This window comes from Micromonospora sp. NPDC057141 (assembly GCF_042670805.1).
Classification (GTDB): domain Bacteria; phylum Actinomycetota; class Actinomycetes; order Mycobacteriales; family Micromonosporaceae; genus Micromonospora.
This window is the reverse complement of sequence record NZ_JBHUVA010000023.1, coordinates 1-57,318: the sequence shown is the minus strand read 5'-3', so window position 1 is coordinate 57,318 and position 57,318 is coordinate 1. Positions and strand designations below refer to the sequence as shown.

At 73.0% G+C, this 57,318-nt stretch carries 50 protein-coding genes and 1 other RNA gene (1 of these 51 only partly in view); 17 read left to right on the top strand and 34 right to left on the bottom strand.

Going from position 1 to position 57,318, the window contains the following annotated elements:
- Both ACFT41_RS15060 and mdlC read left to right on the top strand, forming a co-directional pair.
- Positions 1–605: the 3' portion of an S-methyl-5'-thioadenosine phosphorylase gene (locus ACFT41_RS15060; RefSeq protein ID WP_377583624.1), read on the top strand. 199 nt of this gene lie to the left of the window's left edge; only the last 605 of its 804 coding nucleotides appear in the window; the start codon falls outside the window, past its left edge; its stop codon occupies positions 603–605.
- A 54-nt stretch (positions 606–659) separates the two neighbouring features.
- Positions 660–2,255 carry a benzoylformate decarboxylase gene (gene mdlC / locus ACFT41_RS15055; RefSeq protein ID WP_377583621.1) on the top strand — a complete coding sequence of 532 codons (1,596 nt, stop codon included), beginning with the start codon at positions 660–662 and terminating at the stop codon, positions 2,253–2,255.
- Positions 2,256–2,296: 41 nt separating this feature from the next.
- Here the strand turns inward: mdlC and ACFT41_RS15050 are convergent, their stop codons facing one another.
- The 8 genes from ACFT41_RS15050 to pruA form a co-directional block, all read right to left on the bottom strand.
- Positions 2,297–3,313 (bottom strand): hypothetical protein, encoded by a 1,017-nt coding sequence (locus ACFT41_RS15050; protein WP_377583619.1) that lies wholly within the window; start codon positions 3,311–3,313, stop codon positions 2,297–2,299.
- Between the two features lie 182 nt (positions 3,314–3,495).
- Positions 3,496–3,871: a transfer-messenger RNA gene (gene ssrA / locus ACFT41_RS15045) on the bottom strand.
- A 105-nt stretch (positions 3,872–3,976) separates the two neighbouring features.
- Positions 3,977–4,456 (bottom strand): SsrA-binding protein SmpB, encoded by a 480-nt coding sequence (smpB, locus tag ACFT41_RS15040; RefSeq protein ID WP_377583616.1) that lies wholly within the window; start codon positions 4,454–4,456, stop codon positions 3,977–3,979.
- A gap of 151 nt (positions 4,457–4,607) precedes the next feature.
- A complete protein-coding gene (ftsX, locus tag ACFT41_RS15035) occupies positions 4,608–5,483 on the bottom strand; it encodes a permease-like cell division protein FtsX (RefSeq protein ID WP_377583614.1) in 876 nt (291 codons plus the stop codon).
- Between the two features lie 67 nt (positions 5,484–5,550).
- A complete protein-coding gene (ftsE, locus tag ACFT41_RS15030; RefSeq protein WP_007074933.1) occupies positions 5,551–6,231 on the bottom strand; it encodes a cell division ATP-binding protein FtsE in 681 nt (226 codons plus the stop codon).
- A 118-nt stretch (positions 6,232–6,349) separates the two neighbouring features.
- The gene (gene prfB, locus ACFT41_RS15025; RefSeq protein WP_377583611.1) at positions 6,350–7,471 is read right to left on the bottom strand and encodes a peptide chain release factor 2; all 1,122 of its coding nucleotides are present in this window, start codon (positions 7,469–7,471) and stop codon (positions 6,350–6,352) included.
- Between the two features lie 165 nt (positions 7,472–7,636).
- Positions 7,637–8,152 carry a helix-turn-helix transcriptional regulator gene (locus ACFT41_RS15020; RefSeq protein WP_377583608.1) on the bottom strand — a complete coding sequence of 172 codons (516 nt, stop codon included), beginning with the start codon at positions 8,150–8,152 and terminating at the stop codon, positions 7,637–7,639.
- Between the two features lie 223 nt (positions 8,153–8,375).
- Entirely contained in the window at positions 8,376–10,004 is a 1,629-nt protein-coding gene (gene pruA / locus ACFT41_RS15015) for an L-glutamate gamma-semialdehyde dehydrogenase (RefSeq protein WP_377583606.1), read from the bottom strand.
- A 313-nt stretch (positions 10,005–10,317) separates the two neighbouring features.
- On the opposite strand from pruA, the gene ACFT41_RS15010 reads away from it, so the two are divergent.
- Entirely contained in the window at positions 10,318–11,376 is a 1,059-nt protein-coding gene (locus ACFT41_RS15010) for a hypothetical protein (RefSeq protein ID WP_377583675.1), read from the top strand.
- A 40-nt stretch (positions 11,377–11,416) separates the two neighbouring features.
- Here the strand turns inward: ACFT41_RS15010 and ACFT41_RS15005 are convergent, their stop codons facing one another.
- Positions 11,417–11,926, bottom strand: coding sequence for a DUF6912 family protein (locus ACFT41_RS15005; protein ID WP_377583603.1), 510 nt, complete (start codon positions 11,924–11,926; stop codon positions 11,417–11,419).
- Between the two features lie 204 nt (positions 11,927–12,130).
- Here ACFT41_RS15005 and ACFT41_RS15000 point away from each other — a divergent pair, with 204 nt between their 5' ends.
- Together ACFT41_RS15000 and ACFT41_RS14995 are read left to right on the top strand one after the other, a co-directional pair.
- Positions 12,131–12,358 carry a helix-turn-helix domain-containing protein gene (locus ACFT41_RS15000; protein ID WP_334519641.1) on the top strand — a complete coding sequence of 76 codons (228 nt, stop codon included), beginning with the start codon at positions 12,131–12,133 and terminating at the stop codon, positions 12,356–12,358.
- A gap of 99 nt (positions 12,359–12,457) precedes the next feature.
- Positions 12,458–13,060 carry an Rv3235 family protein gene (locus tag ACFT41_RS14995; RefSeq protein WP_377583599.1) on the top strand — a complete coding sequence of 201 codons (603 nt, stop codon included), beginning with the start codon at positions 12,458–12,460 and terminating at the stop codon, positions 13,058–13,060.
- Between the two features lie 90 nt (positions 13,061–13,150).
- On the opposite strand, the gene secA is transcribed toward ACFT41_RS14995, so the two are convergent.
- The gene (secA, locus tag ACFT41_RS14990; RefSeq protein ID WP_377583597.1) at positions 13,151–16,066 is read right to left on the bottom strand and encodes a preprotein translocase subunit SecA; all 2,916 of its coding nucleotides are present in this window, start codon (positions 16,064–16,066) and stop codon (positions 13,151–13,153) included.
- A 162-nt stretch (positions 16,067–16,228) separates the two neighbouring features.
- On the opposite strand from secA, the gene ACFT41_RS14985 reads away from it, so the two are divergent.
- Together ACFT41_RS14985 and ACFT41_RS14980 are read left to right on the top strand one after the other, a co-directional pair.
- Positions 16,229–17,431: a GNAT family N-acetyltransferase gene (locus ACFT41_RS14985; RefSeq protein ID WP_377583595.1), complete on the top strand. Its 1,203-nt coding sequence runs from the start codon at positions 16,229–16,231 to the stop codon at positions 17,429–17,431.
- Positions 17,428–18,552, top strand: a complete 1,125-nt coding sequence (locus tag ACFT41_RS14980; protein ID WP_377583593.1) for a GNAT family N-acetyltransferase — start codon at positions 17,428–17,430, stop codon at positions 18,550–18,552. Before ACFT41_RS14985 ends, ACFT41_RS14980 begins: the two co-directional genes overlap by 4 nt.
- 30 nt (positions 18,553–18,582) lie before the next feature.
- Here the strand turns inward: ACFT41_RS14980 and hpf are convergent, their stop codons facing one another.
- The 16 genes from hpf to nfi all read right to left on the bottom strand — a co-directional run bounded on the left by hpf (position 18,583) and on the right by nfi (position 37,005).
- Positions 18,583–19,212, bottom strand: coding sequence for a ribosome hibernation-promoting factor, HPF/YfiA family (hpf, locus tag ACFT41_RS14975; protein ID WP_377583591.1), 630 nt, complete (start codon positions 19,210–19,212; stop codon positions 18,583–18,585).
- A gap of 251 nt (positions 19,213–19,463) precedes the next feature.
- Entirely contained in the window at positions 19,464–20,168 is a 705-nt protein-coding gene (locus ACFT41_RS14970; protein WP_377583589.1) for a ComF family protein, read from the bottom strand.
- Position 20,169: 1 nt separating this feature from the next.
- Positions 20,170–21,987: an LpqB family beta-propeller domain-containing protein gene (locus ACFT41_RS14965; protein WP_377583587.1), complete on the bottom strand. Its 1,818-nt coding sequence runs from the start codon at positions 21,985–21,987 to the stop codon at positions 20,170–20,172.
- Positions 21,984–23,741: an MtrAB system histidine kinase MtrB gene (mtrB, locus tag ACFT41_RS14960; RefSeq protein WP_377583585.1), complete on the bottom strand. Its 1,758-nt coding sequence runs from the start codon at positions 23,739–23,741 to the stop codon at positions 21,984–21,986. The genes ACFT41_RS14965 and mtrB overlap by 4 nt, the downstream gene beginning before the upstream one ends.
- Positions 23,742–23,754: 13 nt before the next feature.
- Positions 23,755–24,444 (bottom strand): MtrAB system response regulator MtrA, encoded by a 690-nt coding sequence (gene mtrA, locus ACFT41_RS14955; RefSeq protein WP_377583583.1) that lies wholly within the window; start codon positions 24,442–24,444, stop codon positions 23,755–23,757.
- Between the two features lie 96 nt (positions 24,445–24,540).
- A complete protein-coding gene (efeB, locus tag ACFT41_RS14950; RefSeq protein ID WP_377583581.1) occupies positions 24,541–25,821 on the bottom strand; it encodes an iron uptake transporter deferrochelatase/peroxidase subunit in 1,281 nt (426 codons plus the stop codon).
- A 44-nt stretch (positions 25,822–25,865) separates the two neighbouring features.
- Positions 25,866–26,996 (bottom strand): iron uptake system protein EfeO, encoded by a 1,131-nt coding sequence (gene efeO, locus ACFT41_RS14945; protein ID WP_377583579.1) that lies wholly within the window; start codon positions 26,994–26,996, stop codon positions 25,866–25,868.
- A gap of 23 nt (positions 26,997–27,019) precedes the next feature.
- Positions 27,020–27,913 carry an iron uptake transporter permease EfeU gene (gene efeU / locus ACFT41_RS14940; protein WP_377583577.1) on the bottom strand — a complete coding sequence of 298 codons (894 nt, stop codon included), beginning with the start codon at positions 27,911–27,913 and terminating at the stop codon, positions 27,020–27,022.
- A gap of 202 nt (positions 27,914–28,115) precedes the next feature.
- Positions 28,116–29,615 (bottom strand): adenosylhomocysteinase, encoded by a 1,500-nt coding sequence (gene ahcY, locus ACFT41_RS14935; protein WP_377583575.1) that lies wholly within the window; start codon positions 29,613–29,615, stop codon positions 28,116–28,118.
- A 376-nt stretch (positions 29,616–29,991) separates the two neighbouring features.
- Positions 29,992–31,149 (bottom strand): mannose-6-phosphate isomerase, class I, encoded by a 1,158-nt coding sequence (manA, locus tag ACFT41_RS14930; RefSeq protein WP_377583573.1) that lies wholly within the window; start codon positions 31,147–31,149, stop codon positions 29,992–29,994.
- A gap of 2 nt (positions 31,150–31,151) precedes the next feature.
- On the bottom strand, positions 31,152–32,180 hold the full coding sequence (locus ACFT41_RS14925) for a cation diffusion facilitator family transporter (RefSeq protein ID WP_377583571.1): 1,029 nt from the start codon (positions 32,178–32,180) through the stop codon (positions 31,152–31,154).
- 28 nt (positions 32,181–32,208) lie between these two features.
- Positions 32,209–33,405 (bottom strand): SIS domain-containing protein, encoded by a 1,197-nt coding sequence (locus ACFT41_RS14920; RefSeq protein ID WP_377583569.1) that lies wholly within the window; start codon positions 33,403–33,405, stop codon positions 32,209–32,211.
- Positions 33,402–33,587, bottom strand: coding sequence for a Trm112 family protein (locus tag ACFT41_RS14915; RefSeq protein WP_377583567.1), 186 nt, complete (start codon positions 33,585–33,587; stop codon positions 33,402–33,404). The genes ACFT41_RS14920 and ACFT41_RS14915 overlap by 4 nt, the downstream gene beginning before the upstream one ends.
- A 62-nt stretch (positions 33,588–33,649) precedes the next feature.
- Positions 33,650–35,035 (bottom strand): phosphomannomutase/phosphoglucomutase, encoded by a 1,386-nt coding sequence (locus ACFT41_RS14910; RefSeq protein WP_377583565.1) that lies wholly within the window; start codon positions 35,033–35,035, stop codon positions 33,650–33,652.
- Between the two features lie 68 nt (positions 35,036–35,103).
- Positions 35,104–36,198 (bottom strand): hypothetical protein, encoded by a 1,095-nt coding sequence (locus ACFT41_RS14905; protein WP_377583673.1) that lies wholly within the window; start codon positions 36,196–36,198, stop codon positions 35,104–35,106.
- 120 nt (positions 36,199–36,318) lie between these two features.
- The gene (gene nfi, locus ACFT41_RS14900; protein WP_377583563.1) at positions 36,319–37,005 is read right to left on the bottom strand and encodes a deoxyribonuclease V; all 687 of its coding nucleotides are present in this window, start codon (positions 37,003–37,005) and stop codon (positions 36,319–36,321) included.
- Between the two features lie 157 nt (positions 37,006–37,162).
- Here nfi and ACFT41_RS14895 point away from each other — a divergent pair, with 157 nt between their 5' ends.
- Positions 37,163–37,681, top strand: coding sequence for a hypothetical protein (locus tag ACFT41_RS14895; RefSeq protein WP_377583561.1), 519 nt, complete (start codon positions 37,163–37,165; stop codon positions 37,679–37,681).
- Positions 37,682–37,730: 49 nt separating this feature from the next.
- Here ACFT41_RS14895 and ACFT41_RS14890 read toward each other — a convergent pair whose 3' ends face one another.
- A complete protein-coding gene (locus ACFT41_RS14890) occupies positions 37,731–38,462 on the bottom strand; it encodes a Clp protease N-terminal domain-containing protein (protein WP_377583559.1) in 732 nt (243 codons plus the stop codon).
- Positions 38,463–38,640: 178 nt separating this feature from the next.
- Between ACFT41_RS14890 and ACFT41_RS14885 the strand changes: the two genes are divergently transcribed.
- Complete coding sequence (locus ACFT41_RS14885; RefSeq protein WP_377583670.1) at positions 38,641–39,468, top strand: DUF72 domain-containing protein; 828 nt, start codon at positions 38,641–38,643, stop codon at positions 39,466–39,468.
- Positions 39,469–39,517: 49 nt separating this feature from the next.
- Here the strand turns inward: ACFT41_RS14885 and ACFT41_RS14880 are convergent, their stop codons facing one another.
- From ACFT41_RS14880 to ACFT41_RS14850, 7 genes are all read right to left on the bottom strand, one after another.
- Positions 39,518–40,933 carry a hypothetical protein gene (locus tag ACFT41_RS14880; protein ID WP_377583557.1) on the bottom strand — a complete coding sequence of 472 codons (1,416 nt, stop codon included), beginning with the start codon at positions 40,931–40,933 and terminating at the stop codon, positions 39,518–39,520.
- 852 nt (positions 40,934–41,785) lie between these two features.
- Positions 41,786–43,018 carry an RCC1 domain-containing protein gene (locus ACFT41_RS14875; protein WP_377583555.1) on the bottom strand — a complete coding sequence of 411 codons (1,233 nt, stop codon included), beginning with the start codon at positions 43,016–43,018 and terminating at the stop codon, positions 41,786–41,788.
- A gap of 172 nt (positions 43,019–43,190) precedes the next feature.
- On the bottom strand, positions 43,191–44,549 hold the full coding sequence (locus ACFT41_RS14870; RefSeq protein WP_377583553.1) for a ricin-type beta-trefoil lectin domain protein: 1,359 nt from the start codon (positions 44,547–44,549) through the stop codon (positions 43,191–43,193).
- A 378-nt stretch (positions 44,550–44,927) separates the two neighbouring features.
- Positions 44,928–46,193, bottom strand: a complete 1,266-nt coding sequence (locus ACFT41_RS14865; RefSeq protein WP_377583551.1) for an AMP-binding protein — start codon at positions 46,191–46,193, stop codon at positions 44,928–44,930.
- A 154-nt stretch (positions 46,194–46,347) separates the two neighbouring features.
- The gene (locus ACFT41_RS14860) at positions 46,348–47,031 is read right to left on the bottom strand and encodes a response regulator (RefSeq protein ID WP_377583549.1); all 684 of its coding nucleotides are present in this window, start codon (positions 47,029–47,031) and stop codon (positions 46,348–46,350) included.
- Positions 47,028–48,110: a sensor histidine kinase gene (locus tag ACFT41_RS14855; protein WP_377583547.1), complete on the bottom strand. Its 1,083-nt coding sequence runs from the start codon at positions 48,108–48,110 to the stop codon at positions 47,028–47,030. Before ACFT41_RS14855 ends, ACFT41_RS14860 begins: the two co-directional genes overlap by 4 nt.
- A gap of 126 nt (positions 48,111–48,236) precedes the next feature.
- Entirely contained in the window at positions 48,237–49,187 is a 951-nt protein-coding gene (locus ACFT41_RS14850) for a UbiA family prenyltransferase (protein ID WP_377583545.1), read from the bottom strand.
- A gap of 202 nt (positions 49,188–49,389) precedes the next feature.
- Here ACFT41_RS14850 and ACFT41_RS14845 point away from each other — a divergent pair, with 202 nt between their 5' ends.
- From ACFT41_RS14845 to ACFT41_RS14810, 8 genes are all read left to right on the top strand, one after another.
- Positions 49,390–50,097 carry a BTAD domain-containing putative transcriptional regulator gene (locus ACFT41_RS14845; RefSeq protein ID WP_377583543.1) on the top strand — a complete coding sequence of 236 codons (708 nt, stop codon included), beginning with the start codon at positions 49,390–49,392 and terminating at the stop codon, positions 50,095–50,097.
- A gap of 41 nt (positions 50,098–50,138) precedes the next feature.
- The gene (locus ACFT41_RS14840; protein ID WP_377583541.1) at positions 50,139–50,366 is read left to right on the top strand and encodes a hypothetical protein; all 228 of its coding nucleotides are present in this window, start codon (positions 50,139–50,141) and stop codon (positions 50,364–50,366) included.
- Positions 50,367–50,622: 256 nt separating this feature from the next.
- Positions 50,623–51,630 (top strand): glycosyltransferase family 2 protein, encoded by a 1,008-nt coding sequence (locus ACFT41_RS14835; protein WP_377583539.1) that lies wholly within the window; start codon positions 50,623–50,625, stop codon positions 51,628–51,630.
- A complete protein-coding gene (locus tag ACFT41_RS14830) occupies positions 51,630–52,607 on the top strand; it encodes a lysylphosphatidylglycerol synthase domain-containing protein (protein WP_377583668.1) in 978 nt (325 codons plus the stop codon). The genes ACFT41_RS14835 and ACFT41_RS14830 overlap by 1 nt, the downstream gene beginning before the upstream one ends.
- 170 nt (positions 52,608–52,777) lie before the next feature.
- Complete coding sequence (locus ACFT41_RS14825; RefSeq protein WP_377583665.1) at positions 52,778–54,106, top strand: aspartate aminotransferase family protein; 1,329 nt, start codon at positions 52,778–52,780, stop codon at positions 54,104–54,106.
- Positions 54,103–55,152: an NAD-dependent epimerase/dehydratase family protein gene (locus ACFT41_RS14820; protein ID WP_377583663.1), complete on the top strand. Its 1,050-nt coding sequence runs from the start codon at positions 54,103–54,105 to the stop codon at positions 55,150–55,152. The genes ACFT41_RS14825 and ACFT41_RS14820 overlap by 4 nt, the downstream gene beginning before the upstream one ends.
- Positions 55,153–55,170: 18 nt before the next feature.
- Positions 55,171–56,160 (top strand): UbiA prenyltransferase family protein, encoded by a 990-nt coding sequence (locus ACFT41_RS14815; protein ID WP_377583537.1) that lies wholly within the window; start codon positions 55,171–55,173, stop codon positions 56,158–56,160.
- Positions 56,161–56,202: 42 nt separating this feature from the next.
- Positions 56,203–57,261 (top strand): glycosyltransferase family 2 protein, encoded by a 1,059-nt coding sequence (locus ACFT41_RS14810; protein WP_377583535.1) that lies wholly within the window; start codon positions 56,203–56,205, stop codon positions 57,259–57,261.
- Positions 57,262–57,318 lie beyond the last annotated feature (57 nt).

The window sequence follows — 57,318 nt, the reverse complement described above, 5'->3', positions numbered from 1 at the left end:
ACCGGGCGAACCTGTGGGCGCTGCGGTCGCTCGGGGTGCGCCAGGTCCTCGCCCCGTGCGCTGTCGGCGGGCTCCGGCCCGAGCTGGGGCCGGGCACGTTCGTGGTGCCGGACCAGCTGATCGACCGGACCACCGGCCGGGTCCAGACCTACTACGACCGGGGCGCGGTGCACGTGGCCTTCGGCGACCCGTACTGCCCGGTGGGGCGCCGGACGCTGCTGGACGCGGCGGCCGGGCGCGGCGTGTCGGCCGTCGACGGCGGGACGATGGTGGTCGTGGAGGGGCCGCGTTTCTCCACCCGGGCGGAGTCGCGCTGGTTCACCGCGATCGGCGGGGCGGTGGTCAACATGACCGGGCACCCGGAGGCGGTGCTGGCCCGCGAGCTGGCCCTCTGCTACACCCCGATCGCGCTGGTCACCGACCTCGACGCGGGCGTGGAGGCGGGTGAGTCGGTCACCCAGGAGGAGGTCTTCCGGGTCTTCGGCGAGAACACGGACCGGCTGCGCGGGGTGCTGCTGGACGCCGTCGCCGCCCTGCCGGCCGGGCGGGACTGCCCGTGCGGGCAGGCGCTGGACGGCATCAAGCTGCCCGTCACCCTCCCCTGAGCCCTACGGGACGAATTGCCCGGTAGGTAGGGCCTTTCCCGATAGATTCGGCTGGTGGCAACAGTCCGCGAGACGACGTACGACCTGCTGCGGGCGCTGGGCATGACCACCGTGTTCGGCAATCCCGGCTCGACGGAGGAGCCCTTCCTCCAGGACTTCCCCGCCGACTTCCGGTACGTCCACGCCCTGCACGAGGCGTCCGCGGTCGCCATGGCAGACGGCTACGCCCAGGCCACCGGCCGCCCCGCCCACGTCAACCTGCACACCGCCCCGGGCACCGGCAACGGCATGGGCAACCTGATCACCGCCTGGCACAACAAGACCCCGCTGATCGTCTCGGCCGGTCAGCAGACCCGGGAGATGCTGCTGCTGGAGCCCCGGCTGGCCAGCCCCCGGGCGACCGAGCTGGCCCGGCCGTACGTCAAGTGGAGCCACGAACCGGCCCGCGCGCAGGACATCCCGGCGGCGTTCATGCGGGCGTACGCCACGGCGGTGCAGCCGCCCGCCGGCCCGGTCTTCCTCTCCCTGCCGCTGGACGACTGGGCCCAGCCGGCGGCCGGGCCGCCCGAGGTGCGCACCGTGGCCACCCGGTACGCCCCCGATCCGGCCCGGCTGCGGGAGTTCGCCGCCCGGATGGCCGCCAGCCGCTGCCCCGCGCTGGTGCTCGGCGGGGCGGTCGACCGGGCCGGGGCGTGGCCGGCGGCGGTGGCGCTGGCCGAGCGACTGGCCGCCCCGGTCTGGGCCGCGCCCGCCCCGGAGCGGGCCCCGTTCCCCGAGGACCACCCGCACTTCCGGGGCGTGCTGCCGTACGCGATCGGGCCCTTGGCGGAGGCGCTGGCCGGCCACGACACGGTGCTGGTCATCGGCGCGCCGGTGTTCCGCTACTACCCGCACGTGCCGGGTGAGTACCTGCCCGCCGGCACCCGGCTGCTGCACGTCACCGACGACCCGGACGAGACGGCCCGCGCCCCGGTCGGCGACGGCCTGCTCGCCGATCCGGGCCTGGCCCTGGCCGCCCTGGTCGAGCTGCTCCCGGCGACCGACCGCCCGCCTCCACCGCCCCGGCCTGCCCCCGGGCCGCCCGAACCGGGCCCGCCGGTGAGCCCGGATGCACTGTTCGCCGCCCTGGCCCGGCACTGGCCGCCCGACGGGGTGCTGGTGCAGGAGTCACCGTCCAACCTGGCCGCGCTGCGTCGCCGGCTGCCGGTCACCCGCCCCGGGTCGTACTTCACGATGGCCAGCGGCGGCCTCGGGTTCGGGCTGCCGGCGGCGGTCGGGATCGCGCTGGCCGAGCGGGACACCGGGCGGGGCCGGCCGGTGGTCGCGGTGATCGGCGACGGGTCGTTCCACTACGCGGTGCAGGCGCTGTGGACGGCCGCGCGGCTGCGCCTGCCGCTGGCCGTCGTGGTCCCGGTCAATCAGCAGTACGCGATCCTCAAGGCGTTCGCCGAGCTGAAGCACACCCCCGGGGTGCCCGGCCTGGACCTGCCCGGCCTGGACGTCGTCGCGGTGGCCCGGGGGTACGGCTGCGCCGCCACGGTCGTCGAGGACCCGGACCGGCTGGGCGACGCGCTGCGCGCGGCGCTGGCGGCAGACCGGCCCACCGTGCTGCCGGTGCCGATCAGCACCGAGGTCCCGAAGCTGCTCTGACACCCCCGCCCAGGTCCGGGGCCGGAGGCGTCGGGCACGGTTCAGGGGCGCAGGACCAGCGGCGCGCCGGTGACCACGTCGAGCACCGGCCGGTTGCCCAGCGGCGCCTTGAGGGTGGCGGTGACCGGCTCCAGCTTGAGCAGGTCGATGCACATGCCGGTGGCGCGGATTACCCCGCCGCCGACCACCACCACGTCGTCGCGTTCCCACACCAGCGGGGTGATCCCCGTGTCGCAGGCGCCCACGCCGACCCGCCAGGTCAGCTTCGCCCCGTCGACGGCCCGGAGGTCCTGCGCGCCCACCACCCCGTCGGGCGCCGGCCCTGTCGGCGCGACCCCCTCGGGCAGGGCGCCGGGGGCGTCGGCGACGGCGAGCCGGGCCACCTTCGCGGTCAGCTCGTCGATGGTGAACAGCCACGCCGGCACCTGCGCCTCGCCCCGGCTGGTATGCACGGGCGCGGTGCCGAGCGTCACGGCGGTGACGGTGAGCGGGACGCAGGCGGACGACGGCTCGCTGCTGACCGGGTCGTTCGGGCCGCCGCTGTGACCGTACGGCCCCTCGCCGACGGTCGGGCCGTCGGGTCCCGGCTCGACGATCGGGCCGGAGCCGGGCTTCGCCGGCCTCCCGGGAGTCTTCGGCCGACCCTCGCACGGCGGCGGGTCCCCCTGGTCGAGCTGCCGGTACGCCTCGGCGGCGCTGACCAGCGGCACGGTGAGCGTCCCGTCGGGGAAGCGGATCGCCCCGGCGGCCGGCCGGGCGGTGGGCACCTCGATCTGGTCCCGGTACCAGCCGCTGCGGAACGCCTGCTCGGTGTCGGCGGTGAAGCCGGGGTCGCCGAGCAGCACGGTGGGCTCCTGCAACGGCAGATAGCCGCCGGTCCAGGCGGTGCCCGGCCGCCACGCCCCGGCGACCTCGGCGGCCCGCTGCCCGAACGCCTCGAAGCGCTGGTCGGGGCTGCCGGCGGGGGTGCTGCCGGCGGACGGCTCGGAACCGGCCGGTGCGCAACCGGCCGCGACGACCAACAGGGGCAGCCCCAGCAGGGCGAGAACTCGACGCATACCGCTACGACGCAGCCGCGCGGGCCGCGGTTCCCTCCGGGTCCGGCCTCCCGCCGGCACCATCGACCCCGCTGGCCGCGCCCGGCTCACAATGGCCCCATCGACCCCAGCGGCCCGCCGGGTCACATCGGCCCCGGATACGACGATGCGCCCCGGCCGGATGGCCGGGGCGCATCGTCAGGTGGTGGAGGTGCCGGGAATCGAACCCGGGTCCTTCGCCGGTTTGTCAGGGCTTCTCCGAGCGCAGCTCGCTGTGCCTCTACTCGGCCCCACCGCTCACGCGAGCAAGTTGGTGTGACGGGCCCAGTCGCTGATTGATCTCGCCGCACGGACCCCGCGACCGGGTCCGGTTGGCCAGCCTTCTAGCTGATGCCGGCTACTGGGACGAAGGCGTTCCCAGGCCGACAGACTTAGCTACTCGCCTCAGGCGGCGAGAGCGAAGTCAGCGCGATTGTTCTTGGCGCTTATTGGTTTCCGACGACCGATTCTCGAGACGACGTCGGCTTCCTCGGCTCGCTTCCCCTGCCGCAACGTACGAAGTCGAAACCAGTCACCCCCTCGACGGGCCGCCGGTGTGGCGGCACCACCAAGCCTAACGCCTGCCGCAACGGGTTTCATCCCCGAGCCCCGCCCCGGCGCGCCGAGGCGGACAAACAGGATGTCTCAGCCGTCCATGCCCTTGCCGCGCCGGCCGGACACCCGGGCGATCTCCCGCTCCGCGTCCCGCTTGGCCAGGTCCTGGCGCTTGTCGTACGTCTTCTTGCCCTTCGCCAGGGCGATCTCCACCTTGGCCCAGCCGTCGGAGAAGTAGACCTGCAACGGGACCATGGTGAGCCCACCCTCGCGGGTCTTGCCGATCAGGCGGTCGATCTCCAGCCGCTTGAGCAGCAGCTTCCGGGTGCGCCTGGGCTCGTGGTTGGTCCAGGTGCCCTGCGTGTACTCCGGGATGTGCATGCCGTGCAGATAGAGCTCGCCGTTGCGCTCCTGGGCGAACGCGTCGACCAGCGACGCCCGCCCCGCGCGCAGCGACTTCACCTCGGTGCCCGTCAGCGACATGCCCGCCTCGTACGTGTCGAGGATGGCGTAATCGTGCCGCGCCTTCTTGTTGGAGGCGACGACCTTGCGCCCCTTCTCCCGTGGCATCGGCGCCACCTCCCCTCGTTCGGCCCCGGCCCCGGCCCTGAGCCGGCGGGCCGGAAGCGGAGATCATGCTACCCGAACGACAAGGGCCCCCCGGCGCGGATTATTCCGCGGCCGGAGGGCCTCCGCTGTCGCCGGCAGACCCGGTGGGCGACTAGACGCGCAGGTAGAACCGGAGGGTGACCCAGCCGGTGACGGCGCTGACCAGTGCGCCGACGCCCGCCATGATCGGGAACATCAGGAAGATGTCGCTCCAGGTCACCGGGGAGAACAGGCCCTGCAACGCGCTCAGGGAGCCGTCGAACAGGAAGAACTTCAAGGCGATCAGCGCACCCAGGCCGAGGAACGAACCGATCAGACCGGCGACCACCGCCTCCAGGACGAACGGTGCCTGGATGAACCAGTTGGACGCGCCGACCAGCTTCATGACCGCCACCTCGCGCCGCTTGCTGTACGCGGCCACCTGGATGGTGTTGGCGACCAGCAGCAGGGCTGCGATGGCCATCGCGATCGCCCCGGCCAGGGCGATGTTCTGACCGGCGGTGAAGAGGTCGAAGATCTTGTCCAGCAGCCGGCTCTGGTCGACGATCTCGTCGACGCCCGCCGTGTCCTTGTACTGGTCGTAGATGCTCTTGTACTGCTCGGGGTTGACCAGCGTGAGCCGGAAGGACTCGGGCAGCTGGTCCGGCTTCACGGCGGTGACCAGGTCCGGCGCGTCCTGGTACATCTCCTGGAAGCGCTTGTACGCCTCGTCCTTGTTGACGTAGATGACCTCCTTCACCAGGGGGTCACCGTCGAGCTTGGTCTGCAGGTCGGTGCGCTCCTGCTCGGTGACCTCCCCCTTCAGGAAGATCGAGACCTGGATGTTCTTGTAGTACAGGTCCTTCATGTCGTCGACCTTGCTGTACACCAGGCCACTGACACCGAGCATGGTCAACGACACGGCCAGCGTGATGATCATCGCGATGGTCATGGTGACGTTGCGCCACAGTCCGACCAGTACCTCGGACAGGACGTATTTCACGCGCATCGGGAATTCCTCCGGGTCTCCGGCGTGAGGTGTTCGTCGTCAGGCTGCACAGGGGCGGAGCGCCGGCTCACCCGTAGACGCCGCGGGCCTGGTCACGCACGATGCGGCCGCTCTCGATCTCGACGACCCGGCGGCGCATCTGGTTCACGATGTTCGAGTCGTGCGTGACCATCACGACGGTCGTTCCGGTGCGGTTGATCCGGTCCAGCAGGCGCATGATCTCGATCGAGGTGTCCGGGTCCAGGTTTCCGGTCGGCTCGTCCGCGAGCAGGATCAGCGGGCGGTTCACGAACGCCCGCGCCACGGCCACCCGCTGCTGCTCACCGCCGGAGAGCTCGTGCGGGTAGCGGTGCTCCTTGCCACCGAGCCCGACCAACTCCAGCACCTCGGGCACGACCCGGCGGGCGACCGCCTTGGTCTTGCCGATCACCTCAAGGGCGAACGCCACGTTCTCGTACGCGGTGCGGTTCGGCAGCAGCCGGAAGTCCTGGAAGACGCAGCCGATGGAACGCCGGAAGTGGGGGCGCTTCCACGACCGCATCGAGGTCACGTCCTTGCTGTTGACGACGACGCGCCCCTTGTTCGGGGTCACCTCGTGCAGCAGCAGCTTGATGATGGTGGACTTGCCGGAGCCGGATGGGCCGATGAAGAAGACGAACTCGCCCTTCTCGATCGAGACGGACACGTTGTCGAGCGAAGGCCGGGACGCCTTCGGGTACGTCTTCGTCACTTGCTCAAGCTGAATCACGGGTGGTGAGTCTACGCGGTGTAACCGATGAGCCAAGCCCCACGCCCCGTTGATGCGAGGCGCGTCATCGAAACGCCCGGTTAGGGGGAGATCGACGACGCGCTCCGCCCACGAGTGATCACGCAGCGTCGCCGGCGAGCTGGCGCTGCTTGCGCCACCGGATACCGGCCTCGATGAAGCTGTCCAGCTCACCGTCGAAGACCGCGCTCGGATTGCCCGTCTCCTGCTCGGTTCGGAGATCCTTCACCATCTGATACGGGTGCAGCACGTACGAGCGCATCTGGTCGCCCCACGAGCCGGCGGCGTCGGTCTTCAGGCCGTCCAGCTTGGCCTGCTCCTCCTGCCGCTTGCGCTCCAGCAGCCGGGCCTGGAGCACCCGCAGCGCGGACGCCTTGTTCTGCAACTGGGACTTCTCGTTCTGGCAGGTCACCACGATGCCGGTCGGGATGTGGGTGAGCCGCACGGCCGAGTCGGTGGTGTTGACGCTCTGCCCGCCCGGGCCGGAGGACCGGTAGACGTCGACCCGTACTTCGTTTTCGGGGATGTCGATGTGGTCGGTCTGCTCGGTGACCGGCAGGACCTCCACGCCGGCGAAGCTGGTCTGCCGGCGGCCCTGGTTGTCGAACGGGCTGATCCGGACGAGGCGGTGGGTGCCGGACTCCACGCTGAGGGTGCCGTAGGCGTACGGGACCTTGACGGCGAAGGTCGCGGACTTCAGGCCGGCCTCCTCGGCGTACGAGGTCTCGTAGACCTCGGTCGGGTAGCCGTGCCGCTCGGCCCAGCGCAGATACATCCGCAGCAGCATCTCGGCGAAGTCGGCCGCGTCCACGCCGCCCGCGCCGGCCCGGATCGCCACCAGCGCCTCCCGCGAGTCGTACTCGCCGGAGAGCAGGGTGCGGACCTCCATGTCCTGGATGCTCCTGGTGAGCGCCCCGATCTCGGTCTCCACCTCGGCGAGCACGCCAGGGTCGTCCTCGGCCTCGGCCAGCTCCAGCAGCACCTTGGCGTCGTCGAGCCGGGAGCGCAGGCTGCCCAGCTTGTTGATCTCGCCGTTGACGTAGGACAGCTGGGAGGTCACCTGCTGTGCCTTGGCCTGGTCGTCCCACAGGTCCGGCGCGGAGGCCTGCTCCTCGAGCCGGGCCTTGTCCTCGTGCAGCCGGTCGATGTTGAGCACGGCCTCGATGTTGCGCAGGGTGGCGTCGAGTTCCTTGAGCTGTTCGGCGTAATCGGCAGCGGTCACGACTGACAAGCGTACTGCGGGGACGCCGGGTGGGCTTGCCAGCCCCGCGGTCACGAGCCAAAACTGTCCCCGGCGGGGCGGGGCGCGACCTTCGTGCCCTCCCGTGCGGCCTTTCGAGCCCTCCCGTGCGGCCCGGAGGCGGGGTGGCGGGCCGCACGGGAAGGATCAGCCGACCGGGGCGCTCTTCAACCAGGACAGGGCGGCCTTGTGGTAGGCGACGGCGAACTCCAGCGCGCTGGCGTCGAAGTCGTCGCCCTCCTTCTTGGCGTTCTTCACCTGCTCCCGCACCCGGGCGAGGGCCTCCGTGTGATATTCGTTGGCAGAGGCCTGCAGGTTGCGCAGCTGGTTGGCCGAGTGCAGGCTGCCGAACGCGATCCGCAGGGCGATCGGGTTGCGGATCGTGTCGCGCCCCGGATCCTCGGCCAGCCACCGGGAGAACGTCCGCTTCCCGGCCGCGGTGATCGCGTACGGCTGGCTCGACCGGGGGCCGGGCTTGCCCAGCCGCACCAGACCGCGCTCGGCCAGCACCGGGAGCTCCCGGTAGACCTGGCTGCGGGTCATCGACCAGTACGGGGCGAGCTTGCGCTCGGCGGCGGCCATCAGCTGACCGCCTGTCATGGGACCCTCGTGGAGCAGCCCGAGGAGGGCCGCCGCCGTGGGGTTCACTCCGGAATCCGCCATGCCCATTACGCTGCCACTTTGCCGACCCGACGTCCAGGATTTGCCACTTTCGCCACCCGGATGGCTTCCAATGTGCACTGTCGGCCGGCGACAGTCCGTTAAGGGACGGTGACCTGACACGCGCCGCGCCCCCGCCGCGGGCGTGGCGCGGACGTGACCTCGGGCGTTAGGAAGGGCCCCCTGTACAACAGAAAGCGATGACAGGGGGCCCTTCCTTGCGCACTCAGCCCATGTGGGGGTAGGTGTGGTCCGTCGGGGGGACGAAGGTCTCCTTGATCGTCCGGGGGGACATCCAGCGCACCAGGTTGTGCCAGGAGCCGGCCTTGTCGTTGGTGCCGCTGGCGCGGGCGCCGCCGAAGGGCTGCTGCCCGACCACCGCGCCGGTCGGCTTGTCGTTGATGTAGAAGTTGCCGGCCGCGTACCGCATCCGCTCGGCCACCGCGTCGACCACCCGGCGGTCGGTGGCGAAGATCGACCCCGTCAGCGCGTACGGGGCGATCGACTCGGCCTGGGCCACGACGTCGTCGAAGCGGGCGTCGTCGAAAACGTGCACGCCGAGGATCGGGCCGAAGTATTCGGTGGTGAACGTCTCGTGTGCCGCGTCGGAGCACTCGAACAGGGTCGGCCGGACGAACCACCCGACCGAGTCGTCGGCGGTGCCGCCGGCCAGCACGGTGCAGGAGGGGTCGCCGGAGATCAGCTCCAGCGCGGCGGCGTGCCGGTCGAACGCCCTGGAGTCGATCACCGCGCCGCCGAAGTTGGTGAAGTCGGTGACGTCGCCGTAGGTCAGCGAGTCGGCGGTGGCGGCCAGCCGGTCGCGCAGTCCGCCCTCCCACAGCGACCGGGGCACGTACGCCCGCGACGCAGCCGAGCACTTCTGGCCCTGGTACTCGTACGCGCCCCGGATCAGGGCGGTGTGCAGCGCGTCGACGTCGGCGCTGGCGTGCGCGACGACGAAGTCCTTGCCGCCGGTCTCTCCGACGAGGCGCGGGTAGCCCCGGTAGCGGTGGATGTTCTCGCCGACGGTCCGCCACAAATGATGGAAGACCCTGGTGGAGCCGGTGAAGTGGATGCCGGCCAGGTCAGGGTCGGCGAGCACCACGTCGGAGACCTCCTCGCCCCGGCCGGTGACCATGTTGATCACGCCGGGCGGCAGGCCGGCCGCCTCGAACAGCCGCATGGTGAAGTGCGCGGCGAACTGCTGCGTCGGGCCCGGCTTCCAGACCACCGTGTTGCCGAGCAGGGCCGGCGCGGAGGGGAGGTTGCCGGCGATCGCGGTGAAGTTGAACGGGGTGACCGCGTAGACGAAGCCCTCCAGGGGACGGTGGTCGAACCGGTTCCACACCCCGGGCGAGGAGAGCGGCTGCTCCTCCAGCAGGCCCCGGGCGAAGAACACGTTGAACCGGAGGAAGTCGATCAGCTCGCACGCCGAGTCGATCTCGGCCTGCACGGCGGTCTTCGACTGGCCGAGCATCGTGGCCGCGTTGAGGGTGTCCCGCCAGGGGCCGGCGAGCAGCTCGGCGGCCCGCAGGAAGATCGCCGCGCGCTCGGCGAACGGCAGCGACCGCCACATCGGGGCGGCCGCCTTCGCGGCGGCGACGGCGGCGCGGGCGTCGTCGTGGGTGGCGTGGCCGGTGACGCCGAGCACGTGGGCGCGCCGGTGCGGCTGGACCACGTCGATCGGGTCGCCGCCGGCCATCCGCTGCTCGCCGGCGATGGTCATCGGCAGGTCGATCCGCTCGGCGGCCAACTCGGCCAGCCTCCGCTGGAGCCGTTCCCGGTCGACGCCGCCCGGCTCGTAGGTGCGGACCGGCTCGTTGTGCGGCTCGGGTACGGAGAACACGGCGTCCATCAGCGCTCCTGGCGATCTCGACAGCGGTGGCGAAACCGGACCCGCGGGCGGCCGGCCGGGTGACCGGACGCCTGGCACCGCGCGGTGTACCGGTCGCGGCGGCGGGACCTGCGCCGATTCTTCCACGGGTCGGCCCCGAGCCCGTTCCGGCGGCCGGCCCGGCCCGGCCGCGGGCCCGCCAGCCGGCCTGCCCTCCCCGCCAGCATGGCCCCGGCCCGACGGCACGCCCAGCGCGTACCCTGGGTGGCCGGTGACCAGCCCGCCGCGTCCCGGCAGCGCCGACGCGGGCCGGGCGCCCGTCGAAGGGGAGACGATGAGCAACCAGCCCGGCAGCTCCACGGCCGAGGAGCCGGACCGGCCGGTGGGGACCGACCCGGCCGCTGAGCGGGAGCCGACCGCCGATTCTCTCCAGGCCGCCGGGGGTACGCTCGCCCGCGCCCCCGGGGCGGTCGTGCTCGCGCTGCTGGCGGTCGGCTGGCTGGCGGCGATGCTCTGGTCCACCCGGGCGGCGATCGCCTCCGCCCAGGCGGGCGTCACCGCGATCAGTCTCTCCGCGTTCGCGCTGCCCGGGGTGATCTCGGCCGCGCTGGTGGCCGGCGCGGCGGTCGCCCTGTCGGTGACGAACCTGCTGCTGGCCCGGCGCGGCGTGGACCGGGCCACCCTGCGTTTCGTCGTCGCGACGGGCACCGGCCTGCTCGTCGGGCTCGCCGCCGCCGTGGTGATCAACCTGACCTACTTCGACAACGCCACCACCAACGTCATCGCCGGCACCGCCGCCGCGGCGGCGACCATCGGCGGCGCGGTGGCCGGCGCGGGCAACGCCCGGGTGGCCGGGGCGGTGGTCACCGCCGCGCTCGGGGCGCTGGTCTTCGTGGTGGCGTTCAGCCGGGCCCGGGACCCGCTGTTCGACCTGTTCGGGGCGGGCGACACCCAGGAGTCGCTGGTCACCGCCGCCAAGTGGGTGTCCCGGACGGAGTCCCTGCTCGCCGGCCTGGTGTCCGGGCTGCTCGCCTTCGCGTACCTGACCTGGGCCCGGCGCCGCGCCCAGCGGCGCGACCCGGCGGCGGGCGACGTCCGTTGGCCCGGCTACCTGCTGGCCGGGGCCGGCCCCGGCCTGCTCCTGCTGCTCGCCGAGGTCGTCATCCGGGTCGGCGGGCGGTCCCTGCTCGACCTGGCCGGCGCGCTGAGCGAGGCGGACTCCGTCGCGCAGACCTCGCTGGGCACCTCCCGGGTCGACAACGGCATCTGGGTGCTCTTCGTCGGCGCGCTCACCGCGCTGATCGCCTTCGGCCGCACCCTGGGCCCGTCGCCCGACGACGCCGCCGGGGACGACGACGAGGCGGAGCCGGTGGAGGCGAACGCCGATCGCTGAGGGGCCGGCGGGCTCCGGAGCAGGGCAGGCGCGGCGTGCGTCAGGAAGCGGCGCGGAGCAGTTGCTCCAGCTCGGTGACGTCGTACCACTCCAGTTCGTGGTCCTCCGCGCCGTCGACGGTGAACTGGGCGTCCGGGTCGCCGGCCAGGGCCTCGGCGGCCACGGCGGCGGCCTCCGACACGGCGGCGACCGCGTCGTCGCCGTCCACGTGCAGGGCGGCGACGGCCGACACCGGCGCCGGGCGTACCAGCCGGACGGCGCTGGAGCCGAGCACGTCGTCGGTGCGGCGCAGCGCGGCGGCCGGCACGTCGACCGAGATCACCACCCGGCGGCGGGACGCGGCCGGGTGGTCGCGCAGCAGGAGCAGGGCGTCCTGGGCGGCCCGGGTGAACGCGACGTACTCCAGCTCCTCCTCGTCGCCCTCGGCGTACCACTCGCGCAGGGCCGGGGTGACGGCGTGCGCGTCCGTCTCGGGCAGCCCCTGCTCGGGCAGGCGGGCGAGCATGGGCACGATCGCCGGCACGTACACCCGGACAAGCTGGTCGTTCACCGGTGGTCTCCCTCCGCCTCCGGGCCGACGTGCGTGGGCCCTGTCGCCGATCATGCCGTACGCCGTGACCGTCATACACCGCGCACCCGCCCGGCGGGAAGCTGCCGCGCGGGCCGCCCGGGGCGGCGCGACGACCGGCGCGGGGCGGCGTTGTCGGCAGCGGGTGGCAAACTGAAGCAAACGATCCCAACCCCGGGAGATTCCGTGGAGCCGAGGTTCCTGCTGCTCTCCGACGTGGCCGCCGAGCTCAATGTGTCGGACTCGCAGGTCTACCACATGGTGCGCAGCGGCGAGCTGCCCGCGATCAAGATCGGCGGCCGGGGGCAGTGGCGCGTCGAGCGCGCCCGGCTGGAGGAGTACATCGAGCGCAAGTACGCCGAGACCGCCGAGTGGGTTCGGGGCAACCCCCTGACCGACCGCGACCCGGAGTAGTCTCCGCCGCACCTGGTGCCATTGACCATGGCCGTTGCATGCCCGAGAATCGAGGCTGTCGGAGGCAAACGAAGGCAAACGCAAGCATCGGGGGTTGCGATGATCGAGTCCCGCCGACCCGGGCCCGTCCGTCCCCCGGTCCGGGTGCGGCCCGCGCCGCCGCTCGACCCGCCGTTCGTGGAGGAGCCGGCCGAGGGCTGGCCCCGCCCCGTCGCCGCCCAACTGGCCCTCGACCTGTTCGAGGCGCACCGGCGCGGCCCGGGCCGCCCCGGCGGGCGACCGCACGACCCGCGCCCCGCCCCCGGCCGCCCCGGCCGGGCCGCCCCGACCGCCCCGCCGCCGGCCGCACTGGTGACCGCCACCCCGGAGGCCACCCGGGCCGCCCAGCGGTTCGTCGCCACCTGCCTGGAGATCGTCAACGGCTACCGGCCGCCCGGGCAGATCCGCCCGCTGACCGAGCCGGCCCGGGCGGTCGACGTGGCACAGGAGCTGACCAGGGCCGCCGCCCGCGCCGGCCCGGTGCGCCGCCGCTCGACCCGCCCCACCGTACGGCTGCGCCGGCTGCGGGTCTGCGAACCCCGCCCGGCGGCCGTGGAGGCCGCCGCCGTCCTGACCACCGCCACCGGCCGCACCTGGGCGATGGCGCTGCGCCTGGAGCACCGCCGCGGACGCTGGCTCTGCACCGCCCTCCAGGTTCTCTGACCGGACCGCCCCGGCACGTAGCAGCCGGACTACGGACAGACGCGGGCGGGCCCCGGCGTGGTCGCCGGGGCCCGTCGGTGTCGCGGCGGGTCAGTTGCCGCCGTTGGCGGCGCCGTGGCAGCGCTTGTACTTGCGGCCGGAGCCGCACGGGCAGGGCGCGTTGCGGGAGGTGTTGCCGGACTCCGCCTGCCCGGGGGCCGGGCGGCGGGCCGAGCTGGCCGCCATCGCCTGCCCGCTACCGCCGAACGCGGCCGGGGCGCGCTGGGGCTCCGGGGCCGGCGGGGGGACTGGCCGGGCCGGGCGCTCCGCGCGGGGCTTGCGCACCGGCGGTGCCTGCCCCTCGGGCCGCTCCACGGCGACCGCGCCGGCCCCCGCCTCGCCGTCGATGGTCGGCGCGGAGTATTGCAGACCCTGCTGCTGGGGAGCGCGGCCCAGGCCCTTGGCCTTGATCTCCACCGGCTTCTCCAGCAGCTGCACCTCCTCGGCCTCGGGCTCGGCCTCCTGGACCTGGACCTCCAGGTTGTAGAGGAAGCCGACCGTCTCCTCCTTGATGCCGTCCATCATGGTCGCGAACATGTCGAAGCCCTCACGCTGGTATTCCACCACCGGGTCGCGCTGGGCGTACGCCCGCAGGCTGATGCCCTCCTGGAGGTAGTCCATCTCGTAGAGGTGCTCGCGCCACTTGCGGTCGATGACCTGGAGCAGCACCATCCGCTCCAGCTCACGGGTACCGTCGGTGCCGAGCTTCTCCTCGCGCAGGTCGTACGCGGCGTGCGCGTCCTCCTTGAGGCGGGCGACCAGGAAGTCCTGGTCCATGCCGGCCCGGGAGCCCAGCTCCTCGTCCAGCTCCTCCAGGATGATCCCGACCGGGTAGAGCTGCTTGAGGCTGGCCCAGAGCTGGTCGAGGTCCCAGTCCTCGGCGTACCCGTCGCTGGTGGCGCCGACGACGTACGCGCCGACGACGTCGTCGATCATGTTGCGGACCTGGTCGGAGAGGTCCTCGCCGTTGAGCACCCGCAGGCGCTCGGCGTAGATGACCTGGCGCTGCTTGTTGAGCACCTCGTCGTACTTGAGGACGTTCTTGCGGATCTCGGCGTTCTGGCCCTCGATCTGGGCCTGCGCGCTCTTGATCTGACGGGTGACCATCTTCGACTCGATGGGCACGTCCTCCGGGATGTTGAAGCGGTCCATCACCGCCTCGACCGCGCCGGCCCGGAAGCGCTTCATCAGCTCGTCCTGCAACGAGAGGTAGAAGCGGGACTCGCCCGGGTCACCCTGCCGGCCGGCCCGGCCGCGCAGCTGGTTGTCGATCCGCCGGGACTCGTGCCGCTCCGTGCCCAGCACGTAGAGCCCGCCGGCGGCGGAGACCTCCTCCGCCTCGGCGTCGCAGGCCTGCTTCCACTTGGGCAGGACCTCCTCCATCGCCTTGGCATACTCCTCCTCGTTCTCCGCCGGGTCGAGGCCGCGCTGGCGCAGCTCGTTGGCGGCGAGGAACTCGGCGTTGCCGCCGAGCAGGATGTCGGTGCCCCGGCCGGCCATGTTGGTGGCCACCGTGACCGCGCCCTTGCGCCCGGCCTGGGCGACGATCTCGGCCTCGCGGGCGTGGAACTTGGCGTTCAGCACGGCGTGCGGGATGCCCCGGCGGCGCAGCAGCTGCGAGATGATCTCCGAGTTTTCCACCGAGACGGTGCCCACCAGCACCGGCTGGCCGGCCTGGTGCCGCTCGGCGATGTCCTCGACGACCGCGTTGAACTTGGCCTTCTCGGTCTTGTAGATGACGTCGGCCCGGTCCTGCCGGACCATCGGCCGGTGGGTCGGGATGCTCACCACGCCGACCTTGTAGACCTTGTTGAACTCGCCCGCCTCGGTCTGGGCCGTGCCGGTCATCCCGGAGAGCTTCTCGTAGAGACGGAAGTAGTTCTGGAGGGTGATCGTGGCCAGGGTCTGGTTCTCCTGCTTGATCTCCACCCCCTCCTTGGCCTCGATCGCCTGGTGCATGCCCTCGTTGTAGCGGCGGCCGTGCAGGATGCGGCCGGTGAACTCGTCGACGATCAGGACCTCGCCGTCGCTGACGATGTAGTCCTTGTCGCGCTTGTAGAGCTCCTTGGCCTTGATCGCGTTGTTGAGGTAGCCCACGAGGGGGGTGTTCACCGACTCGTAGAGGTTGTCGATGCCGAGCCGGTCCTCCACCTTGGCCACGCCGCGCTCGGTCACCGCGATGGTGCGCTTGGCGTAGTCGACCTCGTAGTCGCCCTCGCCGTCCTTGCCGGACTGGAGACGGGCCACCACGCCGGCGAACTCGCCGTACCAGCGGGCCGAGTGCTCGGCCGGGCCGGAAATGATCAACGGCGTCCGGGCTTCGTCGATCAGGATCGAGTCGACCTCGTCGACCACCGCGAAGTTGTGGCCGCGCTGGACCAGCTCGTCCTTCGACCAGGCCATGTTGTCGCGCAGGTAGTCGAAGCCGAACTCGTTGTTGGTGCCGTAGGTGATGTCGCACTCGTACGCGGCGCGGTGCTCGCTCGCCGGCCGGTTGGGCAGCACCACGCCGACGGTCAGGCCCAGGAACTCGTGCACCCGGCCCATCCAGGCGGCGTCGCGCTGGGCCAGGTAGTCGTTGACCGTGACCACGTGCACGCCCTTGCCGGACAGCGCGTTGAGGTAGACGGCCATGACCGAGGTCAGGGTCTTGCCCTCACCGGTCTTCATCTCGGCGATGTTGCCGAAGTGCAGCGCCGCGCCGCCCATCACCTGCACGTCGTACGGCCGCTGGCCGAGCACCCGGGCGGCGGCCTCGCGCACCGTGGCGAACGCCTCCGGCAGCAGGTCGTCGAGGGTCTCACCGTCGGCGAGCCGTTCCCGGTACTGGTCCGTGAGACCCCGCAGCTCGTCGTCGGTGAGGTTGACGTAGTCGTCCTCGATCGAGTTGACGGCGGCGGCGATGGCCTTCAGCCGGCGCACCATGCGTCCCTCGCCCGCGCGAAGGACCTTTTCCAGAATCGACACGGATCAACGCTCCCCTAGACAGTCTCGACCCATCGTAGGCGCTCCGTGGGCCCGATGGTCACTGGTGGCGGCGGTCCGATCGGCGAGAAACCGACATAACACTCCGACCGCCCGCCGGGCGGCGGGATAACCGGTTACGCCCAGCGCGAAAGATCCGGCACGATGGCTCAGGTGGAACCCGTGGAGCTCACCGAGGACGGCCTGCTGCTGCGCCCCTGGCGGGCAGCCGATGCGGACGCCGTGCACCGGGCCTGCCAGGATCCGGACATCCAGCGCTGGACCAGCGTACCGCGCCCGTACCTGCCGGAACACGCCCGCGCCTACGTCGGCGAGATCAGCGCCGGGGACTGGCGGGCCGGGTCCCGCGCGCCGTTCGCCGTCTGCGACGCCGCCACCGGCGACCTGCTCGCCTCGTGCGGGCTGGTCGCGCTGGACCGGAGCACGGACTCCGGCGAGGTCGGCTACTGGGTGGCACCGTGGGCCCGGGGCCGGGGGGTCGCCACCCGGGCCACCCGGGCGGTCGCCCGCTGGGCGTTCGACGCGCTGGGGCTGCGCCGGCTGATCTGGCAGGCCGAGATCGGCAACCACGCCTCCCGGCTGGCGGCGCTGCGCGCCGGGTTCCGGGTCGAGGGCGAGCTGCGGCTGGCCGACCCGTCGCCGGGCGGGCGGCGGGAGGGCTGGGTCGGCTCGCTGTTCCCCGAGGACCTGCCCGCGCCGGGCACGCCCGGGCCCGCCGGGCCGGACACCCTCGACGCCCGCCGGGCCGCCGTCTTCGGCCGGCCGCAGCCTACCCTGTTCGCCACCGTCGGGGCGCACGAGCTGCGGCTGCGGCCCATCGAGGAACGCGACCTCGACGCGATCACCGAGACCTGCCGGGACCCGCAGACGATCGAGTGGACCACGGTGCCGGCCCCGTACGAGCGGGCCCACGCCGAGGGGTTCAAGCGCGACGTCGCCGACGCGGCCTGGGCGCGCGGCACCGGCGCGTACTTCACGGTCGCCGACGGCCACGACCGGTACGTCGCCTCGGTCGACCTGCGGATCGCCGCCGCCGACCCGGTGCAGGGCATGGTCGGCTTCATGACCGCGCCGCACGCCCGGGGCCGGGGGTACCAGCCGGCCGCGACCGCCGCCCTGACCGCCTGGGGCTTCACCACCCTCGGCCTCGCCCGCGTCGAGTGGCGCGCGCTCGTCGGCAACACCGCCTCCCGCCGAGCCGCCGAGAAGGCCGGGTTCACCATGGAGGGCACCGCCCGGGGCTTCCTGGCCACCCGCGCCGGCACCCGGGCCGACGCCTGGGTCGCGTCGCTGCTGCCCGGGGACCTGGCCGTGACCGCCCCCGCGCCGACCGGGAGCGGGGCATGAACCTGACGGACCTGCCCGACACCGTCGAGGGCGAGGGGGTGCGGCTGCGGCCGTTCCGCGCCGAGGACGTGCCGGACGTCGCGGCGGGCTGCGCCGACCCGCTCACCCAGCGGTTCATCTCCGGCATGCCCAGTCCGTACACGGAGGCCGACGCCCGGTGGTGGGTGGCCGAGGGTGCCCCGGCGGCCCGGGCCACCGGCGGGGCCGCGTACGCGATCGCGGACCCGGCCACCGACCGGCTGCTCGGCGGCACGGGTCTGGGCAACCTGGTGCCGGTGCGGAGGCAGGCCGAGCTGGGCTACTGGGTCGCGCCCTGGGCGCGGGGTCGCGGGGTGGCCACCGCCGCGGCCCGGGCGCTGGCGGCGGCGGCCTTCGCGCGCGGCACGGCCCGCCTGGAGCTGCTCACCCACGCGGAGAACACGGCCAGCCAGCGGGTCGCGCTCGCCGCCGGGTTCCGGCACGAGGGGGTACGCCGGGCGGCGAACCTGGCGCGCGGCGGCGGCCGGCAGGACCTGATCTGCTGGGTACGCCTGGCCGACGACCCGCCCGGCCCGGTGCCCCGCCTCCTGCCCGACCTGCCCGGCGGCCGGCTCACCGACGGCGTGGTGACCGTGCGCCCGGTCGTCCCGGACGACGCGGAGGCGTTGTTCGCGCTGCACAGCCTGCCCGAGGTCGTCGCGAACCGGGTGCCCCCGCGCGCGCCGATGCCCGCCGACGTCGAGCGGCGCTGCCGGCTGGCCGGCAGCCGCTGGCTGGCCGGGGTCGCGGCCGACCTGGCCATCGTGGACGCGGGCAGCGGCGAGCTGGCCGGCGGGTGCATGCTCTACCACGACGAGCAGGCGACCGGGCAGGCGATGATCGGCTTCAGCCTGCTGCCGGCCGGACGGGGCCGGGGCCTGGCCACCCGGGCGGTGCGCCTGGTCGCCGGGTGGGCGTTCGACGGGGTCGGGCTGGCCCGGGTCTGGGCGGGCACCCGGCCGGAGAACGCGGCCTCGCAGCGGGTCCTGGAGCGGGCCGGCTTCACCCGGGAGGGCCTCATGCGCGGCCGGCTGCCCGGCCCCGGGGGCACCCGCGTCGACTCGCTCCTGTACGCCCGGCTCGCCACGGACCCGCCCCGCTGACCCGACCGGGCCAGCGGGGCGGCCGTCGGGTCAGGTGTCGAGGGAGATGATGCCGTAGTCGTAGGCGTGTCGCCGGTAGACGACGCTGGGGCGGCCGGACTCCTTGTCGTGGAACAGGTAGAAGTCGTGCCCGACCAGTTCCATCTGGAACAGCGCGTCGTCGATGGTCATCGGCTCGGCGGGGTGGACCTTCGCCCGGGCGATGTGCCACGGCTGGTCGTCGGGCTCCTCCTCGAGCCGCTCGGCGACGGCGGTGGCCGAGCGGGCGCCGTCGAGGGCCGCGACGGGGGCCCCGAGGTCGGCGACCGGCAGATCCGCCGTGGCCGCCGCGACGGAGATCGGCGCGTGCCGCCCCCGGTGGACCCGACGGCGGTCCGCCGCGCGGCGCAGCCGGTTGTCCAGCTTGGCGATCGTGGCGTCGAGTGCGCTGTAGAAATCGTCGGTGCAGGCCTCGGCCCGAATCACCGGACCACGGGAAACGCACGTTATCTCGACCCGCTGGCAATGGTCGGACTGGCGCGGATTGCGCTCGTGGAACAACTCGACATCGACGCGAATAAGCTTGTGATCGTAACGTTCGATCTTTGCGAGCTTCTCGGCTACGTGCACCCGGTAATGATCCGGGACCTCGACGTTGCGGCCCTTGACCACGATGTCCACGTGACCTCCCTTGTTCGGACGGTCTTCGATCCGGAAATCCCGGCCGGCCCGCCTTCTGGGAGACCCCACGCTCGGCTCGACCGGGTCAGTGCGGCTACGCCTCCTCTCACCGCCGGGAGCGGGTGGGAATGCCTTCCTACCCCCGACACGAAAACGCTAACCCCTGTTCGCCCGGCAGTCACCCCCCATCACGCAAAGCCTCAGAATTTTCACAGCTCCCACACCCTCGGGTGAATCAGAAACACGCTGGGTCACGGAAGGCGGCGTTTCTCCGTGGCGGCGAGCACCGCCGCCACCGCTGGCGACAGGCCCGTCGCGCTGAGCACCCGGGCGGCGGCGGCCAGGGTGACGCCGGTGGTGACGATGTCGTCGAGCAGCACGACCACCGGCGTCGGCGACCCGGCGCGGGCCCGGGGCGCGACCACGCCCGGCCGCGCCCGGAACGCCGACTCCGCCGCCCGGGCCCGGCCCGCGCTGTCCAGGGTCGCCGAGTCCGGCCGGGGCAGCGCCCGCAACGGCCGGACCACCCGCGCGGGCCAGCCGGCCCGGGCCAGCCGGGCCGCCGCGTGCCGGGCCAGCCGGCCGAGGTGGTCGCCGTAGCGGGCGCGGGCCGCCGCCGCGGTGTCCGGCACCGGGACCAGCAGCACCGGCCGCGCCGCGCCGACCGCGCCGGCCACCACCTCGGCGAGCAGCCCGCCCAGCGGCCGGGCCAGCCCGTGCCGGCCCCGTTCCTTGTACGCCAGCAGCGCCTCCCGCAGCGCCCCGCCGTACGGGCCGAGGGCCACGCACGGGGGCAGCCCCGGCGGCGCCGGGGTGGGGCGTACCGGTCGGGGGCGCAGCGCCGCCAGGGTCGCCACGCAGCCGGGGCAGAACCCGTGCCGGGCCGCCCCGCGCTCCCGGCAACCGGCGCACTCCACTGGCAGCACCAGGTCGGTCAGGTCCGCCCAGAGGCGCATCTCAGTAGAGGAAGAACGGGGCGGTCGGGTTGCCGGCCTGCACCCCGGCCGGCGGCGGGGTCACGTCCCGCACCTCGTCCCGCTTGATCGTGTCGAACGGGCTGTTGCGGTAGGCCACCCCGTTCGCCTCGTACATCAGGTTGCCGTTGGGGAACGGCGCCACCGCGTTCAGCGGGTACGACGACAGGTGGGTGACCCGTGCGCCGACGTCCCGGCGCAGCGGCGTCTCCAGGGCCCCGTCCACGCTGATGTCGTAGATCGCCGGCCGGCCGGCCGAGCCCGCCAGGTGCAGAGTGTTCTCCCCCGCCCAGTCGACCGCGGAGAGGTCGGTCAGCGAGGTGGCCAGCCGGCGGGCCGGGCCCACGGAGACCACGCCGCCGTTGAGGTTGACCGCCGCGACGTACAGCGCGCCGCCGACGATGACCGCTATCCGGTGCCCGTCCAGCGACGTCGCCACCGCCGTCACCCTGCCCTCCGCGGTCAGCGGGACGGCCCGCAACTGGGCGCCGGAGTCGAAGCGGTAGAGCGCGCCGTCGGCCACCACCAGGCCCTGCGGCCGGTCGGGGGCCGGCGAGCGCAGCCACACCGGCTGGCCCATCGTGGCGAACGTGCGGGTGCCACGCTGGACGATCGACACCGGCGCCGCGCCGACGCCGACCACCAGCCGCTGCCGTTTGTCCGCCCCGGCGGTCACCAGCGCGGCGCGGATCTCGTCGCGGGAACGGCTGAACCCGGCCGAGACGACGCCCTTGTTGACCGCCTCGGTGACCGGCGCGGTGCCGAGCGCCTCGCCGCCGCCGAAGTCGAGCGGATGGACCGCGCCGTCGTAGACGCAGAACCGCTGCGGGTTGCCGCTCAGCGGGTACGCCGGGCGGTCCCGCCGGCGCTGGCCGAGGTCGGGCACGGTCACCCGGGTCTGGTTGTGGATCCGCAGCTCGAGCTGGCCGTCCAGCTCCGGCAGCGACCAGGCGAGCTGGTCGACGAACTCCTCCACCCGCCGGTCGTCCGCGTCCACGGGCATGTCGAGGTTGACCTCCCACCGCCCGTCGGCCCCGGTCGCGTTGTTGATCAGTCGGGTGCCGTCGGGCAGCCGGCTCGTCCCCGGCCCCAGCCACTCCGACGGCCCGGCGGTCAGCCACTTCACCACCTCGGTGACCCGCCGCTCGTCGGGCACGGCCAGCGGCAGGTAGCGCTGGTCGGGCACCAGCTGGGTGCGGCCGGTGTTCCAGAAGTAGACGATGTGGGTCTGGTAGTACTGGCGCAGCGCCTGGTCGCTGAGCAGCAGCACGTTGGGCGGCGGGTCGGCGACATACCAGCCGGTGTCCGGCTTGTCCTCCTGGGCGGCGGCGCGCAGCTCGAAGCGGTATTCCGTCTCGGTGGCCACCGGCGGCATGAGCGTGCCGTCGGCGCGCAGCAGGCCGATCTGCTGCACCCGCAGCGTGACCCGGGTGCCGTCGGTGCTGTCGGTGATCACCGGCGTCTCGCGCAGCCGGACCACGGTGAGGGCCACCTCGCTGGGCTGCTTCTCCTGGATCCGGCTGCGCCCCTCGGGGGCGACGAACTGCTTGACCCGGTAGTAGGCGCGGTCCGCCTCGCCGGCGGCGGCGGAGAGGAAGTTGGTGACGAAGGCCGCGCGGTCGGTGCCGCTGGCGAGGCGGTTCGGCGGCTCGTCCCGGCGGAAGCTCGACGAGCCGGACTTGGCGGCGGTGACCTGCCCGTCCACCCTGACCTCGGACCGCTCGGGGATGCCGCAGCCGGCTGCCCCGGTGAGCAGGAGCACCCCGGCGAGCAGCCCGGCGAGCCGGCGGCGGCGCGTCACGACCCCACCTCCGCCCGGCCCTCGGCCCCCGCCGCCGCCGGCCCGATGGCCAGGGCGCCCCCCGTGCCGGGGCCGATGGCGAGCAGCCCGCCGGCCCGGGGGCCGCCGAAGGGCAGGGCCGCGTCGGCGGGGACCAGCCGCAGCGGCGACGTGGTCAGCCGGTCGCCGGCCCGGGCCGGCAGGGTGAGCCGGAACTGGGCGCCCTGCCCGGGCGCGCCCCACGCCTCCAGCCAGCCGCCGTGCAGCCGGGCATCCTCCAGGCTGATGGACAGGCCGAGGCCGGTGCCGCCGGTCTGCCGCGCCCGGGACGGATCGGCCCGCCAGAACCGGTTGAAGACCAGCTTCTCCTCGCCCGGCTTGAGGCCGACCCCGTGGTCGCGGACGGTGACCGCGACAGCCGCCCGGTCCTGGCCGAGGGTGATCCGGACGGGCCTACCCTCGCTGTGTTCGACGGCGTTGCCGACCAGGTTGCGCAGCACCCGCTCGACGCGGCGCGGGTCCACCTCGGCGATCACCGGGGCGTCCGGCACGTCCAGGTCGATGGTGACGCCGGCCCGCTCGGCCAGCCCGGCCAGCCGGTCGGCGACCCGGCGCACCACCGGGACCAGGTCGGTCGGCTCGGCGTCCAGCATGGCGAACCCGGCGTCGAACCGGCTGATCTCCAGCAGGTCGGTGAGCAGCTCCTCGAACCGGTCCAGCTCGGCCTGGAGCAGCTCGGCGCTGCGCGCCACGGCCGGCTCGAACGCCTCCCGCTCGGCGAAGATCAGGTCGGCGGCCATCCGGACGGTGGTCAGCGGGGTACGCAGCTCGTGCGAGACGTCGGAGGTGAACCGGCGCTGCAACCGGGACATCTCCTCCAGCCGGAGGATCTGCCGTTGCAGGTTGGTCGCCATCTGGTTGAACGAGGCGGCCAGCAGCGCCAGGTCGTCCTCGCCGTTGACCACCATCCGCTGGTCGAGCAGACCCGCGGAGAGCCGCTGGGCCGTCCGGGCGGCCACCCGTACGGGCGTCACCACCAGCCGGGTCACCAGGGCGGCGAGCAGGCCGAGCAGCAGCACCAGGGCCGCCCCGGTGGCCACCACGGTGGCCCGGGCATCGGTCGCCGTGGCGTCCTGCCGGGTCAGCGGGACGAGGTAGTAGAGCTCGACCTGGCCGAACCGGGTCGGCACCGGGGAGCCGTATACCAGGTATTTCGTGGTGTCGCCGGTGAGCCGGCCGGTGCGGATCTGGCTGGCGATGTTGCCGTCGGCGACGGTGGCCCGCAGCTCCCGGCTGATCAGCGGCCGGACGTCGACGTCGGGCGAGAAGCGCGGCTCGATGATCCCGGTGTAGTTGTCGGCGGTGATCGCCACCACCACCCCGCTGGTCTGCTGCGGGTCGCCGCCGGCCAGGTAGTTGACCGTGCCGTCGATGGTGTCCTGGAGCTGGGCCTCCTGCGCCTGGCTGAACAGGCTGAACTGCTTGGCCGCGTAGTCGCTGCCGCTGCTGAGCCGCAGCCGGACGTCGGTTTCGGCGTTCTCCAGCAGGATATTGGTGATCTTGTCGGCGATGAGGTAGGCGAAGCCGCCGACGAGCAGGCTGGAGGTGACCAGTGTGATGGTCACCACCCGGACCTGGAGCGAGCGGCGCCACGTCTGGTGCACGCCCGCCACCAGCCGGGCCACCCGGCCGGACAGCGCGCGCCACAGCTCCCGCGCGACGGGTGGCCGGCGGGTGAGCGTGGATGCGGGACCGGGAGGCGGGGAGGTGGTCACAGTGCGACCAAGGCTATCCGGTGCCCGCCTTGTAGCCCACGCCCCGCACCGTCAGGATGATTTCCGGCCGCTCCGGATCCGGCTCGATCTTGGCCCGCAGCCGCTGCACGTGCACGTTGACCAGCCGGGTGTCGGCGGCGTGCCGGTAGCCCCAGACCTGCTCCAGCAGCACCTCGCGGGTGAAGACCTGGCGCGGCTTGCGGGCGAGCGCGACCAGCAGGTCGAACTCCAGCGGCGTCAGCTTCACCTCCTCGCCGTTGCGGCTCACCGTGTGCGCCGGCACGTCGATGCTGATCTGGTTGCCGGGCGGGCCGATGGTCAACAGCTCCGGGGCCGCGTCCTCGCCCCGGCGCAGCCGGGCCCGCATCCGGGCCACCAGTTCCTTGGGCTTGAACGGCTTGACCACGTAGTCGTCCGCGCCGGACTCCAGGCCGAGCACCACGTCCACCGTGTCGCTCTTGGCCGTCAGCATCACGATCGGCACGCCCGACTCACCCCGGATCGCCCGCGCCACGTCGATGCCGCTCATCCCGGGCAGCATCAGGTCGAGCAGGACGATGTCGGGCCGACTCTCCCGGAACGCGGCCAGCGCCCGTTCCCCGTCGGCGACGAACGAGGGCAGGAAACCCTCGCTGCGCAGGACGATGCCGAGCATCTCGGCGAGCGCGGGGTCGTCGTCGACCACCAGTACCCGGGCTCTCATGGGATCTATACTTCCATCCCCGTTCCGGTCGGTGGGACCGGCACCGTCCGGGAAGCCGACGGCGGGTCGCCGGGGGGTTGCCAGCGGGTGACCGGCTCAGCCGAACAGGGCCCGCCCCCAGTGGTCGCCGCCGTCGCGTACGCCCGGCGGGCAGGCGAAGATGCCGCTGGAGACGTGCCGCAGATACTCGTTCATCGCGTCGTTGCGGGCCAACCGGGTCTGGACGGGGACGAACTGCTTGCGCGGGTCCCGCTGGTAGGCGATGAAGAACAGCCCGGCGTCGAGCCGGCCCAGCCCGTCGGAGCCGTCCACGAAGTTGTAGCCGCGGCGCAGCAGCCGCGCGCCGTCGTTGGCGTCGGGGTGGGCGAGGCGTACGTGTGACGTCTCGGCGATCACCGGTCGGCCGTCGTCGCCCTTCGCGGCGAAGTCGGGCTCGTCGAACTCGTCACCCCTGCCCAGCGGCGCGCCGCTGCCCTTGGTCCGGCCGACGATCTGCTCCTGCTCGACCAGCGAGCTGCGGTCCCAGGTCTCGACGAGCATCCGGATCTTGCGGGTGACCAGGTACGACCCGCCGGTCATCCAGTCCGGGCCGTCGCCGGACTGGACCCAGAGGTGCTCGCGCAGCAGCCCGTCCTCCTCGGCCTTGAGGTTGGCCGTGCCGTCCTTGAAGCCGAACAGGTTGCGCGGGGTCGCCTGCCCCGTCGAGGTCGACGAGGTGCGCCCGAACCCGAGCTGCGACCAGCGGACGCTGACCACGCCCATGCCGATACGGGCCAGGTTGCGGATGGCGTGCACCGCCACCTGGGGGTCGTTGGCGCAGGCCTGGACGCAGAGGTCGCCGCCGGAGATCTCCGGCCGCAGCGCGTCCCCGGCGAAGTGCGGCAGATCGGCCAGGGCGGCGGGCCGGCGGTCGACGATGCCGAACCGGTCCCGGCCCTGGGCGTCGCGGAACAGCGTCGGCCCGAAGCCGACGGTGAGGGTGAGCTGGGACGGGGGCAGCCCGAGCGCCTCGCCGGTGTCGTCCGGCGGGGCCTCCGGAACGCCGCCGACCGCGCCGATCACCCCGGCGTCCCGCCCGGCGGTCATCCGGGCGGCGGCGGCCGTCCACTCGCCGAGCAGCTCGACCAGCCGGGCGCGGTCCTTGGTGACCACGTCGAAGGCGACGAAGTGCAGCCGGTCCTGGGCCGGGGTGGTGATGCCGGCCTGGTGCTCGCCGTGGAACGGCACCGCCCCGGCCGCCGCGCCCTGGTCGGCCGGGGCGTGCTCCGCCCCGCCCCGGACCAGCGCGCCGACCCCGGCGGCGACGCCCGCCACCCCGGCGACCCCCGCGCCGGCGAGCGTGATCGCCCGCCGCCGGGACAGCCTGCTCGCGCTCATGCCGTCACCCTTCCCGCTCGTCTGTTGCACAGGGAGTCCGTCGGTCACCGGGCGACGACCGCGGCGACCTTGCTGATCGGCTCGGCCAGCGCGTTGATGCTGTCGGACAGCTCCTTCAGCTCCGCCTTGCTCAGCGCGGTGTGCAGCTTCCAGCCGTCGCCGTCGCGGTGCTTGCCGAGCGCCGCCTCCACGTTGGCGAACTCGGCGTCGAGCTGGGCGACCAGCTCGGGGGCGCGCTGCTCCAGGGCCGGGCGCAGCGCCGCGATGGCGGCCTTCGAGCCCTCCAGGTTGGCGTTGAAGTCCCACAGGTCGGTGTGCGAGTACCGCTCCTCCTCGCCGGTGATCTTGCCGCTGGCGACCTCGTCGAGCAGGGCCTTCGCGCCGTTGGCGAGCTGGAGTGGGGTGAGCTTCTCGGCGTTGGCCCTGGCGACGATCGCCTTGACGTCGGTGAGCAGTTGGTCGGCGATCGGCCCGTCGGCGCTGATGTCGCCGGTGGTCCAGAGGTCCTTCTCGATCCGGTGGAAGCCGGTGAACTCCATGCCCTCCTCGACGACCTCCTCGCGGCCGTCGATCTTCGGGTCGAGGTCGCCGAAGCTCTCGGCTACCGGCTCGATCCGCTCCCAGTAGGTGCGGGCCACCGGGTACAGCGCCTTGGCCTTCGCCACGTCGCCGGCCTTGACCGCGGTGACGAACTCCTCGGTCTTCGTCAGCAGCGCGGCGGTCTGGCTGTTGACGTACCGCTGGTAGCTCGCGGTGGCCTCGGCCAGCGCGGCGTCGGGGGCGACGGTCGCGGCGGTGCCGCTGACCTTCAGCGCCCCCCGGATGCCCTTGCCGCTCATCCCGGGCTTGCAGGCCGTCTCGTACGTCCCGGCGGGTAGCTCCACGCGCAGCTCGCGCTTGAGCCCGGGGGCGATGTTCTCGACCTCGCCCATCACCCGGTCCCCGGCGGCGTAGATGTAGAACTCGGTCACCTTGGCGCCGGAGTTCGTCACCTCGAAGACGGTCTGACCGGCGGCCAGCTCGGTCCGGCCGACCTCGCAGGCGGTGTCGGTGGCCTTGACGGCGATCGGGCCGCCGTCGGCCGTGGCGTCCTTGTCCTCCCCACCGCAGGCGGCGAGGCCGGTGGTGGCGAGCACGCCGGTGGCGGCGAGCACCAGGAAGCGGGTGGTACGCATCGGGTTTCTTCTCCTCGGGCTGGTCAGGCGCGCGGCGAGGCGGGCGCCGGACCGGTGGACTCGGTGACGCCGGCGGCACCCGCCGGCGGGGTGGCCGCGTTCGCCCCGGCGGGGGGCGCGGGGCGGCGCAGGAAGAGCACCAGCACCGGCACCACGTACGCGACCCAGGCGACCATCTCCAGCACGCTCGGGGCGGGGGTGACGTTGAACATCCCGGCGAGCAGGGCGGCGTACCAGGTGCTCGGGTCGAGCGTCGCGCTGATGTCGAAGGCCAGGTCGTTCAGGCCCGGCAGGACGCCGGCCTCCTGGAAGTCGTGCACGCCGTACTTGAGGATGCCGGCGGCGACCAGGATCAGCAGCGCGCCGGTCCAGGTGAAGAACGTCGACAGGTTGATCCGCAGCGCGCTGAAGTAGAGGCCGACGCCGATCGCCACGGCGCTGGCGATGCCGGCGAGCAGGGCCAGCAGCGGCCCGCTGTCCCCGGCCGCGCCCTGGGCGGCGGAGTAGAAGATGAGCGCGGTCTCCAGCCCTTCCCGGATCACCGCGAGGAAGGCCATCCCGGCGACCGCGAGTGAGCCGACCGCGAGCGCCTCGGTGAGTCGGCCGCGCAGCTCGCCGGCGATCGTCCGGGCCGCCCGGCGCATCCAGAAGATCATCCAGGTGACGAAGGCGACGGCCGCCACGGAGGTGATCGCCTCGAACAGCTCCCGGTCCTCCGAGCGGGCCAGCAGCGAGGTCGAGGTGTATTCGATCAGCCAGCCGAAGAGCACCGACAGCGCCACCGCGAGCCCGACGCCGCCCCAGACCTGCGGCAGCCGGTCCCGGCGCTGCGACTTCACCAGGAAGGCGACCAGGATGCTGACCACGAGGGTCGCTTCCAGGCCCTCCCGCAGGCCGATCAGGTAGGTGGCGAACATCGGTGCTCCGTGATCGATAAGGGTTGCCTCGATTAACTTAGGGCAGCCATACCTTCCTCCCGCCGGCCCGGCCCCGTCAAGTTGTTCTTCGCCACGTCACCCGCCCAGCCGCAGCTCAGCGCAGGGCCGCAGCCCCCGCCGCCCGTACGCGAAGGGACCGGGCCCGCCGCTGCGCGGCCGACCCGGTCCCTGTCGTGCTGGCTCAGTACCGGTAGTGCTCCGGCTTGAACGGGCCCTCCGGGGAGACGCCCAGGTAGGCCGCCTGCTCCTTGGTCAGCGTGCTCAGCTTTGCGCCGAGCGCGCCGAGGTGCAGCCGGGCGACCTTCTCGTCGAGGTGCTTCGGCAGCACGTAGACGCCGATCGGGTATTCGTCGGTCTTGGTGAACAGCTCGATCTGGGCGATCGTCTGGTTGGCGAACGAGTTCGACATCACGAAGCTCGGGTGGCCGGTGGCGTTGCCCAGGTTCAGCAGGCGCCCCTCGGAGAGCACGATGATCGCGTGCCCGTCGGCGAAGCGCCACAGGTCGACCTGCGGCTTGATGTTGACCCGCTCGACGTCGGAGCGCTTGGCCAGGCCAGCCATGTCGATCTCGTTGTCGAAGTGACCGATGTTGCCCACGATGGCCTGGTGCTTCATCCGGGCCATGTGCTCGTTGGTGATGACGTCGAAGCAGCCGGTGGCGGTGATGAAGATGTCGGCCCGCTCGACCACGTCGTCCAGGGTGGAGACCTGGTAGCCGTCCATCGCCGCCTGGAGGGCGCAGATCGGGTCGACCTCGGTCACCACGACCCGGGCGCCCTGGCCGCGCAGCGACTCGGCGCAGCCCTTGCCCACGTCGCCGTAGCCGAGCACGACGGCCATCTTGCCGCCGATCAGCACGTCGGTGGCCCGGTTGATGCCGTCGATCAGCGAGTGGCGGCAGCCGTACTTGTTGTCGAACTTGCTCTTGGTCACCGAGTCGTTGACGTTGATGGCCGGGAAGAGCAGCGTGCCGGCGCGGTGCATCTCGTAGAGCCGGTGCACGCCGGTGGTGGTCTCCTCGGTCACGCCCTTGATGCCGGCGGCGATCCGGGTCCACCGCTGGCCGTCGGCGGCGAGGGAGCGGTGCAGCACCTCCAGGATGACCGCGTATTCCTCGGACTCGGCCGACTCGACCGGGGGAACGACCCCGGACTTCTCGAACTCGACGCCCTTGTGGACGAGCAGGGTGGCGTCGCCGCCGTCGTCGAGGATCATGTTGGGGCCCTGGCCGTCGGGCCAGTCGAGCACCCGCTCGGTGCACCACCAGTATTCCTGGAGGCTCTCGCCCTTCCAGGCGTAGACCGGGACGCCGGCCGGCGCGCCGGGGGTGCCGTCCGGGCCGACGACGATCGCGGCGGCGGCATGGTCCTGGGTGGAGAAGATGTTGCACGACGCCCAGCGGACCTGCGCGCCGAGCGCGACCAGGGTCTCGATCAGCACGGCGGTCTGGATCGTCATGTGCAGGGAGCCGGTGATCCGCGCCCCGGCGAGGGGCTGCGCCTGCGCGAACTCGCGGCGGATCGCCATCAGGCCGGGCATCTCGTGCTCGGCGAGCTGGATCTCCTTGCGCCCGAACTCGGCGAGCGACAGATCCGCCACCTTGTAGTCGCCCTCGGCGAGAGTGCTCGGCCGGACCTCGGACGGCGTGCCGCTGGGGGCCGCCGGGAGGGTGCTGGTCATGGAAGCTCCTGTCGAACGAACGAAGTGCTGCGCGACCCTCCACCTTACGCGCGGAGACGGACAGCGCACGGGGCGGTCGGTCGTGAGCGGACTGTCCGCCCACGGTCCGGCCGCCCCGTGCATCCCCCCGGTTTGGTTCCCCGCGCGCCGCCGGACCTTCGTCGCGGTGACGCTGCGCACCTATGAAGTTACACTGAGGAAGCACCATGTCAAGCTTTTCCGGAAATTCCGGATTTGTGTCGAGCGAATTCGGCCACCTCCGCCCACCATCCGTCGAGTCCCGCTGCTCCGCCCGCCCGCCTCGCCCGGGCCGAGAACAGACCGGGACTCCACCGGAAGTCGAGCCGCCCCACCGGGCCCGCTCAGCCCAGCCCGCTCAGCCCAGCCCGCTGGTGGCCACGTACGCCTCACCCTCGCCGTCGAGGACGAGCGGCCCCGCGTCGGCGGGACCGATCGCGGCCTGCCCCGGGGCGAGGGTGACCGCGCCCGTCCCGTCGTCGGCCGAGACCTTCCCGGCGCGGCAGAGCACCACCCGGGGGCCTGGCACCACGAGCCGCACCGGCGCCCCGGCCACGACCGCCCGGTGCAGCGCGAAGTCGTCGACCGGCACCGGCCAGCGCACCACCCCCGGCGACACCCGCTCCGGGGTCACCACCGGATCGCCGAGCACCTCGAAGCGCAGCACCCGCAGCAGCTCGTCGACGTCCACCCGCTTCGGGGTCAGGCCGCCGCGCAGCACGTTGTCGCTGGCCGCCATGATCTCCACGCCGGTGCCGCGCAGGTAGGCGTGCAGGTTGCCGGCCGGCATCCAGATCGCCTCCCCCGGCGCCAGCCGGACGTGGTGCAGCAGCAGCGCCACCAGCACTCCCGGGTCACCGGGATAGTGGGCGGCCAGCGCCCGCGCCAGCTCCGCGTCCGGCCCGGCGGCCCCCGATGCCAGCACGGCCGCCACCAGCCCCGCCCGGTCGTCCGCCGGCCAGCTCAGCAGCAGGCGGACGGCCTCCCGCAGCCCCGCCGTGCCCTCGTGCAGCGCCGCCACCACCGGCTCCAGCGCCCGAACGCCGAAGGCGGCCAGCGCCGCAGCCGACGCCGCCGGGTCGCGGAAGCCGCACAGCGCCGCGAACGGCGTGAGCGCGACCAGCAGCTCCGGCTTGTGGTGGGGGTCGGCGTAGTTGCGCTCCCCCACCGGCCGCGCCGCGTCGGCCGCGTACCCGGCGCGGGCCTGTTCCGCGTCAGGGTGCGCCTGCAAGCTCAGCGGGGCCTCGGCGGCGAGCACCTTGAGCAGGAACGGCAGCCGGGTGCCGAACCGCCGCACCGACCGCTCGCCGAGCCAGCGCCCCGGCTCGGCCGCCAGCACGTCGAGCAGGCTCACCGACTCGCCGTCGCGCTGCACCCTGGCCGGGGCGCCCGGGTGGGCGCCCAGCCACAGCTCGGCCTCCGGGCCTTCGCTGGGCACGGCCCGCCCCTGCAACCCGGCGATCGCCGAGCGGGAACCCCAGGCGTAGTCCCGGATCGGGCCGTGCAGCGGCTCCACGGTCAGCTCCCGGCGTGCGACTCGTCCGCGCCGGTCACCATCGCCGCCTGCGGCGCGGCGGCTTCGGGGGTGGCGGCGGCGGTGTGCGCGGCGGCGCCGGTCCCGGCCCGCTGCGCGGCGGCGGACCAGATGTCCGGCTCCAGGTAGATCACCCGGGCGACCGGGACGGCCGCGCGGATCCGCGCCTCGACGGCGTTGATCCCCCGGGCCAGTTCCTCGGCGCTCTCGCACGCCGGCACCGCGATCTTCGCGGCCACCAACAGCTCCTCCGGGCCCAGGTAGAGCGTCTTCATGTGGATGATCCGCTGCACCTCCGGGCCGTCGGTGACGGCGCGCTCGATCGTCGCCACGTCGGTCGCCTCGGCGCCCTCGCCGAGCAGCAGGCTCTTGGTCTCGATCGCCAGGGTGACCGCGATGACCACCAGCAGGACGCCGATCATCGCCGTGCCGGCCGCGTCCCACATGCCGTTGCCGGTGATCAGGGTCATCCCGACGCCGAAGAGGGCGAAGACCAGACCGATCAGCGCGCCGAGGTCCTCCAGCAGCACCACCGGCAGCTCGGGGGCCTTGGACCGGCGGATGAACCGCACCCAGGACTGGTTGCCCCGGATGAGGTTGGACTCCACGATCGCGGTGCGGAAGGAGAAGCTCTCCATCACGATCGCCGCCACCAGCACGACGACCGGCACCCACTGCCAGCTCTCGATCGGGTGCGGGTCGGCCGCCTTGTGCCACGCCTCGTAGAGCGCGAACAGGCCGCCGACGCTGAACAGCACGATGGCCACGATGAACGCGTAGACGTAGCGCTCCCGGCCGTACCCGAAGGGGTGCTGCGGGGTGGCCTCGCGCCGGGCCCGCCGCCCGCCGAGCAGCAGCAGGCCCTGGTTGCCGGAGTCGGCCACCGAGTGGATCGACTCGGCGAGCATCGACGAGGAGCCCGTCAACAGGAACGCGATGAACTTCGTGACCGCGATGCCGACGTTGGCCAGCAGGGCCGCGACGATCGCCTTGGTGCCGCCGTTGGCGCTCACGCCACTCCCCGTTCGATGCCGCACGTGCTCACTGGTTCGCCAGCTCCTTCATCTCGGTGATGGCCGGAACCGCCATCGGATCCAGCCCGTGTGCCAGGGCGAGGTAGACGGCGGCGAAGTCGGGCACCGCCACCAGCGAGGCGAGCCGCTCCAGCGCGGAGCCGCCCTCGGCGGTCACCACGTCGCAGCGGACCCCGCGCCGCTCGGCGAGGGTCTGCACGGCGTCGGCCCGGCGCTCCTCGACCGCGAGCGGCTCGTCGGTGTCGTCCTCGGCGTTGAGCCCGCCGTCGCGCAGCAGCACCAGCCGCAGCCGGGTGCCGTCGTCGTCGGCCTCGCCCGGGTCGGCGAAGATGTCCCGCTGCCCCTCGGCCAGCCCGCCGAACACACCGTCGAGCAGGCCGACGCGGCCCCGGCCGGCCTCGCCCAGCGCCCCGCTGACCACCGGGTAGCGGGCGTTGGCCGACAGGGTGTCGCCGAACCGGCGGGCCGCGACGGTGGCCAGCGGCGACGAGCCCCAGACGATCGGCACCGAGCCGGCCAGCCCCAGGGCCAGTGACTTCGCCGGGTTGACGAACGACTCGGCCGTGGGACGGCAGCGGTCGGCGTCGGCGTCGAGCCGCGCCGCCGTCTCCGCGAGATCCGCCTCGTTGACCTTCACGAGCCCGAGCGTACGGGCGGCGAGCAGCACCGGCACGGTGAGCGCCCAGAGGCTGGCCCGGGCCGGGGCCCGGCGGGGCACCGGGATGAACGGCGCCCGGGCCCGCTCGGCCACCGACTGCAACTGCGAGTCGGGCGCGCCGACGGCGACCAGCCGCGCCCCCCTGCGGTGGGCGGCCTCGGCCGCGCCGAGCGCCTCGGGGCTGCGGCCGGAGGCGCTGACCGCGATCACCACGTCGGCCGCGCCCACCCAGCCGGGCACGCCGGCGCTGCGGTGCGGGATGACCGGGACCGGGCAGCGCGGCCCGGCGACCGTGGCCAGCACGTCACCGGTACGCCCGGCGGTGCCGATGCCGGCGATGACGACCGCCCGGGGGCGGCCCTCGTCGGCGAGCACGGTGAGGTTGGCCTCCGCCGCCAGGGCGGCGGACTCCCGCACCTGCGCCCCGGCCGAGGCCATGAACCGCAGCATGCCGCCCGGGTCGTGCGCGGCGAGGGCGTCCGGGTCGTCCAGCAGGGACTCGTCGGCGTGCCGGTGTCCGCTGACCCCGGCCGTACCCTCCATCACGACTGCCGCGCGGGTCCGCCGCGCGCCTCGTCGAGCAGCAGCACCGGCACGTCGTCACGCACCTCGAAGATCCGCCCGCACTCGGTGCAGGTCAGCGTCTGCGCCCCCGCGTCGTAGTCGAGCGGGGCGTGGTGTGTGTCCGGACAGGCGAGGATCTCGAGCAACTGCGGGTCCAGGGCCACGGTGCGGCTCCTTCCACGGGTGCGTATGCGGCGATCGGCGGTGCCGGCCGGCGCAGGGGATCTTATCGGCGAACCCGGTCGAGCACCTCGTCGCGGAGCGAGATCATCCGCTCCTCGGTCGGTGCCTCGACGTTCAGCCGCAGCAGCGGCTCCGTGTTGCTGGCGCGCAGATTGAACCAGGCGCCGTCGGGAAAGCTCAGGGTCAGCCCGTCCAGCTCGTCGGCCGACGCCTGCGGGTACGCGGCCCGCACCTGCGCGATGCTCGCCGCCTGGTCGGCCACCGTGGAGTTGATCTCGCCGGAGGCGACGTAGCGCTCGTACTCGCGGGCCAGCTCGGACAGGGGCAGGGCCTGCTCGCCGAGCGCCGCGAGGGCATGCATGGCGGCCAGCATGCCGGTGTCGGCGAACCAGAACTCGCGGAAGTAGTAGTGGGCGGAGTGCTCGCCGCCGAAGACGGCGTTGGTGCGGGCCATCTCGGCCTTGATGAAGGAGTGGCCCACCCGGGTGACCACCGGCTCGCCGCCGTGCTCGCGGATGATCTCCGGCACCGCGCGCGACGTGATCGGGTTGTGGATCACGGTGGAGCCGGGGTGCTTGGCCAGCTCGCGGACCGCCACCAGGGCGGTGATCGCCGACGGGGAGACCGCCTCGCCGCGCTCGTCGACCACGAAGCAGCGGTCGGCGTCGCCGTCGAACGCCAGCCCCAGGTCGGCGCCGTGCTCGCGGACGGCCCGCTGGAGGTCGACCAGGTTGGCCGGATCCAGCGGGTTGGCCTCGTGGTTGGGGAAGGTGCCGTCGAGCTCGAAGTAGAGCGGCACGATCTCCAGCGGCAGCGCGGGCAGCACGGTGTCGCCGAGGACGCTGGGCACCGTCCAGCCGCCCATCCCGTTCCCCGCGTCGACCACGACCTTCAGCGGCCGGATGCCGGACAGGTCGACCAGCTTGCGCAGGTGGGCCGCGTATTCCGGGCGCAGGTCGCGCCGCTGCGTCGGCCGCGTCGGCGTGCCGGCCGGGCGGGCGGCACCGGAGTCGAGCAGCGCCTGCGCCCGGTCCCGGATCTCGGCCAGGCCGCTGTCCTGGCCGATCGGGCGGGCGCCGGCCCGGCACATCTTGATGCCGTTGTACTGCGCCGGGTTGTGGCTGGCGGTGAACATGGCCCCGGGCAGCCCGAGGGTGCCGGAGGCGTAGTAGAGCATGTCGGTGGAGGCGAGGCCCAGCTCGATCACCGAGCGCCCCTCGGCCCGGACGCCTGCGGCGAACGCCTCCGCCAGACCCGGCCCGCTGGCCCGCATGTCGTGCGCGATCACGACCGCGTCGCCGGGCTCACCGGCGGCGGCGAGCACCTGACCGAAGGCGACGCCCAGGGCCTCGGCGACCCGTTCGTCCCATTGGTCCGGCACCGTCCCACGGACGTCGTACGCCTTCACGATCCGGGACAGATCAGACACGCGCTTCGCTCCTTCGCCGCAGGTCGTCAACGCCCTGAGCGTATCGGAGCATGGGGACGCGGCCGGCCTCAGCCGGGCAGGCGCGGCATGATCGTCGTCGCGTCGCCCCCGCCTGCGGGCGCGGGGGGCTCACCCGGCCCAGGTGCGCCACCGTCGGCGGGATACGTCGCGCCGCCGCCGTGGACCCCGCCGCCGGGCGGCGGATCGGCCGGAGTGCCGGGGCGGGAGCCGTACACCCCGCCCGACGGTGGCGCGGCCGGCCGGCCGTACACCCCGGGGGTCGGCGGCCCATGGCCCGGCGGGGGCGACGCGGGCGTCCCCGACCGGTAGGTGGTGCCGCCGGGGTTGCGCGGCAGGGGGATGCCGGAAAGGGCGTCCCGGTCGTCGGCCGGCTGCCGGTCGGCGCGCGACCGGCGCACCAGCAGCACGATCAGGCCGACGCCCAGCACGACCAGGCCGACGCCGAAGAGCATGATCCAGGACAGCCCGCCGGAGCCCTCCTCGGCCGCGGCCACGGTGCCGGCCCCGCCGGCTTCGGCGGCGACGGCGGCCAGGGTCGGCTCCCCGGCGGTCGGCGCGTCGGTCGTGGGCTCGGCCGTCGGGCTCGGGCTCGGGCTCGGCGACCGCGACGGGCTGCGGCTCGGGGTGGGCGACGGGCTCGCGGCCGGCGACCCGACGACCCGGGCCGTCACGGCGCCCCGGCCGATGGCCCGGCCCCGCCCGTCGACCGCTTCGCCGACCACCGTGAGCCGGCCGCCGGGCGCCCCCGCCGCGAAGGCCAGCCGGTAGCGCATCGTGACGCCCTTGCCCTTGCACAGGGTCGGGTTCGTCGGGGCGGACCGGCCCGTGGCGACCGCTCCCCCGCCGCCGGAGACCGGCACCGGGACCCAGCGGCCCTCCAGGTTCACCTGCGCGGTGACCTGGTTGGCGGCGAGGCCGGCGAGGCTGAGGCCCAGCCCGGTGCGCAGCACCACGCAGCCCTCCGTGCGCTTGCGAACCTCGACGTTGACCGCCCCCGGCGAGCCGCCCGGCCGGAAGCTGTCGGTGGCGCGCACCCGCACCGAGTCACCCTCGGCCAGGGCCGGCGACGCACCGGCGGCCACCAGGCCGCCCAGCATCACGCAGACCGCCGCGAGCCGCGTCGCGTGCCGACGTAGCGCCATGATCACCGCCGTTTCTCCCTACCGGGTCCGCGGGTCAGGTTACTACCGGCCGCCGACCCCGGCTCGGCACGGAAAGGAGGGGCCCCCTGTTAACGCATACGGTAGAGAGGGGTTCCCTTCTCACACCCCGCTGCGGCCGGCGAGTGCCGCACGGCAGAGCCGGTCGGCGGTACGGGTGGTCTCCGGCAGCCGGTAGCGCGGGGTCAGCGCGAGCACCCGCGCGCACGCGTTCGCCAGCCCCATCCGGTGCCCGACGCTGACGAAGACCGGCTTCACCCCGTCCCTGGTACGCAGCACCCGGCCCACCACCTCCCCGCCGTCGCACAGCGGGGACCAGGCGCCGCGCGCCACGGCCGGCGGCTCCCACCGGCCCACCAGCGGCGTCTTGCCGACCCCGATCGCCGGCAGGCCGGTGACCACGCCCAGGTGGCAGGCGAGCCCGAACCGGCGGGGATGGGCCAGCCCGTGCCCGTCGCAGACCAGCAGCTCCGGACGGACGGTCAGCAGGTCCAGCGCCGCCAGCAGGGCGGGCAGCTCCCGGAAGGCGAACAGCCCGGGGACGTAGGGGAACGCGGGCCGGCCCACGCTGACCGCCTGGTCCACCACGGCCAACGTCCGGGCGTCCAGCACCGTGACGGCCGCCGCGAGCCGGTCGCCGCTCTCGGCGTACGCGACGTCGAGGCCGGCCACCGTCGCGGGCGCGACGGGTCCCGGTCCGGTCAGGTCCGCGAGCGGTCGCAGCCGGTCCTGTACGACGAGCGCCTCGGCCTCGGTCCGGGGCGGCGGGGCGGCGACCGGGCTGTCCACCCCGTGATCGTAGGCGGCGCCCCGCGACCACCGGCCCGGTGTGCCGGCCGGCCGCCGGTGCGCGACACACCCGTTCGGTCCAGCCCGGCCTTTCGCACACCTGTCGGGTAATTTCTTCTGGTCCGACAACCGGTCATCGACAGGAGAAGCTCCGCGCATGGGCAAGAAGACGATCCAGGTCTCCGACTTCAGCGGCACCGTTCTGCGGCCGGACGACGAGGTGGTCCGCGTCGTGGTGCTGGAGCACCCCGATCTGGTCGCGGGGCCCGTGCAACTGGATGCCACCGCGACGGAGGTGGAGAGCATCGACGACGCGGCCCTGGACGTCGCGGTGGTCGAGATCCACGACCGGCACGGCGGCGGCGAGCCCCGCCGGGTGGTGCTGACCGCCAGCGAGTTCGACGCGATGGCCACCGACGTGCCGATGGCCCAGTTGCTGAAGACCGCCGAGCGGGTGCGCCCGCCGAAGGCCCGCAAGGGTGCCGAGAAGGTCGACTACGGCACCATCGAGCACGCCGGCAAGCCGCACCGGGGCCGGGTCACCGAGGAGGAGGCCCGGCTGGTCCGGGAGCGGCTCGACGAGGTGAACAAGCGGCTCGCCGACGCCGGCATCCGGCAGGTCGACCCGGCCGACCCGGAGCACGCGGCCCGCTACGGCTTCCCCGCCGCCGACTGACAGCCCCCTACGTCGGGCACGCACCCCCGTGGCGCGTGCCCGACGCGGTTCAGGCCCCCTTACGGACGATCTCGGCCAGCGCGCCCTCCACGGCGGACTCCACGGCGCCCTTCTCCAGGCCGAGCCCGCCGAGCACGCCGTCACCGCCCTCCTCCTCGATCAGGGCGAGCAGGATGTGCTCCGTACCGACGTAGTTGTGCCCCATGCGCAGCGCCTCCCGGAACGTCAGCTCCAGGACCTTCTTGGCCCGCCCGTCGAAGGGGATCAGGTCCGGGACCTGGGCGGCCTTCGCCGGCAGGGTCGCGGTGACGGCCTCCCGGAGCCGCTCCAGGGGTACGCCCCGGGCCGCGATCAACGCGGCCGCCAGTCCCTCCGGCTCGGCGAGCAACCCGAGCGCGACGTGTCCCGGGGTGATCTCGGCGTTGCCGGCCGTGCGCGCCTCCTCCTGCGAGGCCAGCACCACGTTGCGGGCGCGCGGGGTGAACCGGCCGAACCCGGCGCTCGGGTCGAGCGTGGCGGCGGTCTCCGCCTTGGCGACGGAACGCTTCTGGGCGGCCTGCTTGCTGACCCCCATGCTGCGGCCGATCTCCGTCCAGGACGCGCCGGAGCGGCGGGCCTGGTCGACGAAGTGGCCGATGAGGTGGTCGGCGATGTCGCCGAGGTGGTCGGCGGCCACGACCGCGTCGGCGAGCTGGTCGAGCACGTCGGGGCGGGCCTTCTTGATCCCCGCGATGAGGTCGTCGAGCCGGACTGAACTGGGAAGTTGGGCGTATTCCGTCATTCGTCAACCATAGGTTGACGCAGCTTGGCCGTCAACTCTTGGTTGACGATTTCATCCCATCGCGTCGGTACGAGCACGGTCTGGACCAACTGCCGCCCCTCCCCGAGGCGGACCAGGAAGACCCTGACCGCCGCGCCCGGATAGGGTCGGGCCCATGCGGCTGCACGTGGGATGCGCGATGTGGGCGCACCGGTCGTGGCAGGGTCGCTTCCTGGCGCACCCGCTGCCCGCCCAGGAGCGCCTGCGGCACTACGCCGGCTGGTGCGACGCGGTCGAGGGAAACACGACGTTCTACGCGACCCCGAGCCGGGACGCCGTGGCGTCGTGGGCGCGGCAGACCGGGCCCGACTTCCGGTTCGTGGTCAAGCTGCCGAAGCTCATCACCCACGAACGCCGCCTCGCCGACGCCGACGCCGAGCTCCGCGCCTTCCTGGACGCCATCGAGCCGCTCGGGCCCCGGGCCCACGCGCTCTGGGTCCAGTTGCCGGGTTCGTTCGGCCCCGCCGACGTCCCCGTGTTGGCCCGCTTCCTGCGCCGGCTCCCCGCGTCCCACCGGCACGCCGTGGAGGTCCGCCATCCCGCGTTCTTCGCCGACGCCCACGCGGCGCGGCTCCTCGAGGAGGCACTCGCCGGCACCGCCGCCGAGTGGATCCCGTTCGACACCACCGCGTTCTTCGCGGGCCCGCCGACCAGCGACGCGGAGCGGGAGGCGTGGACCAGGAAGCCGCGCCTGCCGCTACGGACCCGCGCGCTGACCGACCGGCCGATCGTCCGCTACCTCGGCCGCGACGACCCCGCGCGGACCGTCGAGGGCTGGCGACGCTGGGTCGACGTGGTCGCCTGCTGGCTGCGCGAGGGCCGCTCGCCCACCGTGTTCGTCCACACCCCGGACAACGCCGACGCGCCCGCGCTCGCCCGCCGCTTCCACGACGAGGTGCGCGGGCGCGTGCCCGGGATCGAGGCGCTACCCGAGCCGGTGCCGGTCGAACCCCTCACCCTCTTCTGAGGTCCCGTGGGGCTGCCCGGCACCTGCCCGGGCAGCCCCACGGATTCGCTCACCCGGCGGGGGTCAGCTTGATCAGCTCCCAGCCACCCTCCGGCACGTCGTCCGTCGGGTCGGTACGCAGGTTCATCGGGTTGGCCATCCCGAGGTACAGGGTCGAACCGTCGGCGACCATGGTGCGGAAGCCGTAGTTGAGGTAGTTGCCCAGCCCCTTCGTGTCGACCGCGGTGGCGGGCCGCCGGCTCGACTCGAACACGTGCAGGTCGCCGCCGTAGAGTTCGGGGTCGATCTCGATCGGGTCCAGCTCGTCGCCCAGCCCGCGCGCCGCGTTGGCGAAGCCCATCTGCCTCGCGGCCTCGGGCACCAGGTCCTTCGCGAGGTAGCTCCAGTCCATCGTGCCGACGAACAACCGGCCGCCGGCCACGGCCATGGTCCAGGTGTAGTTGGTGTAGATGTTGCCGAACCCGATGTGGCCGTACTTCGGACGGTAGCCGGTGGAGGTCCACTTCCAGGCGCCCGCGCCGTCGTTCGCCGCCGGGTCGTACGCCGGCAGCCTCGCCTCCCCGTAGAGCAGCTCCACCTTCGGCCGGGTGGTGTCGAACCGCTTGCCCCGGAAGATGCTCACCGCGCGCTGGGAGTTCTCCAGCGTCGCCCGGGCCGCGGTCTCGTCGGCCGGCGGGTACAGCTCAGCGACCACGCTCGTCGACTTCATCGGAACGTGCATCGTCCCCCAGTAGAGGTAGCCCTGGTAGGACATCAGCGCGCCGAGGCCGTACGTGCCGGCGATGACCGGGTCCGGCTCGTAGGAGGCCGCGCTCCAGACCTGCTTCCAGCCGGCGGTGTCCTCCTCCGTCAGCCCTGGCGCGCCGTCGGCCAGCGGCGGGCTCATCCAGACGCCGGCGACCCCGGGGTTGGCCTCGTCGGTCGGCGTGACACGGGGACGACCCCAGCCCGTGCCGGCCGCCGAACGCGCGGCGAGCGATCCGCCGGTCGCCGCCGACCAGGTGCTGACGAAGACCCGGCCGTCGTGCTCCGTCAGGTCGGCGATCTGCGCCGGCAACTGGCCGACCTCGACGAAGTTGAACGGGTTGGCGCGGTCACCGGCCCACCGCAGCATGTACCCGCCGTCCCGGCCGTTGGTGCCGACCCCGACGCCCGCGTAGAGAACGTCGCCGGCCACGAGGAAGTGGCGGATGTTGCCGTACTTGGTGAAGTTGGCCGAGCCGAGGTAGTCGCCGGTGACCGTGTCGAACGCGAACATGTTGACCGTCTGCCCGAGGGCCGGCCCGGCGAGCAGGACGACTCCCTGGTGCGTCCCGCCGGCCCGCAGGCCCAGCGTCCTTCTCAACCTGGACGCGTCATCGGGGGACGCGTTCATGATGGCGCCGGTCTTCTCCGCCTGCACTTTGGAGGCCAGGTCGTAGACGTACACCCGCGGCTGCCGGTGATCGCCCACGTTTGTCGGCATGGTCGGATTCTGTACGACAATCTGACTGTTCGCGAACTCGCAGACATAGTCGTCATTAATTCGCGGAGTCGGCAGGGAGAGAGTCGACCCCGTTACGATGCAGTTAACATTTGCCCCCGTGCCGAACCACAGGCGATTGTTCGCCTGGGCGAGCGACCACACGTATGCCTGGTTGACCTTGGCCTGTCCCTGCTCGCACGGCGGGCCGGCCGGATAGGGCTGCCCAATTCCGGCGAAGCATTCGTCGGGAACCGCCTTTCCGAGCAACTCGTGCTCGAACGTCGTCGACGCTCGCGGCAGCAGCCCCGGCACCCCGGGAACGGCCGCCGTGGACGGCGCAGCGGCAAGAACCGGCAGGACGCCGAGTGCGACGGCGGAAAACAGCCGCCATCTAGACATTCTGGGCCGTTGCATCATTGCCCTCTCTCTCAACACAATCTCTTCGTCGTGATGCATTGACGATTACCGAGCACAACGAAAGCGGCACCCACAGTGATCGGAGGGTCGCAAATCGGGCGCAGCAAACGTCGCCGGCACCACTGCCGGGAGTCCGACAGAAATCCGGCTGAATGATAAGAATAGATAGCCTACTCGGATTCCGAGCGCCCACAGCGTACCGCCGCCGACTGCTCCTGTCAGCCGTCCCCCCGTGGACGCGAATGGCGCCGGCGAATGCCCGACCGGTTCGGGACAACAGAAGAAGGCCCTGGCCTGGTGATTCACACCAGGCGAGGGCCTTCCGCCGGTACGCCGCCCCGACCGGACCGGGGCCGCAGCTCGCGCCCGTGCCGTCGACCCGGCTGCCGCCGACAGAGCAACGGCGCGGGCCGACGGCACGGCGTCGGGCGGCGGTCAGCCCGGCAGGACCACCTGCGCCGGGGCCGACCGGTTGGTGGTGGTGCCGTCGCCCAACTGCCCGGAGATGTTGTTGCCCCAGCACCACAGGCCGCCGTCGGCGCGGATCGCGCAGCTGTGGTACGTGGCGGCGAAGCCGTCCGTCCAGTTGGTGGCGGTCCCGACCCGGGTCGGGACGTTGCGGTGGGTGGTGGTGCCGTCGCCCAACTGCCCGGACGTGTTGTTGCCCCAGCACCACAGGCCGCCGTCGGCGCGGACCGCGCACGACGAGTCGACGCCGGCGTCGACCCTGGCCCACGTGGTGACGTTGCCGACCTGGACCGGGGTGGTCTGGAAACCGGTGGCGCCGCCCAGCTGGCCGTACCCGTTCTCGCCCCAGCACCACAGGGTCCCGTCGGCGCGGACCGCGCAGGTGTGCGCGTACCCGGTCGTCACGCCGGTCCAACTGGTTGCGGTCCCCACCTGCGTCGGCGTCGACCGGTAGCTCAGGATGCCGAGGCCGAGCTGCCCGTCGGTGCTGTCGCCCCAGCACCACAGGGTCCGGTCGGTACGGACGGCGCAGGTGTGCGCGTATCCGGTCGCGACGCTCGCCCAGTTGGACGCCGTGCCGACCTGCAGCGGGCTGGTCGTCCAGTAGGGAGACGCACCGGTGCCCAGCTGCGCGTTACGGTTCAGGCCCCAGCACCACAGGGTGCCGGTGGTCCGGACGGCGCAGGTGTGATTGGCGGCGACGCTGACGTTGGCCCAGGTGGCGTCACCGACCCGCACCGGGGCGGTCCGGCTCGTGCTGGTCCCGTCACCGAGCTGCCCGTTGGAGTTGCCGCCCCAGCACCACAGGGTTCCGTCCGTGCGCACCGCGCAGGTGCTGCTGGTGCCGGCGTCGATGTGCGCCCAGGTGGTGGCGTCACCGACCCGCACCGGGGCGGTCCGGCTCGTGGTGCTCCCGTCACCGAGCTGGCCACTGTGGTTGTCGCCCCAGCACCACAGCGTCCCGTCGGTGGGGATCGCGCAGGTGTGTGCGTTGCCCGCGGCGACCCGGGAGACCGGCGGGGCGGCGAGCGAGGCGTTCAGCGATCCGCGCTCGGTGGAGCCGACGCCCGCGACGGCCGCGCCCGCCGTGGATCCGATCGCGAGCGCCGCGATCCCGATGGCTGCCGCCGCCGCGACGACGGCTGTTCTCGCTGCCCGCCCCCATCGCGCCCACCGGCGACCGTCCTGATGTTCGTTCATGTCCTGCTCTCCCCAGAAAACGTCGATTCCTGCACGGCGGAGGCGGCGTTGCCCCGGCAGGCCGCCAGCGGCCCACCATGTCGACGAATTGACCTTATCCATCGACTAGCGTCAATGTACAACCTGCCGGGGCGCCGCCGGATCCACCGTTTCGTCCGCGACGTTCAGAGGCTCAGCTGCGGCTCCACTTCTGGCTGGCCGCCCCGGTGCAGTCCCAGATCTGGGTACGCGTGCCGTTGGCCGTACCGCTGCTGACCAGGTCCAGACACCGGCCCGAACCGACGCCGGTGATCGTGCCGTCGGCATTGAACCGCCACTGCTGGTTGGACTGGCCGTTGCAGTCCCAAATGATCACCGAACTGCCGTTGACGGTGCCACCGCCGTTGACGTCGAGGCACTTGCCGCCGAAGACGCGCAACTCCTGGGCGGCGGTCGAGGTCCAGGCCTGGTTGCTCTGGCCATGGCAGTCCCAGATGATCGCCGCAGCGCCGTTGGTCTGCGAGGCGCCGTTGACGTCCAGGCACCGGCCGGAGGCGGTGTTGCGGACGGCCGAGGTGCCGCCCGGCGGCGGGGTGGTCGGGCTGGCGGTGGGCGAGGGGGTCGGACCCGTGCTGTCGAACTGGGTGAAGAACCGCCACACCTCACCCTTGGTCCAGGTCCTGACTCCGCTGTCGCCGCCGCCGTCCACGGGCCCAGGGGTGTGGCCACCGTCGAACGCGGCCCACACCACCGGATAGCCGGACCGGCAGCCGGAGTAGGTGGTGGTGATGTGGGTCAGGCTGCCCGACCTCGGCTCGGGCGGGTTCTGCGCCGTGCACCCGTTGTTGCGCACGAACGTGTCGCGCAGGGACCGGCCGGCGGAGACGTTCAGCACCGGGTCCCCGATGCCATGGATCCCCATGTACGCGATCGGCTGGCCGCCGCCGCTGCACCCGCTGAGCTGCCCGCCGGAGTAGACCGCGACGGCGCGGAAGACGTTCGCCCGGGAGCAGGCCAGGGAGTAGCTCATACCTCCGCCGTAGCTGAAGCCGAGCGCGAACAGCTGCGTCGTGTCGACGCACAGATCCGCCTCGATCTGCCTGATCATGTCGTCGACGAAGGTGACGTCCTGGCCGCCGGGGTTGGCCCAGCCGTTGCCGTTGCCCTGGGGAGCGACGAAGATGGTGCTGTTGTTCGCCTGCTGGCGCAGCCCATAGTAGGACCAGGCCGCCCCGTCCGCCCCGCCAGAGTCGACGTCGTTGGCGGTGCCGCCGTTCCAGTGGAATCCGAAGATCAACCGGTAGGGGTGGTTCCTGTCGTAGTTGTCGGGAATCCTGAGGATGAAGCTGCGGTTCTGGCCGCTGCTCTGGATGGACCGTGGGCCGCTGGTCAACGTGGGTGCCTTACCGCACCCTGCGGTCACCGCGGCCGCCCCGACACCCGCGGCCGACGCGGCTCCGCCCAGGCCGCCGGCCAGCGCCGTCGCGCTCACGCCCACGACGAAGATCGCCGCAGCCGCGATGGTTCCAAGAATTGGTCTGCGCTTTGCCATGATACGGCTCCTGCCACTCGGCATGGACTGATTCAGGCGCGGGGGGTCAACGGCGATCCCCTTACCGCCATGACGTGCCACTCCTGACCGCGCTCACCACTGAGGGAGCGCCGGGAGAGGCGCACGACGGGCCTGCGGTGCCCGGCTCCGGCTCCGCAGGCTCCATCTCCGGTCTCGCCGCCCGTGCAGGACCAGATGGTCGACGAATCGTCGACGCCACCCGCACCGCACGCCGTCGGACCCGGCCCGGACCGCCCGCCAGCGTCGAATCGATTCGACAAGACCCTAGAACCATCGAGTGAAATATGTCAATGCCATGTCCGGCAGGTTGCAGCCCGACGACCCTGCACGCGCCACACGTCGGGGTTAGGACCCGGATCAGGCCGGCCGCCCGTCCTCCCCCTCGACGAGCGCGAACCGGTGCCCCGGCAACCGCCGCGCCCGGTATCCGGTCCGGAACATCCGGCTGCCCTCGGGGGCACCCAGCGGATCGGGCAGGAAGCGCGCCATGGTCAGCTCGGGCCGGTCGAGGTACCCGATGGCCAGGGTGGGACCGGCCAGGAACAGCTCTCCGACCTCCCCCGTCGACACCGGTCCGAAGCCGGCGTCGAGGACGTGCCACCGGTGCTGCGGCAACGGCGTCAACACGTCGCCCCCCGGCGCCACCGCCGTCACCATCGAGGTTTCGGCGAAGCCGAACAGTTCCATCTCTTCGGCCACGCCGGCGGCCCGGTCGATCCGCAACGACCATCGTGCCAGCCCCGCCGCCGCGTCACCCCGGACGCCCGCACCCGGCGCCTGTGCCGCCGGCAGGAGCAGTTCCGCACCGGTGAGCAGCGCGCGCATCGCCGCCACCGCGCCCACCAGCGGGTCCGTCGAAGCCGGCACGCTCAGCCGGTCCCCGTGGCCCGACGGAGGCAGGCCACAGGCACCGGCCAGCCAGGTCAACTGCGCACCACGCCACACCACGCCCACCGCGCCGTCGGCCAGCGGCACCACCAGGGACGGTTCGGGCTCGTCGCCCAGCGGCGCGGCCACCACCGACCCGTCCCTGCCATGGGCCTGCCAGAGCGCCCCGGTCACTCCCCGCCAGCGCTGCCGGACCACCGGCCACCCGTCGGGCGCCACGGGCCCCGCCGGGGCCAGCACCAGTTCCGGCTGCGCCTCCCGCACCGCCGTGTCCGGACGATTCCCGACACACAGGACACAGCTGGCTCCGGCGGCCAGCACCGCGAGGACCGCGCCTATCAGGTCCTCGGCGCGGTCACCGACGACGGCGACCCGCCGGCCGGGACCGGCCCCGGCCGCGACCAGCAGATCGGCGACGTCGTCGATCGACTCCCACAACCGCCGGTAGGACAGCCGCAGGTGGCCGGCGCGCAGCGCCGGTGCGTCGGGATGTTCCCCCGCCACCTTGCGGAGCAGGCCGATGAGGCTGACGTCGGTCGCGATGGAGCGGGTCGTGTCGCTGGCCCGCACTGTGCCGGTCAACTCCGCCACCTGCCGACCACACGCCCCGATGGTGCCGGCGAACGGCATGGCCCGCCACCCCGCGGGTGGCCGTCGGCCGATCGGCCAGACCGCGAAATCCCGGGCCTGGCTGACCACCAGTTGAAAGTAGCGGGACTCCCTCCACCCAGACATGCGGCGCTCCCAGTTCCGGAGACTGGCCCGGCACGCCTCCCTCCGGTGCGGGGACGGGAGAACACCGGGCGAAACCTCGACGACATCCGACCGAACAAACCTAGGGGACGCCGGTCATGGCCCGGTCATGCCTCATCGTGAGCGCCACGGGTCGTCAGCGGGCGCTGGGCCTGTCGTCCATCGGTTTGATCAGTCGAGCGGCGGTCGCCTTGCGGATCGCGTCCACCCGGGACACCGCCTGCAACTTGGCGTAGATGTTGGTGAGGTGCCGCTTGACCGTGGCCTCGGTGATGAAGAGCCGGCTGGCGATCTGCGCGTTGCTCATCGCCTCAGCGGTGAGCCGGAGGACCTCCAGCTCGCGCGAGGTCAACGGGGTGCCGTTCGTCCGGGGCTTCTGCCGGTCCAGCCGCTCCACCGTCTCGCGGGAGACCGCCAGCAGGACGCTCTGCGTGGGCCGGCGCACCACCGAGCGCACCGCGGCGACCAGGTCGTCCCGCAGGATCGTCTTGAGCAGGTACGCGACGGCGCCGGCCTCCAACAGCTCGTGCACCATGTCCGGGTCGTCGTGCATGGTCAACACGATCACCCGGGTCTCCGGTGCCATCCGTCGGGCCTGTCGGATCACCGCCGCCGCGCCCGGGCCCGGCATCTCGACGTCGAGCAGCAGCACGTCCGGGCGCAGGCGCAGCACGAGGGCCAGCGCCTCCGGCCCGGAGGACGCCTCGCCGACGACCGCGAACTCCGGCTCGGTGGAGAGCATCTCCCGGATGCCATCGCGCAGCAGGGTGTGGTCGTCGGCCAGGCACACCCGGATCTGCGACCGGTCCGGGGCGGTCACAGGCCCGCCTCGGCGAACGGGATCCGCACCTCGACCCGGGTGCCGTGACCGGGCGCGCTGATCAGCTCGACCTCCCCGTGCAGCAACAGGGCCCGCTCGTACATCGACGGCAGGCCGCCCCGCGCACGATCCGGATCGGTCGTGTCGAAGCCGCACCCGTCGTCGACCACCGTGGCGGCCACCGCGTTGTCCCCCACGTCGACCGCGATGTCCAGCCGGGTCGGCGCGGCGTGCCGCACCGCGTTGCGGGCGGCCTCCCGCAGGATCAGGTAGAGCTCCTCCAGTACGTCGGGCGGGAGCACCTTGAGGTCGCCGTTGGTCACCAGCGAGAACTGCACCGAGGGCGGCACGTTGGCCTCCAGGTAGCCACGCAGGGTGCGTTCCAGCCCGTATTCACCCACCGAGCGACGGAGCTCGGCGGAGAGGCCACGCACCGTGCGGACCGCCTCGTCCAGTGACTCGATGGCCGCGTCGATCTTCGCGCGGGCCTGCTCCGGGTCGCGGTCGGCGTAGTGCCGGTGCAGGTCGAGCCGGTGCAGGGTGAGCCCCATCTCGTGCAGGACCCGGTCGTGCAGCTCACGGGCGATCCGGGTGCGCTCCTCCTGCCGGGACGCCTGCAACTTCTCCATCAGGAATCCCACGTACGACAGCGAGGCCAGCGCGACCCGGGCCATGATCGCCTCGTGCAACGCACGGCTGAGCCGGAGCGCCCCGGCGCTGTCCGTGGCCGGCAGGTCGCGCGTGATGACCGGCAGCATCACCTCGAAGAGGGTGGTCGCGGCGCGGAGCGACTGGACCGGGTGGATGCCGCGCCGGGCGCGGTCGGCGCCGATGTCGACGGCGAACAACCGGGCCTCGCCGACCAGGTCCATCGGGGGCGCCTCGGTCATGGACACCCGGGCCACGACATCGCTGAGCACCGCCTGGACCTGCGCCGCGAGCTGCGCCAGGACTTCGGGGCCGCTGGCCAGGTCGCTTTCCTGTTGACGCAGTGAGTGTTGAAACGCTTCGACGATCTCGCGTGCCATCGAGGACAGTTCGGCCTCGGCCACGGGCTGCATCGCGTACGGATTCGCCACGGACCCCCCCGCTGTCTCGCCAGAGGCTACCACGGTAGCGCGCCTGTCGCGGAGCGTAGGCCCTCGGTCGGCAGCGACGAAGGTGACCGTCCACACCCGACGCAGCTGGCCTCGGCCCGGCCCACGTCAACCGGGAAAGACCCCCAGCACGCTCAGGTGCACCGCGTACTGGCTGGCCATGAAGAGCCGGTACGGGCGACGCTGGCGCCGCCGCCCGATGGCGCCGGCCCCGGCGAGCAGGCACCCGACCACCCCGGTCGCACCCACGGCCAGCACCACCGCCGGCAGGACCAGCACCGGGGCCAGCAGCAGTGCGCCCGACAGCAGCACACCGCCGGCCACCACCACCAGGACGGCCATCAGCCGGCGGGCGGGCCCGTCGCCCAGCAGCACCGGCAGGGTACGCCGGCCCGCCGCCCGGTCACCGGCCACATCGGAGAGATCCTTGGTGGTGCCGGCCAGCGCCATCCACAGCGACATCGCCACCGACAGCACCACCAGCTCCGGGCGCACCGGCCCGCCGGACGCGGCGGCTCCGGCCAGATAGGTGACGATCCCACCCGACGCCACCACCAGCACGAAGCCGACCATGTTGCCCTTCTGCGGCCGGGGACCGGCCGAATAGAGCCAGCCGAGGGCCAGCATCAGCGCCACCAGCCCACAGAGGCGCGCCGAGACCGCCGCGGCCGACAACAGGGCGAGCCCGGCCAGGGCCACCACGATCCGCCGGGCGACGCCGACCGGGAGCGCTCCGGTGGCGAGCGGTCGCGGCGAGCCGTTGCGCCGGTCCTCGACCTGGTCGGAGAGCCCGTTCAGCAGGTACACGAACCAGGTCGCGCAGAGCCAGGCGAACGCGCCCACCAGCAGCGACCCGGGCCGGGTCAGCACCACCTGCGGGGTGGCCACGGCCGCGCCCGCGAGAAAGCGCAGCTGGAAGACGACCTGGACGACGGGACGGGCCTCCCGCCAACTCGCCACCACGTGTCGGCAGCCCTCCGCGACCGCCACCGACGACGGCCGTACGACACCCGCGGACCGGGAGTACCGGTCGAACCGAATAACCGAGTGGTAGGTCATGTGAATATCGTGGGCGTGAAACGTGTTACTCGGTTCACCCGAGTCACTCACTTTCGTCTACGACGTTGGTCGCAGGACGACTACCACCTACCGCCACTTTCGACGCCACATCGATTACGCCACCTTGGCCTCCCTCACGGAGGCATTCTACGGTCGGTAGGGCACCCACAGCCCAGGGAACGACAGAGCGTGGTGGAACAATATGTCAGACAACACAGCCCCGTCGAGCGCCGAACTGCTCGGCGGATTCCGGATCACCATCGACGGCCGCACCGTCACCAACTGGCGGGCCGGCAGGTCCCAGGCGCTGGTGCAATACCTGCTGCTGCACCGGGGCCGGCCGGTCAGCCGGGACACTCTCCGCGCGGCGCTGTGGCCGCACCTGCCGTCGTCGGCCGGCGCCACCTCGGTGAAGGCCGCGGTGCACGGGGCCCGGCGCGCCCTGGGCGGGACGGGCGAACGCGCCCCGGTGCGGATCGCCTCGGTGGACGGCGGCTACCTGCTCCAGGCCGACCAGCTCCGGATCGACGTGGCCACCTTCGAACGACGGATCACCGCCGCCACCGCCGCGGTCGCCGCCGGTGACCGCACGCTGGCCGCCGGGCACCTGCGGCGCGCGATGGAGGTCTACCGGGGCGACCTGCTCCCCGCGCAGGACGCGGAGTGGGCGGTGGCCGAGCGGGAGTGGTGCCGCGTCCGCGCCCTGCACGGCCTGCGGCTCCTCAGTGACCTGGCGCTGGAGGCCGGGGACTGGTGGACCGCGATCCGCTGGAACCGCCGGGCGTTGGAGGTGGACCCGTACGACCCGGCGGCCTTCACCGTCCTGGCCGACTGCCACCGCCAGCTCGGCAGCGCCGCGGCGGCGCTGCGCTGGGACGAGCTCGCCCGGGGCCGGCTGGCGCAGGTGTGACCCCTGCAAGGACACGACCGCACACCCATGGAGGGAGCAGCATGACCATCATGATCCCGCTGGAGCACCCGGCGTCGATCCCGTCCGCACCGCCCCGCACCGCCGGGGACCGGCCCTCGGTCGGCCCGCCTGCGACGGATCCCCCGCCGCCCGCCCGCAGCTCGCTGGGCGGCCGGTGCCGGCAGGCCCTGCGTCGCGTCGGGCGACAGCTGCTGGCGGTGGCCGACGACTGTCCCCCGTTCCTGCTGTACACCGCCAACCGCAGCTGAGCGCACCCGCACCTCCACCGTTCGAGGGCGTTCCGCACGTCGTGACAGACGTGCGGGACGCCCTTTTTCTCTGCCGATTTCCCGCTGCCGGGAAAGCCCATGCGCTGATGGTCGTAGATGGACCTTCCACCTTTGAGGAAATCCCACCCGAATCAGGATGCGCCACCTTGGCCCGAGCAATCGACGCCCCTAACGTCGAAGGCACCGGAATTCATCGACGTCGACCACGGCGTCGGGCGTGAAAGGGAGAGGCCGAATGGCCGCTGATGGGCAGAGAGTCTCGGTCGTCATACCGAACTACAACTACGAGAAGACGCTCGGTGCGTGCCTGGACGCCGTGTTCGCGCAGACCCACCGGCCGTACGAGGTCGTCGTCGTCGACGACGGTTCGACCGACCGGTCCCGCGACATCGCGGCCCGATACCCCTGCCGGGTGGTCGACGGTGGTGGCAACCGGGGCGTGTCGGCGGCCCGCAACATCGGCGCGCGGGCGGCCACCGGCGACATCCTCTTCTTCGTCGACTCCGACGTGGCGCTGCGCCCCGACGCGATCGCCAACGCCCTGGCGGTGCTCGACGCCGACCCCGGCTGCGGCTGCGTGCACGGCACCTACGACACCCGGCCGCTCTACGACGACGGGCCGATCGAGCACTACAAGGTGCTGCACGCGCACTGGTGGCGGCGGCGCAGCGTGGGCCGGGTCAACACGGCGATCTTCGCGCTGGCCGCGGTGCGGCGCTCCGCGTTCCTCGCCGCCGGCCCGTTCCACGAGGGACTGCGCGACGCCGAGGACGTCGAGTACAGCGACCGGCTCGCCCGGGTCACCGGGATCAGGCTCACCGACACCGTGGTCGGCCGGCACGACGACTGCGCCCGGTTCGGGGACATGCTGCGCGAGCAGTACCGCCGCTCGCTGCCGCTGGCGGCGTTCGCCGGAGCGCACCGGATGCGCGCCGGCAGCGTCGCGGTCAATCCCGCCCTCGGCGTGCTGGCCGCCCCGCTGATACTGGCCACCCTGCCGCTGGGCCTGCTGCACCCGGCGCTGCTCGCCGTGCCGCTGGCCTGCTTCGGGCTCTTCCTGCTCGCCGACCCGGGGCTGCTGCCGTTCGTCCGACGCGAGCGCGGCACGGCCTTCCTGGCCTGGTTCGTCGGCGTACACCTGGTGGCCCAGCTCGCCATCGTGGTCGGCGCGGCGGCCGGCCTGGTCGCCCGGCTCCGCGGCACCGGCAGCCCCCGCCCGCTGCCCCTGACGGCGGGCCGGTGATGGGCAGGCGGCGGGCGTGGCGCGCGGCGCTCACGGCGGTCTTCGTGGTCGCGGTGCTCGGCGGCGTCACGCTGGCCCTGCGCGGGCAGCAGTGGTCGACACTGGGCCGGCTGCTCCGGCCGGACACCGCCGGGTGGCTGCTCGCCGCGTTGCTGGTCACCGCGGTCGGCCTGCTCTGCGGCATGCGGGCCTGGACGCTGACGCTGGCCTCGGTCGGGGCGGAGGTGCCGCCCCGCACCGGCGTACGGATGTTCTTCGTCGGGTTCCTCGGCAAGTTCGTCCCGGGCCGGCTGTGGGGCCTGCTGGCCCAGCTCCGCCTCGGCGATGCCGCCGGGGTCAGCCGGGGCCGGATGGCCGGCACCTACCTGGTGAACCTGGTCGTGGTGCTGCTGACCGGCGGCGCGGTGGGCCTCCTGGTGGCCCCGGCCGTGCTCGGTGCCGGGCTGGCCTGGCTGGCCCTGCCGGTCGCCCTGCTGGTGGTGCTGGCGGTCCGGCCCGGCGTACTCGACTCCCTGGTCGGGCTGGCCGCCCGGGTGGCCCGCCGGCCCCGGCCCGCACCGCTGCACCGGCCCGCCGAGGTCCGCCGCTCGATCGGGTGGCAGAGCCTGTCCTGGGTGCTCTCCGGGGTGCACCTGTGGATCCTCGCGGTGCTGCTCGGCGGGGACGCTCGCGCCGCCCTGCCGGCGGCGGTCGGTGCGTTCGCCCTGGCGACCACCGCCGGCACGGTCGCGCTCTTCGTGCCGGACGGCGCCGGCGTACGGGAGGTGCTGGTGGTCGCGGCCCTGTCCACCGTGCTGCCCCTACCGGCGGCGGTCACCGCGGCGGTGGCCAGCCGGGTGCTCAGCACCCTCGCCGAGGTGCTCACGGCGGGCTCGGCGCTGCTCGCGGTCACCGTCTCGGAACGGCTCGCCGCCCGGGGCCACCCCGCTACCGCACCCGCCGGGGGAGACCCCCGGCTCACCCCGACCCCCGGCTGACCGCCGCCGGGCGCAACCCCTCCTGACTCCACCACCACCTCCGTAGAACCCCGCTTCGGAAAGGACCCCTCATGGCCGAGCTACTGACCATCGACGACGCGGAGCAGCTCTCCGTCGCCGAGGTGCAGGACCTCTACCGCAAGCACGTCAACAAGAGCCAGGTCAGCCTGATGACCTCGTTCGGCTTCGGCCGGGAACTGGTCGACCACGCCGAGGGCGCCTGGATCCACACCCGGGACGGCCGGCGGATCCTGGACTTCACCGGCGGCGTCGGGGTGCTCAACCACGGGCACAACCACCCCCGGATCCTGGCCGCCCGCCAGCGCTTCCAGCAGCAGCGGCGGATGGAGGTGCACAAGACCTACTTCTCGCCGTACCTGGCCGCGCTGTCGCACAACCTGGCCGCGGTGCTCCCCGGCGACCTCGACATGTCGTTCCTGCCCAACTCCGGTGCGGAGGCGGTGGAGGGCGCGGTCAAACTCGCCTACAAGTACCACGGCGGCAAGCGCAACACGATCATGCGCAGCGACATCAGCTTCCACGGCAAGCTGCTCGGTTCGGGCAGCCTCACCGGCAGCGCGCAGAACCACTTCACGTTCCCCGGCATCCCGGGCGTGGTGAGCTTTCCCTACGACGACCTGGCCGCCGTCCAGGCGGCCGTCGACGCCACCCGGGACGGCCGGGGCAGGTGCGACGTGTACGCGATCCTCATCGAACCGTTCAGCGCCTCGACCATGCGCTGGTGCTCGGAGGAGTTCCTGCGCGGGCTGCGCGAGCTGTGCACCCGCGAGGACATCGTGCTGATCTTCGACGAGATCTACACCGGCTGGGGCAAGACGGGCACGATGTTCTACTTCATGCGCTACCCGGGGCTGATCCCGGACGTGGTGACCACGTCGAAGTCCTTCGGCGGCGGCAAGTCCTCGATCTCCGCGTACGTGGCCCGGCGGCCGGTCTTCCACAAGGCGTACGAGAGCCTCAACGACGCGCTGTTGCAGAGCACCAGCACCACCTACTACGGCTTCGGCGAGGAGACCGCCACCGCGATCGAGGCGATCAACGTGGCGGTGGAGGAGGACTTCCCCGCCCGGGCCCGCGACATCGAGCGGATCCTGGCCCCCGGGCTGGCCCGGATCGCCAAGGAGCACCCGGACACGGTCGCCGAGGTCCGTGGCGCGGGCGCCCTGTGGGGGGTGTTCCTCGACGCGCCGCGCGTGCTGGACCTGGTCACCAAGCTGGCCCCCAGCGGCCTGGCCAAGGACCCGCAGTTCGGCACGAAGCTCGTCACCTGCGCGGTGATCAGCGCCCTCTACCGGGACCACGACATCTACACGTACTACACGCTCAACGGCAAGAACCCACTGGTGGTCGGCCCGTCGCTGGTGACCGGCCCGGCCGAGGTGGAGCACTTCCTCGACCGTCTGGACCGGACCCTCGCCCAGGGCCTGCCCCGGCTGGTCACCCGTTTCGTCAAGGAGAAGGTGTCGTCGCTGTGGTGAATCAGAACGCTAGGACGGTGGTGGTGACCGGCGGCAGCGGAATGCTGGGCGGGCACCTGGTGCGGGCGCTGGCCGCCGACGGCTGGCGGGTGCGCGGCCTGGACGTGCGCGACCCGATCGAGCCGGTGAAGGGCGTCGAGTACACGGTCGCCGACGTGCGGGACCGGGCCAGGGTCGGTGCCGCCCTGGCCGGCGCGGACGCGCTGGTGCACACCGCCGCCGCCCTGCCCAGCTACCCCGAGGACGAGATCCGCTCGATCATCGTGGGCGGCACCGAGACGGTGCTGGACGCCGCCGCCCGCGCTGGCACCGCCCGGGTGGTGCACGTCTCCTCGACCGCCGTGTACGGGCTGCCGTCGGTGGTGCCCACCACCGAGGAGTACCCGCGCGAACCGGTCGACCCGTACAGCCGGGCGAAGGCCGGGGCGGAGGAGGTCGCCGAGCGGTTCCGCGCCGCCGGCATGGTGCTGCCGATGCTGCGGCCCAAGACCTTCCTCGGGCCGGGCCGGATGGGGCTGTTCTCGATGCTCTTCGAGTGGGCCGAGGAGGGCCGCAACTTCCCGGTGCTCGGCAAGGGCGACGTGCGGATCCAGATGCTGGCGATCGACGACCTGGTCGACGCGGTACGCACCGTGCTGCACGCGCCGGACGACGCCGCCAACGACACGTTCAACATCGCCGCCGACCGCTTCGCCACCCTGCGGGAGGACTTCCAGGCGGTGCTGGACGCCGCCGGCCACGGCAAGCGCGTGGTCTCGGTGCCGGTGCGCCCCGCCGTCGCCGCGCTGGAGCTGCTGCAACGGCTGAAGCTCTCCCCGGTCTACGGACGCCTCATCCACAAGCTGCGGGCCGATTCCTACGTCAGCGTCGACAAGGCCCGCGACGTGCTCGGCTGGACCCCCCGGTTGTCCAACCGCGACGCCATCCTGCGCACCTACGACTGGTGGCGGGCGAACAACCGCACCGCCGCACCGACCTCGTCCGGCCGGACCAGCCGGGACCCCTGGAAGCAGGGCGCCCTCGGGCTGGCCAAGGCCATCTTCTGATCGGCACCGGAGGTTATCGTGACTGTCCTCGTCGACCCGCCGACCCTCGACCGGCCCGCCCCGGCCACCGCCCGCCCGGCGGCCCGGGCCACCGACTCCCGCGCCACCGATCGCACCCTGGTGCGTGACCTGGTCACCCTGATCCGGCCGCACCAGTGGGCGAAGAACCTGCTGGTGGTGCCGCTGGTACTGATCGACACCCCCCGCCTGGGACTCGGTGTCCTCGGCCGGGTGAGCTGGGCGGTGCTGCTGTTCACCCTGGTCTCTGCGCTGGTCTACGTCTGGAACGACGTCTACGACCGGCACCGCGACCGGGTGCATCCCACCAAACGCAACCGGCCGATCGCCTCCGGCCGGGTGAGCGTGCCCACCGCGTACGCCTTCGGCGCTCTGCTCGCCGCCGCGCTGGTCACGGCGGTGGCGTTCGGGCCGGCGTTCCCGTGGTGGCCGCTGGCGGCCTACCTGACGCTCAACGTCGCGTACAGCAGAGGGCTCAAGCACCTGCCGCTGCTGGACGTGCTGGTGGTGGCCGGCGGCTTCCTGCTCCGGGTGGTGCAGGGCTACCTGGCCGCCGGGGTCGCCGTGTCGAGCTGGCTGCTGATCGCCGTGTTCTCCCTCTGCCTGCTGCTCATCCTCGGCAAGCGGCGGCACGAGATGGCCGTCGGTGGCAGCGCCCACCGGCCCTCGCTGGCCGGCTACTCGGTCCAGTACCTGGACCTGCTGATCGTGCTCTGCGCCGCGGTCGCGATCAGCGGATTCCTCGGCCACGTGCAGGCCACCATCCCCACCCCGTACCAGGCGCTGGCGCTGGTCGGCTCGACCCCGTTCGCGCTCTTCGCGGTGGCCCGCTACCTCCAGGTGGTGGTCGTCGACGGCGACGGCGGCGAACCCACCCGGGTGCTGCTGCGGGACCGGGCGATGCTGGTCAACGCGCTGCTGTGGGGCGTGCTGCTCGGCGGGGTCCTGCTCGTCACCCAGCACCCGGCCCTGCTCACCCTCGCCCACTGACGACCCGGCCTACCCACCCACCCCCTCCCGAGGAGACAGACCATGACGACCCCGACCACGAACCCGCTGGTCTCGGTGATCATCCCGAACTACAACTACGGCAACTCCATCGGCAGGTGCATCGACGCCGCGCTGGGGCAGACCTACCAGCCGATCGAGGTGATCGTGGTCGACGACCACAGCACCGACGACTCCCTCGCCAAGGCCCGCCAGCGGCCCGTGACGGTGCTCCAGACCCCGCGCAACAGCGGGGTGGCCGTCGCCCGCAACACCGGTGCCGCGGCGGCCCGGGGCGAGATCCTCTTCTTCGTCGACTCCGACGTGGCGCTGCGCCCGGACGCGGTGCAGCGCGCGGTCGCCGAGCTGGCCGCCCACCCCGAGTACGGCGCGGTCTGCGGCATCTACGAGGAGGATCCGCTGATCCGCGACAGCATCGTCGAGGAGTGCCGCGTGCTCCAGGCGTACTGCTGGCGGATGGCGTCCCTCGGCGAGGTCAGCTTCCTGTTCTCGTCGCTGACCGCGATCCCCCGCCGGGTCTTCGAAGAGGTCGGCCCGTTCAACCCCCGGCTACGCCAGACCGAGGAGGTCGACTACGGCGAGCGGATGTCGGCCCGCCACCAGATCATGGTCACCGACCAGGTCCGCGGCTGGCACGACGACGACGACGAGCTGTGGCCGCTGCTGCACAAGCTCTACCGCCGGGCCCGGCTGCGAGTGCCGCTGTTCGCCCGGCGGCGGCGCTTCGCCAAGGGCTTCGAGAGCCCGGCCCGCTCCTTCGGCACCGTGGCCGCCCTCGGCGTGCTCGCCACCCTGCCGCTGGCCATGCTGCACCCCGCCTGGCTGCTGCTCACCGCCGCCCTGTTCGGCATCTCGCTGTCGGCGGACACGGAGATGTACCGGCACGTGCGACACCGCAAGGGGCTGCCGTTCCTGGCCGTGTTCACCGGCGTCGCCTTCGGCACCAACGTGGCGATCGCCGCCGGCATCGCGGTCGGCGCCGGGCAGTGGCTGCTGTCCCGCGAGTTCCGCCGGCTCTACGACGCCGACTGGTCCGCCGCCCGCACGTCGTCGTCCCCGACGATGGTCGGGACCACGGCATGAGCCTCCTGCTCGACTCCGTCCCCGGCGCGGCCACCGCCGCGCCGGGGACCCCCGGGG

What these genes read in the sequence shown, in the direction of transcription:
- efeO (WP_377583579.1), bottom strand. Translation starts at nt 26,996, where the DNA reads ATGCGTACCACCCGCTTCCTGGTGCTCGCCGCCACCGGCGTGCTCGCC.
- ACFT41_RS14840 (WP_377583541.1), top strand. Translation starts at nt 50,139, where the DNA reads ATGACCATCATGATCCCGCTGGAGCACCCGGCGTCGATCCCGTCCGCA.
- ACFT41_RS14850 (WP_377583545.1), bottom strand. Translation starts at nt 49,187, where the DNA reads ATGACCTACCACTCGGTTATTCGGTTCGACCGGTACTCCCGGTCCGCG.
- ACFT41_RS14995 (WP_377583599.1), top strand. Translation starts at nt 12,458, where the DNA reads ATGATCGAGTCCCGCCGACCCGGGCCCGTCCGTCCCCCGGTCCGGGTG.
- ACFT41_RS14980 (WP_377583593.1), top strand. Translation starts at nt 17,428, where the DNA reads ATGAACCTGACGGACCTGCCCGACACCGTCGAGGGCGAGGGGGTGCGG.
- mtrA (WP_377583583.1), bottom strand. Translation starts at nt 24,444, where the DNA reads ATGAGAGCCCGGGTACTGGTGGTCGACGACGACCCCGCGCTCGCCGAG.
- ACFT41_RS14905 (WP_377583673.1), bottom strand. Translation starts at nt 36,198, where the DNA reads ATGGCGCTACGTCGGCACGCGACGCGGCTCGCGGCGGTCTGCGTGATG.
- ACFT41_RS14985 (WP_377583595.1), top strand. Translation starts at nt 16,229, where the DNA reads ATGGCTCAGGTGGAACCCGTGGAGCTCACCGAGGACGGCCTGCTGCTG.
- efeU (WP_377583577.1), bottom strand. Translation starts at nt 27,913, where the DNA reads ATGTTCGCCACCTACCTGATCGGCCTGCGGGAGGGCCTGGAAGCGACC.
- pruA (WP_377583606.1), bottom strand. Translation starts at nt 10,004, where the DNA reads ATGGACGCCGTGTTCTCCGTACCCGAGCCGCACAACGAGCCGGTCCGC.
- ACFT41_RS14880 (WP_377583557.1), bottom strand. Translation starts at nt 40,933, where the DNA reads ATGCCGACAAACGTGGGCGATCACCGGCAGCCGCGGGTGTACGTCTAC.
- ACFT41_RS14875 (WP_377583555.1), bottom strand. Translation starts at nt 43,018, where the DNA reads ATGAACGAACATCAGGACGGTCGCCGGTGGGCGCGATGGGGGCGGGCA.
- ACFT41_RS14890 (WP_377583559.1), bottom strand. Translation starts at nt 38,462, where the DNA reads ATGACGGAATACGCCCAACTTCCCAGTTCAGTCCGGCTCGACGACCTC.
- ACFT41_RS14810 (WP_377583535.1), top strand. Translation starts at nt 56,203, where the DNA reads ATGACGACCCCGACCACGAACCCGCTGGTCTCGGTGATCATCCCGAAC.
- ftsX (WP_377583614.1), bottom strand. Translation starts at nt 5,483, where the DNA reads ATGCGCGTGAAATACGTCCTGTCCGAGGTACTGGTCGGACTGTGGCGC.
- efeB (WP_377583581.1), bottom strand. Translation starts at nt 25,821, where the DNA reads ATGAGCGCGAGCAGGCTGTCCCGGCGGCGGGCGATCACGCTCGCCGGC.
- ACFT41_RS14895 (WP_377583561.1), top strand. Translation starts at nt 37,163, where the DNA reads ATGGGCAAGAAGACGATCCAGGTCTCCGACTTCAGCGGCACCGTTCTG.
- ACFT41_RS15010 (WP_377583675.1), top strand. Translation starts at nt 10,318, where the DNA reads ATGAGCAACCAGCCCGGCAGCTCCACGGCCGAGGAGCCGGACCGGCCG.
- ACFT41_RS15020 (WP_377583608.1), bottom strand. Translation starts at nt 8,152, where the DNA reads ATGGCGGATTCCGGAGTGAACCCCACGGCGGCGGCCCTCCTCGGGCTG.
- ACFT41_RS15050 (WP_377583619.1), bottom strand. Translation starts at nt 3,313, where the DNA reads ATGCGTCGAGTTCTCGCCCTGCTGGGGCTGCCCCTGTTGGTCGTCGCG.
- ACFT41_RS14970 (WP_377583589.1), bottom strand. Translation starts at nt 20,168, where the DNA reads ATGCGCCTCTGGGCGGACCTGACCGACCTGGTGCTGCCAGTGGAGTGC.
- ACFT41_RS14870 (WP_377583553.1), bottom strand. Translation starts at nt 44,549, where the DNA reads ATGGCAAAGCGCAGACCAATTCTTGGAACCATCGCGGCTGCGGCGATC.
- ACFT41_RS14865 (WP_377583551.1), bottom strand. Translation starts at nt 46,193, where the DNA reads ATGTCTGGGTGGAGGGAGTCCCGCTACTTTCAACTGGTGGTCAGCCAG.
- ahcY (WP_377583575.1), bottom strand. Translation starts at nt 29,615, where the DNA reads ATGACCAGCACCCTCCCGGCGGCCCCCAGCGGCACGCCGTCCGAGGTC.
- ACFT41_RS14885 (WP_377583670.1), top strand. Translation starts at nt 38,641, where the DNA reads ATGTGGGCGCACCGGTCGTGGCAGGGTCGCTTCCTGGCGCACCCGCTG.
- smpB (WP_377583616.1), bottom strand. Translation starts at nt 4,456, where the DNA reads ATGCCACGGGAGAAGGGGCGCAAGGTCGTCGCCTCCAACAAGAAGGCG.
- ACFT41_RS14845 (WP_377583543.1), top strand. Translation starts at nt 49,390, where the DNA reads ATGTCAGACAACACAGCCCCGTCGAGCGCCGAACTGCTCGGCGGATTC.
- ACFT41_RS14825 (WP_377583665.1), top strand. Translation starts at nt 52,778, where the DNA reads ATGACCTCGTTCGGCTTCGGCCGGGAACTGGTCGACCACGCCGAGGGC.
- ACFT41_RS14830 (WP_377583668.1), top strand. Translation starts at nt 51,630, where the DNA reads ATGGGCAGGCGGCGGGCGTGGCGCGCGGCGCTCACGGCGGTCTTCGTG.
- ACFT41_RS14835 (WP_377583539.1), top strand. Translation starts at nt 50,623, where the DNA reads ATGGCCGCTGATGGGCAGAGAGTCTCGGTCGTCATACCGAACTACAAC.